The 55,406-nt window shown below is 71.3% G+C and carries 52 protein-coding genes (2 of these 52 cut by a window edge); 25 read left to right on the top strand and 27 right to left on the bottom strand.

The window, feature by feature from the left end; translation table 11 throughout:
• The 4 genes from ACF1B9_RS17290 to ACF1B9_RS17275 form a co-directional block, all read right to left on the bottom strand.
• Positions 1-236, bottom strand: partial view of a PaaI family thioesterase gene (locus ACF1B9_RS17290; RefSeq protein WP_391740655.1) — the 5' portion only. The gene continues 184 nt to the left of window position 1, outside the view; the window shows 236 of its 420 coding nt (coding positions 1-236); its start codon is at positions 234-236; its stop codon lies beyond the left edge, outside the window.
• A 16-nt stretch (positions 237-252) separates the two neighbouring features.
• Positions 253-1,443, bottom strand: a complete 1,191-nt coding sequence (locus ACF1B9_RS17285; protein WP_391740654.1) for a cytochrome P450 — start codon at positions 1,441-1,443, stop codon at positions 253-255.
• A gap of 55 nt (positions 1,444-1,498) precedes the next feature.
• The gene (locus tag ACF1B9_RS17280) at positions 1,499-2,233 is read right to left on the bottom strand and encodes a response regulator (RefSeq protein ID WP_391740653.1); all 735 of its coding nucleotides are present in this window, start codon (positions 2,231-2,233) and stop codon (positions 1,499-1,501) included.
• Positions 2,234-2,397: 164 nt separating this feature from the next.
• Entirely contained in the window at positions 2,398-3,615 is a 1,218-nt protein-coding gene (locus ACF1B9_RS17275; RefSeq protein WP_391740652.1) for a sensor histidine kinase, read from the bottom strand.
• A gap of 144 nt (positions 3,616-3,759) precedes the next feature.
• On the opposite strand from ACF1B9_RS17275, the gene ACF1B9_RS17270 reads away from it, so the two are divergent.
• Both ACF1B9_RS17270 and ACF1B9_RS17265 read left to right on the top strand, forming a co-directional pair.
• Positions 3,760-3,963, top strand: coding sequence for a hypothetical protein (locus ACF1B9_RS17270; RefSeq protein WP_351080885.1), 204 nt, complete (start codon positions 3,760-3,762; stop codon positions 3,961-3,963).
• A gap of 200 nt (positions 3,964-4,163) precedes the next feature.
• Complete coding sequence (locus ACF1B9_RS17265; protein WP_391740651.1) at positions 4,164-4,913, top strand: SDR family oxidoreductase; 750 nt, start codon at positions 4,164-4,166, stop codon at positions 4,911-4,913.
• 152 nt (positions 4,914-5,065) lie between these two features.
• Here ACF1B9_RS17265 and ACF1B9_RS17260 read toward each other — a convergent pair whose 3' ends face one another.
• The 3 genes from ACF1B9_RS17260 to allB all read right to left on the bottom strand — a co-directional run bounded on the left by ACF1B9_RS17260 (position 5,066) and on the right by allB (position 8,039).
• Positions 5,066-5,395 (bottom strand): putative quinol monooxygenase, encoded by a 330-nt coding sequence (locus ACF1B9_RS17260; RefSeq protein ID WP_351080879.1) that lies wholly within the window; start codon positions 5,393-5,395, stop codon positions 5,066-5,068.
• 182 nt (positions 5,396-5,577) lie between these two features.
• Complete coding sequence (alc, locus tag ACF1B9_RS17255) at positions 5,578-6,693, bottom strand: allantoicase (protein WP_391740650.1); 1,116 nt, start codon at positions 6,691-6,693, stop codon at positions 5,578-5,580.
• 2 nt (positions 6,694-6,695) lie between these two features.
• Positions 6,696-8,039, bottom strand: a complete 1,344-nt coding sequence (allB, locus tag ACF1B9_RS17250) for an allantoinase AllB (RefSeq protein ID WP_391740649.1) — start codon at positions 8,037-8,039, stop codon at positions 6,696-6,698.
• Positions 8,040-8,399: 360 nt separating this feature from the next.
• Here allB and ACF1B9_RS17245 point away from each other — a divergent pair, with 360 nt between their 5' ends.
• The gene (locus ACF1B9_RS17245; RefSeq protein WP_391740648.1) at positions 8,400-9,200 is read left to right on the top strand and encodes an IclR family transcriptional regulator; all 801 of its coding nucleotides are present in this window, start codon (positions 8,400-8,402) and stop codon (positions 9,198-9,200) included.
• Between the two features lie 54 nt (positions 9,201-9,254).
• Here ACF1B9_RS17245 and ACF1B9_RS17240 read toward each other — a convergent pair whose 3' ends face one another.
• Together ACF1B9_RS17240 and ACF1B9_RS17235 are read right to left on the bottom strand one after the other, a co-directional pair.
• A complete protein-coding gene (locus ACF1B9_RS17240) occupies positions 9,255-9,935 on the bottom strand; it encodes an ABC transporter ATP-binding protein (protein WP_391740647.1) in 681 nt (226 codons plus the stop codon).
• Positions 9,932-11,026 (bottom strand): ABC transporter permease, encoded by a 1,095-nt coding sequence (locus ACF1B9_RS17235; RefSeq protein WP_391740646.1) that lies wholly within the window; start codon positions 11,024-11,026, stop codon positions 9,932-9,934. Before ACF1B9_RS17235 ends, ACF1B9_RS17240 begins: the two co-directional genes overlap by 4 nt.
• A gap of 110 nt (positions 11,027-11,136) precedes the next feature.
• Here ACF1B9_RS17235 and ACF1B9_RS17230 point away from each other — a divergent pair, with 110 nt between their 5' ends.
• Entirely contained in the window at positions 11,137-12,354 is a 1,218-nt protein-coding gene (locus tag ACF1B9_RS17230) for a sensor histidine kinase (RefSeq protein WP_391740645.1), read from the top strand.
• A complete protein-coding gene (locus tag ACF1B9_RS17225) occupies positions 12,351-12,983 on the top strand; it encodes a response regulator (RefSeq protein WP_391740644.1) in 633 nt (210 codons plus the stop codon). Before ACF1B9_RS17230 ends, ACF1B9_RS17225 begins: the two co-directional genes overlap by 4 nt.
• Before the next feature lie 19 nt (positions 12,984-13,002).
• On the opposite strand, the gene ACF1B9_RS17220 is transcribed toward ACF1B9_RS17225, so the two are convergent.
• Positions 13,003-13,317 (bottom strand): DUF5955 family protein, encoded by a 315-nt coding sequence (locus ACF1B9_RS17220; protein WP_376216573.1) that lies wholly within the window; start codon positions 13,315-13,317, stop codon positions 13,003-13,005.
• A 244-nt stretch (positions 13,318-13,561) separates the two neighbouring features.
• On the opposite strand from ACF1B9_RS17220, the gene ACF1B9_RS17215 reads away from it, so the two are divergent.
• Both ACF1B9_RS17215 and aceB read left to right on the top strand, forming a co-directional pair.
• The gene (locus ACF1B9_RS17215) at positions 13,562-14,167 is read left to right on the top strand and encodes an NTP transferase domain-containing protein (protein WP_391740643.1); all 606 of its coding nucleotides are present in this window, start codon (positions 13,562-13,564) and stop codon (positions 14,165-14,167) included.
• A gap of 234 nt (positions 14,168-14,401) precedes the next feature.
• Complete coding sequence (aceB, locus tag ACF1B9_RS17210; protein ID WP_391740642.1) at positions 14,402-16,021, top strand: malate synthase A; 1,620 nt, start codon at positions 14,402-14,404, stop codon at positions 16,019-16,021.
• A 180-nt stretch (positions 16,022-16,201) separates the two neighbouring features.
• On the opposite strand, the gene ACF1B9_RS17205 is transcribed toward aceB, so the two are convergent.
• Positions 16,202-18,490, bottom strand: coding sequence for a glycosyl hydrolase family 18 protein (locus ACF1B9_RS17205; RefSeq protein ID WP_391740641.1), 2,289 nt, complete (start codon positions 18,488-18,490; stop codon positions 16,202-16,204).
• A 438-nt stretch (positions 18,491-18,928) separates the two neighbouring features.
• Between ACF1B9_RS17205 and ACF1B9_RS17200 the strand changes: the two genes are divergently transcribed.
• The 4 genes from ACF1B9_RS17200 to ACF1B9_RS17185 all read left to right on the top strand — a co-directional run bounded on the left by ACF1B9_RS17200 (position 18,929) and on the right by ACF1B9_RS17185 (position 24,306).
• Positions 18,929-20,065 (top strand): gala protein, encoded by a 1,137-nt coding sequence (locus tag ACF1B9_RS17200; RefSeq protein WP_391740640.1) that lies wholly within the window; start codon positions 18,929-18,931, stop codon positions 20,063-20,065.
• The gene (locus ACF1B9_RS17195) at positions 20,062-21,822 is read left to right on the top strand and encodes an ankyrin repeat domain-containing protein (RefSeq protein ID WP_391740639.1); all 1,761 of its coding nucleotides are present in this window, start codon (positions 20,062-20,064) and stop codon (positions 21,820-21,822) included. The genes ACF1B9_RS17200 and ACF1B9_RS17195 overlap by 4 nt, the downstream gene beginning before the upstream one ends.
• Positions 21,823-21,926: 104 nt before the next feature.
• On the top strand, positions 21,927-23,093 hold the full coding sequence (locus tag ACF1B9_RS17190) for a sigma 54-interacting transcriptional regulator (protein WP_391740766.1): 1,167 nt from the start codon (positions 21,927-21,929) through the stop codon (positions 23,091-23,093).
• Between the two features lie 55 nt (positions 23,094-23,148).
• A complete protein-coding gene (locus ACF1B9_RS17185; protein ID WP_391740765.1) occupies positions 23,149-24,306 on the top strand; it encodes a VWA-like domain-containing protein in 1,158 nt (385 codons plus the stop codon).
• Between the two features lie 64 nt (positions 24,307-24,370).
• On the opposite strand, the gene ACF1B9_RS17180 is transcribed toward ACF1B9_RS17185, so the two are convergent.
• Positions 24,371-25,363: a fibronectin type III domain-containing protein gene (locus tag ACF1B9_RS17180; protein ID WP_391740638.1), complete on the bottom strand. Its 993-nt coding sequence runs from the start codon at positions 25,361-25,363 to the stop codon at positions 24,371-24,373.
• Between the two features lie 89 nt (positions 25,364-25,452).
• On the opposite strand from ACF1B9_RS17180, the gene ACF1B9_RS17175 reads away from it, so the two are divergent.
• Positions 25,453-25,713 (top strand): hypothetical protein, encoded by a 261-nt coding sequence (locus tag ACF1B9_RS17175; protein WP_391740637.1) that lies wholly within the window; start codon positions 25,453-25,455, stop codon positions 25,711-25,713.
• A gap of 36 nt (positions 25,714-25,749) precedes the next feature.
• A complete protein-coding gene (locus ACF1B9_RS17170; RefSeq protein WP_391740636.1) occupies positions 25,750-26,364 on the top strand; it encodes a TIGR03086 family metal-binding protein in 615 nt (204 codons plus the stop codon).
• A gap of 169 nt (positions 26,365-26,533) precedes the next feature.
• Here ACF1B9_RS17170 and ACF1B9_RS17165 read toward each other — a convergent pair whose 3' ends face one another.
• Together ACF1B9_RS17165 and ACF1B9_RS17160 are read right to left on the bottom strand one after the other, a co-directional pair.
• Positions 26,534-28,663, bottom strand: coding sequence for a hypothetical protein (locus tag ACF1B9_RS17165; RefSeq protein ID WP_391740635.1), 2,130 nt, complete (start codon positions 28,661-28,663; stop codon positions 26,534-26,536).
• Between the two features lie 85 nt (positions 28,664-28,748).
• Positions 28,749-29,432 (bottom strand): alpha/beta fold hydrolase, encoded by a 684-nt coding sequence (locus tag ACF1B9_RS17160; RefSeq protein WP_391740634.1) that lies wholly within the window; start codon positions 29,430-29,432, stop codon positions 28,749-28,751.
• Between the two features lie 61 nt (positions 29,433-29,493).
• On the opposite strand from ACF1B9_RS17160, the gene ACF1B9_RS17155 reads away from it, so the two are divergent.
• From ACF1B9_RS17155 to ACF1B9_RS17145, 3 genes are all read left to right on the top strand, one after another.
• On the top strand, positions 29,494-30,333 hold the full coding sequence (locus ACF1B9_RS17155) for a chitosanase (protein ID WP_391740633.1): 840 nt from the start codon (positions 29,494-29,496) through the stop codon (positions 30,331-30,333).
• Between the two features lie 189 nt (positions 30,334-30,522).
• Positions 30,523-30,831: an SH3 domain-containing protein gene (locus tag ACF1B9_RS17150; RefSeq protein ID WP_391740632.1), complete on the top strand. Its 309-nt coding sequence runs from the start codon at positions 30,523-30,525 to the stop codon at positions 30,829-30,831.
• A 172-nt stretch (positions 30,832-31,003) separates the two neighbouring features.
• Entirely contained in the window at positions 31,004-31,882 is an 879-nt protein-coding gene (locus ACF1B9_RS17145; protein WP_391740631.1) for a chitosanase, read from the top strand.
• 90 nt (positions 31,883-31,972) lie between these two features.
• On the opposite strand, the gene ACF1B9_RS17140 is transcribed toward ACF1B9_RS17145, so the two are convergent.
• From ACF1B9_RS17140 to ACF1B9_RS17100, 9 genes are all read right to left on the bottom strand, one after another.
• The gene (locus ACF1B9_RS17140) at positions 31,973-33,427 is read right to left on the bottom strand and encodes a nucleobase:cation symporter-2 family protein (protein WP_391740630.1); all 1,455 of its coding nucleotides are present in this window, start codon (positions 33,425-33,427) and stop codon (positions 31,973-31,975) included.
• A gap of 246 nt (positions 33,428-33,673) precedes the next feature.
• Positions 33,674-35,071 (bottom strand): 8-oxoguanine deaminase, encoded by a 1,398-nt coding sequence (locus tag ACF1B9_RS17135; protein ID WP_391740629.1) that lies wholly within the window; start codon positions 35,069-35,071, stop codon positions 33,674-33,676.
• Positions 35,072-35,114: 43 nt separating this feature from the next.
• A complete protein-coding gene (locus ACF1B9_RS17130) occupies positions 35,115-36,512 on the bottom strand; it encodes a nucleobase:cation symporter-2 family protein (protein ID WP_391740628.1) in 1,398 nt (465 codons plus the stop codon).
• A 68-nt stretch (positions 36,513-36,580) separates the two neighbouring features.
• Positions 36,581-37,528: a factor-independent urate hydroxylase gene (pucL, locus tag ACF1B9_RS17125; protein WP_391740627.1), complete on the bottom strand. Its 948-nt coding sequence runs from the start codon at positions 37,526-37,528 to the stop codon at positions 36,581-36,583.
• A gap of 7 nt (positions 37,529-37,535) precedes the next feature.
• Complete coding sequence (gene uraH / locus ACF1B9_RS17120; protein WP_391740626.1) at positions 37,536-37,925, bottom strand: hydroxyisourate hydrolase; 390 nt, start codon at positions 37,923-37,925, stop codon at positions 37,536-37,538.
• Positions 37,925-38,437, bottom strand: a complete 513-nt coding sequence (gene uraD / locus ACF1B9_RS17115) for a 2-oxo-4-hydroxy-4-carboxy-5-ureidoimidazoline decarboxylase (RefSeq protein ID WP_391740625.1) — start codon at positions 38,435-38,437, stop codon at positions 37,925-37,927. Before uraD ends, uraH begins: the two co-directional genes overlap by 1 nt.
• A gap of 188 nt (positions 38,438-38,625) precedes the next feature.
• Positions 38,626-39,003 (bottom strand): helix-turn-helix domain-containing protein, encoded by a 378-nt coding sequence (locus tag ACF1B9_RS17110; protein WP_391740624.1) that lies wholly within the window; start codon positions 39,001-39,003, stop codon positions 38,626-38,628.
• Positions 39,000-39,239 carry a hypothetical protein gene (locus ACF1B9_RS17105; RefSeq protein ID WP_351073887.1) on the bottom strand — a complete coding sequence of 80 codons (240 nt, stop codon included), beginning with the start codon at positions 39,237-39,239 and terminating at the stop codon, positions 39,000-39,002. Before ACF1B9_RS17105 ends, ACF1B9_RS17110 begins: the two co-directional genes overlap by 4 nt.
• Positions 39,240-39,347: 108 nt before the next feature.
• Positions 39,348-40,553: a lactonase family protein gene (locus ACF1B9_RS17100; protein WP_391740623.1), complete on the bottom strand. Its 1,206-nt coding sequence runs from the start codon at positions 40,551-40,553 to the stop codon at positions 39,348-39,350.
• Between the two features lie 224 nt (positions 40,554-40,777).
• On the opposite strand from ACF1B9_RS17100, the gene ACF1B9_RS17095 reads away from it, so the two are divergent.
• The 3 genes from ACF1B9_RS17095 (at position 40,778) to ACF1B9_RS17085 (ending at position 44,234) form a co-directional block, all read left to right on the top strand.
• Entirely contained in the window at positions 40,778-41,617 is an 840-nt protein-coding gene (locus ACF1B9_RS17095) for a TIM barrel protein (RefSeq protein WP_376271664.1), read from the top strand.
• Positions 41,618-41,664: 47 nt separating this feature from the next.
• Positions 41,665-42,564 carry a 2-hydroxy-3-oxopropionate reductase gene (locus ACF1B9_RS17090; protein ID WP_391740622.1) on the top strand — a complete coding sequence of 300 codons (900 nt, stop codon included), beginning with the start codon at positions 41,665-41,667 and terminating at the stop codon, positions 42,562-42,564.
• Between the two features lie 212 nt (positions 42,565-42,776).
• Positions 42,777-44,234: a catalase gene (locus ACF1B9_RS17085; RefSeq protein ID WP_391740621.1), complete on the top strand. Its 1,458-nt coding sequence runs from the start codon at positions 42,777-42,779 to the stop codon at positions 44,232-44,234.
• A 471-nt stretch (positions 44,235-44,705) separates the two neighbouring features.
• On the opposite strand, the gene gcl is transcribed toward ACF1B9_RS17085, so the two are convergent.
• The gene (gcl, locus tag ACF1B9_RS17080; RefSeq protein WP_391740620.1) at positions 44,706-46,481 is read right to left on the bottom strand and encodes a glyoxylate carboligase; all 1,776 of its coding nucleotides are present in this window, start codon (positions 46,479-46,481) and stop codon (positions 44,706-44,708) included.
• A 333-nt stretch (positions 46,482-46,814) separates the two neighbouring features.
• Between gcl and ACF1B9_RS17075 the strand changes: the two genes are divergently transcribed.
• The 3 genes from ACF1B9_RS17075 (at position 46,815) to ACF1B9_RS17065 (ending at position 48,464) form a co-directional block, all read left to right on the top strand.
• Complete coding sequence (locus ACF1B9_RS17075; protein ID WP_391740764.1) at positions 46,815-47,540, top strand: hypothetical protein; 726 nt, start codon at positions 46,815-46,817, stop codon at positions 47,538-47,540.
• Between the two features lie 72 nt (positions 47,541-47,612).
• Positions 47,613-48,167 (top strand): GNAT family N-acetyltransferase, encoded by a 555-nt coding sequence (locus ACF1B9_RS17070; protein WP_391740619.1) that lies wholly within the window; start codon positions 47,613-47,615, stop codon positions 48,165-48,167.
• A gap of 75 nt (positions 48,168-48,242) precedes the next feature.
• Entirely contained in the window at positions 48,243-48,464 is a 222-nt protein-coding gene (locus tag ACF1B9_RS17065; protein ID WP_376216526.1) for a hypothetical protein, read from the top strand.
• 57 nt (positions 48,465-48,521) lie between these two features.
• Here the strand turns inward: ACF1B9_RS17065 and ACF1B9_RS17060 are convergent, their stop codons facing one another.
• Positions 48,522-50,183: an AMP-binding protein gene (locus ACF1B9_RS17060; RefSeq protein WP_391740618.1), complete on the bottom strand. Its 1,662-nt coding sequence runs from the start codon at positions 50,181-50,183 to the stop codon at positions 48,522-48,524.
• Positions 50,180-51,856, bottom strand: a complete 1,677-nt coding sequence (locus ACF1B9_RS17055; protein WP_391740617.1) for an AMP-binding protein — start codon at positions 51,854-51,856, stop codon at positions 50,180-50,182. The genes ACF1B9_RS17060 and ACF1B9_RS17055 overlap by 4 nt, the downstream gene beginning before the upstream one ends.
• A gap of 180 nt (positions 51,857-52,036) precedes the next feature.
• Here ACF1B9_RS17055 and ACF1B9_RS17050 point away from each other — a divergent pair, with 180 nt between their 5' ends.
• Positions 52,037-52,879: a response regulator transcription factor gene (locus ACF1B9_RS17050; protein WP_376271676.1), complete on the top strand. Its 843-nt coding sequence runs from the start codon at positions 52,037-52,039 to the stop codon at positions 52,877-52,879.
• A gap of 61 nt (positions 52,880-52,940) precedes the next feature.
• Here the strand turns inward: ACF1B9_RS17050 and ACF1B9_RS17045 are convergent, their stop codons facing one another.
• Positions 52,941-54,134 (bottom strand): winged helix DNA-binding domain-containing protein, encoded by a 1,194-nt coding sequence (locus ACF1B9_RS17045; protein ID WP_391740616.1) that lies wholly within the window; start codon positions 54,132-54,134, stop codon positions 52,941-52,943.
• A 130-nt stretch (positions 54,135-54,264) separates the two neighbouring features.
• Here ACF1B9_RS17045 and ACF1B9_RS17040 point away from each other — a divergent pair, with 130 nt between their 5' ends.
• Both ACF1B9_RS17040 and ACF1B9_RS17035 read left to right on the top strand, forming a co-directional pair.
• Entirely contained in the window at positions 54,265-55,140 is an 876-nt protein-coding gene (locus ACF1B9_RS17040; RefSeq protein WP_391740615.1) for a DMT family transporter, read from the top strand.
• 112 nt (positions 55,141-55,252) lie between these two features.
• Positions 55,253-55,406 carry the 5' portion of a cold-shock protein gene (locus ACF1B9_RS17035; protein ID WP_391740614.1) on the top strand. 272 nt of this gene lie beyond the right edge of the window, so 154 of the gene's 426 nt are visible here — the first part of the coding sequence; it begins with the start codon at positions 55,253-55,255; its stop codon lies beyond the right edge, outside the window.

The raw sequence follows: 55,406 nt of genomic DNA, 5'->3' as shown, positions 1-55,406 counted from the left end.
CCGGTCAGCACGGCCGGTCCGAGGGTCGTTCCGGCGGCGAAGGTGATCGAGTTGTCGGCGGCGTAGGCCAGGACCCCGCCGTGTACGAAGCCGTTCTGCTGCTGGAGCTCCTGACGGATGTCCACCTCCAGGGTGGCCGCACCGTCCCCGAAGGCGGTGATCCTCGCCCCGACCAGCCCGCTGAACGGCTGACTGTCGAGCACCTTCTGTGCCATCTGCAAATCAAGTCCCGTCATGGCAGAGCTTTTTACCTCACCAGCGGACGGGCAGCCCGCGCACCCCACGGATCAGCATGCCGGGGAGCCAGTCCGGCTCCCCGCCGTCCGTGTCCCGTACGAGACCGGGGCACCGCTCCAGCAGCGACCGGATCGCGATCCGGCCCTCCATCCGGGCCAGCGGCGCACCCAGGCAGAAATGGATGCCGTGTCCGAAGGCCAGATGCCCCTGGGCGTCGCGGCGGATATCGAAGCGGTCCGCTTCCGGATAGCGGCCGGCGTCGCGGTCGGCGCCCGCCAGGGAGACCAGGACCGGCTCGCCCGCCGGAATGACCCGCCGCCCGACCCGGACCGCTTCGCGAGGGAAGCGGAACGTGGCGGTCTCCACCGGTCCGTCGTACCGCAGCATTTCTTCGACGGCCCCGTCGATCAGATCGAAGTCCGCACGGAGCACGGCCAGTTGGTCCGGATGGTCGAGCAACGCCCGTACCCCGTTGGAGATCAGGTTGACCGTGGTCTCGTGCCCGGCGACGAGCAGCAGGAAAGCCATGCCCACGAGCTCGTCGGGCGACAGTCCGTCCCCTTCCTCGTCACGCGCCTTGACCAGCGCGCTCATCAGGTCGTCACCGGGCGAGCACCGCTTGTCCTCGATGAGTTCGCCGAGGTAGGCCCCCATGGCGGCCACGGCCTCGCGCTCCTGCTCCGGCGTGGCCGGGGTCACGATGCTGTTCGACAGCCGGCGGAAGGCGTTCCGGTCCAGGTCCGGCACACCGATCAGTTCGCAGATGACGGTCATCGGCAGCGGGAAGGCGAGCGCGTCCACGAGATCGGCCCGCCCGGCCGGCACCATCGCGTCGAGGAGTTCATCGGTGATCTGCTGGACGCGGGGGCGCAGGGCCTCGACCCGGCGTGCGGTGAACTCCCGGGTGACGAGCTTGCGCAGCCGGGTGTGGTGGGGTGCGTCGAGCTCCAGCATGTTGGCGAAGATCGGATCGTGCCCGTCGGGCCGGTCCACCAGCCCCTGCCACTCCTTGCCGAACCGCTGGTCGGCGAGGACGGCGCGGCCCTCGTCGTACCCCACCACGAGCCAGACCCGGTCGAAGTCGTCGGTACGGACGGTGTGCACGGGACCCGTGGCACGCAACTTCTCGTAGTACGGATAGGGATTCGCGGTGAAGTCCTTGACCCCGCGCAGATCGAAGTCGACATGGACACTGGCATCGGACATGAGATCGCCCCTCCCGGTCTGATCGGCTCGATCGCTGGCGATCGACGGCTTCAGCCTATGTGGCCCGGTCTGCGCCGTCGTCGTCGAGCAGGCCCGCGTCGTGCACCAACAGCGCGATCTGGACACGGTTGTTGAAATCGAATTTGGCCAGGATCCGGGACACCTGGGTCTTCACGGTCGCCACGCTGAGGTAGAGCGTGGCGGCGATCTCGGCGTTGGAACGGCCCTGCCCGACGGCGATCGCGACCTCGCGTTCCCGTTCGGCGAGGGCCGCGATCCGCTGCCTCGCCCGGTCGGTGCGGTCCACCCGGTCGCCTCGGCCGGACCCGGGGCCGGTACCGGCGGCGCGGGCCATCAGCCGGCGGGTCACCGCGGGCGACAGCACCGGATCACCGGCCGCCACCCTCCGCACCGAGTCGACGATCCGGGCCGGAGGGGTGTCCTTCAGGACAAATCCCGCGGCTCCGGCGCGGATGGCCCGCAGCACCTGTTCGTCGGCGTGGAACGTCGTCAGGACGATGACCTCCGGTGCGTCGGGGCGGGCCCGCAGCGCCTCGGTCGCCGTCAGCCCGTCCATGGCCGGCATCCGGATGTCCATCAGCACCACATCGGGGCGGAGCCGGTCGACGAGATCCACGGCCTCGGTGCCGTCGGCCCCCTCCCCCACGATGTCGATGTCGTCGGCGCCGCCGAGCATGAGGGCGAGCCCGGCCCGTACGAGCGGGTCGTCGTCGACGATGAGCAGCCGGACGGGCTGCGCCACGGGTTCCATGGGCGTCGGGGTGGTCATGACGACAACCGTAGCCAGACCGCGGCCCCTGACGTGTCCCGGTCCGCGGCGGCCTCGGCTCCTTTCGTTCGGATCGGGCCGGGATCGCGTGCCCCGGCGCACCGCGCCCCGCCCCGCCGATCCGGCCCGATCCGAACGAAAGACCCTGGCGGGCCGTGCGCCGCTCAGGCCGGCCACGGCAGCCAGGCCCGGATGCCGAAGCCGCCGCCCGGTTCCGGTCCGTGATCGAGACGGCCCCCGGCCAGGATGGCGCGTTCCGTGAGGCCGATGAGCCCCTGGCCCGAGCCGGGGACCTGCTCGAACGGTTCGGTGGGCGCCGGATTGCGCACCTCGACGGTGAGCCCGTCCCCCGGACCGCCGGCGACGGTGACACCGACCTCGGCGCCCGGTGCGTGTTTACGGGCGTTGGTCAGGCCCTCCTGGGCGATGCGGTAGACCGTGCGGCCGGTGGCGGCGGGGGCCGCGGCGGGGTCGGTGATGCGGCTGTCGAGGGTGACCCTCATACCGGCCAGCCGGGACTCGTCGATCAGGGAGTCCAGGGTGGCGAGGGTGGGCTGCGGCCGGTTGTCGTCGCTCTCCCCCGGGCTGCGCAGGACTCCGATGATCTCGCGGAGGTCCTGGAGCGCCTCGTGCGCGCTGTCCCGGATGACCCCGGCGGCCCGCGCCACCTGGGCCGCAGGCGCGTCGGGGCGGAATTCGAGGGCACCGGCGTGAACGCTGAGGAGGGTCAGCCGGTGGGCGAGCACATCGTGCATCTCCCGGGCGATGGCTTCGCGGGCCAGCCGCTGTGCCTGTTCGGCGCGGAGCTCCGCCTCGGTCTCGGCCCGGCGGGCGCGCTCGCGCAGCGTGACGACCAACTGGCGTCTGGACCGTACGACCATGCCCCAGCTGAGCACCAGCAGCGACAGCAGTACGCCGACGACCGTGGCCGCGGTGAACGAGGTGCCCGGGTCGGGCCGCAGATACGGCTGTACGGGGGCCGTGATCAGAGCGAGCGCCCCGATGACCGCCACGGGGCGGAACGGCCGGTGCACGGCCACGCTGAACAGGGCCACGAGCAGGGCGCCCGCGGCGACCGGTTCGACGGTGGAGACCAGGATCAGGCCCACCGCGAGGCCGACCGGCCACCGCCGTCGCACCCACAGGGCGCAGCAGGCGGCGGCCCCGATCAGGCAGTCGACGAAGACGACGCCGTCCGGGGTGGTGCGGTCGGCGTCGAGGGCCGACGCGGCGAGCAGGCCGAGGCCGGCGGCGCAGAGGAAGGCGGTGAGGTCGACGATCCAGTCCCGCACGGTGCGTCGGGAGCGGCCGGCCTGGTCACCGGGCAGCTCTGGGTCGGCCATCGCCGAGGGCAGCAGCCAGGGGTACTCCGTACGCGTCATACGACAAAACTACCCAGGTCAGGCACAGGTGCCTGCGATCCCGGCGCAGTGGGACACCAAAGTCGCCGAAGGCGAGACTTTCGGCGCGGCGAGGCAGACCGGTGGCCGACGCGGCGGGCGGGCGGGAGCCGGGAGGCTCCCGCCATGAAGAAAATCTGCGAGTCGGTCGGCTTCCTCGTCTTCGTCCAGGGGGTCGCCGGACTCATCAATGAATGGACGGGATGGTTCCGGTTCTGGACGCTGGTGCGGCGGCTGGACTTCGTCGGTCCCTACGCGACCTTCGTGAACATCGTGCTCGCCGTGGCGGGTGCGGCGGTGATGGTGGCGGCCGACAGGCTCAAGGAGTAGGAGGGTTCACCACCCGGCGCCCCCAGCCGGTGCCCACCTCCGGGAGCGGCCGAGGGCCACGCGCGGGTGACCGGATTCCGTAGGTCCGGCCGACGGCGCCGCGTGCCCCGCCTTGACGTCCGTTTCCCGCCGGTACGCGTACGGCCGAAGGGCTTTCCTGGTCCGTGTCGAAACAACGGCCCGAGCACAAGGAACGCACCATGACCAGCACCGACAGCAGCACGACCAGGACCGCACTCGTCACCGGAGGCAGCCGGGGCATCGGTGCCGCGACCGCCCTGCGACTGGCCCGGGACGGCGCCGATGTGGCGCTGACGTACGTGCGGGGCGAGGACGACGCACGGGCGGTCGTCAAGGAGATCCAGTCGTACGGCCGCCGCGGCATCGCCTTGCGGGCCGACTCGGCGGACCCGGATGCCGCCCCGGCTGCCGTGCATCGTGCCGCCGAGGCGTTCGGCCGGCTGGACGTCCTGGTCAACAACGCGGGCATCGGCGTCCTCGGCCCCATCGGCACCCTCACCCCCGCTGATGTGGACCGGGTACTGGCGGTCAACATCCGGGCGGTCTTCCTGGCCTGCCGCGCCGCGGCGGGGCTGATGGAGAGCGGCGGTCGCATCATCTCCCTCGGCACGGCCCTGAGCCGGCACGCGGGCGGTCCGGGCTCCAGCCTCTACACGATGAGCAAGGCGGCGCTGGCCGGCCTGACCAAACCGCTCGCCCGTGAACTCGGCCCGCGCGGCATCACGGTCAACCTGGTCCAGCCCGGCCCGGTCGACACGGACCTCAACCCGGCCGATGGTCCGATGGCCGCCGGGCAGCTCGCGGCGACCGCGCTGGACCGGTTCGGCACGCCGGACGAAGTGGCCTCACTGATCGCCTACTTGGCCAGTGCCGAAGCGGCGTACATCACGGGTACGGAGGTGACGGTGGACGGAGGCCACGCGGCCTGATCCGCTGCGCGACGGAGACGTTCCGGCCGACACCCCGGGCCCCGGCCGGATCCCGGCGGCCCGAGAGCCACGGGGAACCGGGGGTCGGCCCCGTCCGTGTCCGTCCCGTCGGTGCGTCCCTGTCGGGCGACGCGGACGTACCGGCGCGCGGATCACCGCGAGCGCGGGGTGAGCTCCGTCATCCGGGACCAGCCGTCACCCGGCACCTCGACGTTGATGATCTCCGGGGTCTCGGAGACGAGATCCGCCATCCGGTCCATCGCCGCGGCGAAGTGCTGCGACTTCACATGGGCCTGACCGGCCTCGGGGGAGGCGAACGCCTCCAGCAGGACGAACTCGTCCGGGTTCTCGACGCTGTAGGACCACTCGAAGAACAGGTTGCCTGGCTCCTTCCGGGTGGCGAGGGTGAAGTCCTCGACGGCCGGGAGCCAGTTGTCGCGGTCGGCGCTGTGGACGGTGAATTTGACGACGATGAAGATCATGCCATCAGAGTCCCACAAGCCCCGAACATGAATATGTCGGGCACACCAGGACGAGGCCGGCCGGTCCGCGTTCCGGTCCGGCCGGCTCGTCCGGTGATCCGGACGAGAGGCGCTGGGGTCTTTCGTTCCGATCGGGCCGGATCGGCGAGCACGCGAGCCCGGCATGACCCGGACGAGCGGCGCTAACCGCCGAGCTCGCGGTGGCGCGCGGCCAGTCGCGCGGCCCCCTCCTCGGTCGGTGCGCCGAAGAGCCGCAGCCGGGAGATGCCGCCGTCAGGGAAGATGTCGATCCGGATGTGCGTGGCCCGCACCGCCTCGGGCAGAACGAAGCGGTGGTTCGTGTCGGGCTGGAGCCGGGTCCGGGGCAGCACCTCGGTCCACTCGCCGCTCTCCCCGTCGCGGGCGGAAAGGCTCGCCCAGCCCGCCGAGTTGCCCTTCAGATACGCGGTGTCGATCTCGACGGCGCGGATCTCCGCCTGCTCGACGAGGCGGTAGCGGATCCAGTCGTTGCCCCGGTCGCGGCGTCGGCGGGTCTCCCAGCCGTCGTCCATCTTGCGGGACCTGCCGGGCTGGATGGTGTTGGTGGCCGGTGAGTAGAACCGATCGGAGGCGTCCTCGACCATGCCGCCGTTCTCCAGGGCGACCAGATCGAAGGTGCCGAGGGCGGCCAGCCAGCCGGGGTCGGGGGTGACCTCGCCGTAGACCCGCAGCCGGGCTATCCCGCCGTCGGGGTGCTGATTGACCCGCAGGTGGGTGACGCGCTGCCCGGCCGCGACGGCGAAGCCATTGGCGGCGTGTCCGCCGACGGCCGTCCGCGGTATGAGCGTTGTCCACTTCACCTGGGGGGCGAGGAGGTCCTCCGGTGACGGGGAGCCGGGGACGCAGGCCGCCTCGACGGAGACCGCCTGCGGGTAGTTGCCGCGGAAGTGGGCCGTGTCGACGACGATGCCGCGTACGACTCCGGGCGCACCGAGCCGTACCAGTGCCCAGTCGTGGTCCTCGTCCGCGGGGTGCGGCCGGTCGGCGCCCGCACCGCGTCGGCGGCGGGTCTCCCAGCCGTCCATGATCTTGCCCTTGTGACCGAAGCGCTCGGGGTCGAACTCTGCGGGCTCCGGCTTCAGAAGGTTCTCGCGCTCGGCGAAGAACTCGTCGTTGGCGGCGATCACCCCCGCGCCGAGCCGCCGGTCGGCGAGGTCGACGAGGGCGGTGAAGGGGAAGTCGGCCGTGCGGTAGTCGGCGTACGGGTCGCCGCCGCCGTACGGGTTCGCGTCGCCGGTGAAACGGGCTGTCGCCGTCATGATCAGTGCTCCCTTTCGAGAAGGCGCCCGGTGGGTTCGGCGACGCTGCCGTCGGCCGCGATCCGTACACCGCGCAGCCAGGTCGACTTCACGACGCCGTGCAGGGTCTTGCCCGCGTAGGCGGTGACCTGGTTGCGGTGGAAGAGCTCTGCGGGGTCGACGGTGAAGGTCTCGTCGGGGGCGAGGACCGCGAAGTCGGCGTCCCGGCCGGCCTCGATGGCACCCTTGCGGGTCAGTCCGGCCAGTTCCGCGGGGGCGGCCGACATCCAGCGGACGACGTCGTCGAGCGAGTGGCCGCGCCTGCGGGCCTCGGTCCAGATGGCGGGAAGGCCGAGCTGGAGGGAGGAGATGCCGCCCCAGGCGGAGGCGAAGTCCGGCGTCTTGAGGTCGGTGGTGCACGGCGAGTGGTCGGAGACGATGCAATCGATCGTCCCGTCGGCCAGCCCCTCCCACAACGCGTCCTGGTTGGCGGCCTCCCGGATCGGCGGGCAGCACTTGAACTCCGTCGCACCGTCCGGGACCTCCTCGGCGGTGAGCGTGAGGAAGTGCGGGCAGGACTCGACGGTGACCCGTACGCCCTCGCGCTTGGCGGCGGCGATCATCGGCAGGGCGTCGCTGGAGGACAGATGCAGCACATGGACCCGGGCGTTCAGCCGCCGGGCGTGTGCGACGAGTCCCTCGATCGCGGTGTTCTCGGCGTCACGGGGCCGGGAGGCGAGGAAGTCGGCGTACGCGGGCCCGCTGCGCTGCGGGGCGGACGCCAGATGGCGCGGGTCCTCGGCGTGCACGATCAGCAGCCCGCCGAAGCCGGCTGTCTCGGCCATGGACCGGGCGAGCTGCTCCTGGTTTAGCTCCGGGAACTCATCGACGCCGGACGGCGAGAGGAAACACTTGAAACCGAAGACCCCTGCCTCGTGCAGCGGCCTCAGGTCCTTGACGTTGGACGGGATGGCACCGCCCCAGAATCCGATGTCGACGTGCGCCTTGGGGGCCGCCACCCGCTGCTTGGTGCGCAGGTGGTCGACGGTGGTGGTCGGCGGAAGGGAGTTGAGGGGCATGTCGAGCAGGGTGGTGATGCCGCCTGCCGCCGCCGCGCGGGTGGCGGTGTGGAAGCCTTCCCACTCGGTGCGGCCGGGGTCGTTCACATGGACGTGGGTGTCGACGAGTCCGGGCAGCAGGACGTCGTCGCCGACATCCTCCAGCCGGGCACCGCCCGGCATCTCGCTGTCGTACGGCAGGACGGCGTCGATTCTCCCGTCGGCGACGGCGACCGCTGCGGGGCGCGTCCCGTCCGGGGTGACGACACGCGTCGAGCGCAGTACCAGATTCACGTCCGCACCGGACACCCGTGCTCCTCATTTCGGACTTTCGACCACTACGAATTCAACGAACTGTTGAAGGAGTCTTCACTCGGGATTCGACCCCGTCAAGACCCCACTCTCCTCGTGGGACGACCGGCGAACCTCCCGCACCCGCAACTGGAGATTTCCACAAAGTAAAAGACATATTCCGGAGAACGGAACGTAACATGGAACCAGTGCGGCATCGCGGAACCGCCCCCCGGACTGCCGACACCGGGACAAACGGGCTCTGACCGGCCAGGACGCCGCACGCTGAGCAGTGGGCCGATCGGGAACCGCCCGGTAGGCTGCGGGGTGCCTCGCCGGGCGGGGCACCCGCACTTCCGCCTCGAAAGGACCGTTGACGTGCCGCCGTCCCACGCCAGCACATCCGACTCCAAGCCCGCCGCTCCGAGCGGTGGTGTGCAGTCCCTTGAGCGTGCATTCGACCTGCTGGAACGGATGGCGGACGCCGGGGGCGAGGTCGGCCTCAGCGAACTCTCCGCGAGCAGCGGGCTTCCGCTGCCGACCATTCACCGTCTGATGCGCACGCTGGTGATCTGCGGCTACGTACGCCAGCAGCCGAACCGCCGCTATGCGCTCGGCCCGCGTCTGATCCGGCTCGGCGAGTCCGCGTCGCGGCTGCTCGGCACCTGGGCCCGCCCGTATCTCGCGCGCCTGGTCGAGGAGACCGGCGAGACCGCGAACATGGCGCTGCTCGACGGCGACGAGATCGTGTACGTGGCGCAGGTGCCGTCCAAGCACTCGATGCGCATGTTCACCGAGGTGGGCCGACGGGTGCTCCCCCACTCCACGGGGGTCGGCAAGGCGCTGCTCGCGCACACGCCGCCGGAGGAGGTGCGGGCGCTGCTCGCCCGTACCGGCATGCCGGCCGCCACCGAGAAGACGATCACCACTCCGGACGGTTTCCTCGAAGCGCTGGAACAGGTCCGCAGGGTCGGTTACGCGGTGGACGACAACGAGCAGGAGGTCGGTGTGCGCTGCCTGGCGGTCTCGGTGCCCGACTCCCCCACCTCCGCCGCGATTTCGATCTCGGGGCCGGCCGGCCGGGTGACGGAGGCGGCCACGGAGCGGATCGTGCCGATTCTGCAGCAGGCCGCGAAGGAGCTGTCCGACGCGCTGGCCAGCAGCGGGACCACCGGCTGAGAGACCGGGACCGATACGCGTGGAGGGGCGGCCGGGCCGCCCCTCCACGCGTTCTCAGGCCGGTGCGGGCACCGTCAGACGCCCGTCGTCCATCGTGACGACGCGGTCCGTCCGGTCCAGATGGGCGCGGTCGTGCGTGACCATCACCGTCGCCGTCGACCGCTGCCGGGTCAGTGTGACCAGCAGTTCGAGCACGGCGGCCCCCCGCTCGTGATCGAGCGCGCTGGTCGGTTCGTCGACGAGCAGCACCGCCGGCTCGTTCATCAGGGCCCGCGCGATGTTGATCCGCTGGCGCTGCCCGCCCGAGAGCTGATGGGGCCTGCGGTCGGCCTTGTCCGCGAGGCCGACCGCGTCCAGCAGCTCCAGCGCCCGGCCGCGGGCGCCGCGCACGGCCCCGCCCGACAGATGAGTCATCACCTGGAGCTGTTCGGCCGCGGTGAGGGACGGCAGCAGATTGGGCTGCTGGAAGACGATGCCGACGCGCTCGCGGCGCAGCGCCGCCTTTTCCGCACGGCCGAGGGCCGCGGTGTCCGTACCGGCGACGACGACCCGCCCCTCGTCCGGCGTGACCAGGGTCGCCGCCACCGCGAGAAGGCTCGACTTGCCGGAGCCGGACGGTCCGACGACCGCGGTGAGCGAACCGGCGGGCACGTCCAGCGAGACCCGGTCCAGGGCGGTGAGCCGGCCGTCGCCGTCGGGGTAGGTGAGGGTGACATCGGCGAGGGTGAGGGTCATCGGGCACTCCCGAGTGCGGTGAGCGGGTCGACGGCGGTGATCCGCCGGATGGACAGCGCCGCCCCGACGGCGCCGAGGACGATCATGACGGCCGCCGGCACGAGGACGGTCGCCGCGTCGAGGACGAACGGCACGGCACCACCGCTGACCACCGCGCCGATGCCGGAGGCGAGCGCGGTGCCCACTCCGGTACCGAGCGCGAGCATCACCACGGCCTGTCCGAGCGCGTCGCGCAGCAGATACGGGGTGGAGGCGCCCAGCGCCTTGAGGACGGCGACATCGCCGCTGCGCTGGATCGTCCAGACCGTGAAGAAGGCGCCGATGACCAGGGCCGAGATGGCGAAGAGGAAACCGCGCATCAGCTGGAGCGAGCCGTTCTCCGCCTGGTAGGAGCCGATCGCGGTGAGGGAGTCCCCGAGGGAGAGCGTGCTGGTGCCCGCCGCCTTGTCGCCCGCGGCGAGGTCGGCGCCGCCGGTGGTGGTCAGGGCGATCACCGTGGCGTGCGGGGTCCGGTCGGCACCGTCGGCCCCGAAGCGCTGCCAGTCGTGGAGCGAGGTCCACACCACCGGTGTATGGCTGTACGAGGCGTCCGTCGCGACCGCGGCGACGGTGACTTCGGTGCCGCCGAGGCGCAGCCGGTCTCCGACCCCGGCAGCCAGGTCGTCCGCGGCCCCTCGGGACAGCACCACCTTCCCCGTGCCGACGGCCGCGGCACCCTCGGGTGCCGGTCCCGCGCCGGGCTCGACGCCGAACGCCGAGACGGCGGCCGTGCGCCCGCCCTCGACGGCGGCGGCGTTGAGGGTGCGGATGCCGAGCGGCTCCGCGTGGCTCACACCGGGCCGCTCCGCCCAGCTGCGCCAGGCACTCTCCTCGACGATCGAATCGGTGAAGGACACCGACCGGCCGTCCGGCGGGGCGGCGAACGCGAGGTGGTCGGCGTTCAGCCCCGTGACGGCCGAGGTGTTCTCCCTGGCCAGGCCGGCCGTGAGACCGGACAGCAGGCCCACGAGCAGCGTGATCAGGACCACGACCGTGCCCATGAGCGCGAACCGCCCCTTTGCGAACCGGAGATCTCTCCATGCGACGAACATGCTTCCAGCCTGGGGCGCCGAGCGTCCGGAAACATCGCGCGGCGGTGGGGTCCGACATCAAACTTTCGATTGACCGGGCGCGGGCACCGCCCGTCTACGCTGGAGGAATCATGGACTCCCGTACCCACCCCCCGGTCACCGCCGCGCTGCGGCTCTGTCTGCACGCGCTGCTGGTGGGTCTGCTCGCTCTCGCGGCGCTACGGGCCGTCGGCGACGGGACCCCGCACGCCGCCGCCGTCGTCGTGGTCACCTGTGTGATGGCCGCCGGGTACGCGGCGGGCGCGCTCGCTCCCGTCGTACGGCCGCACAGCCGCGCGGTCGCCGTGTGGCTGGCGCTGTTGTGCGCCCTGTGGCTGGTGCTGCTCGTCCTGTCGCCCGACGCGCTGTGGGTGGCGTTCCCGCTCTACTTCCTGCAGCTGCATCTGCTGCCGACGCGCTGGGCCCTGCCGGCCGTCGTGGTCACCGCTGTCGCGGCCATCGCGAGCTTCGTGCTGCACGGCCAGGCCGTCAATCCCGGCACCTTCATCGGTCCACTGCTCGGCGCGGCGGTCGCGGTCGCGACGGTTCTGGGGTACGAAGCGCTGTTCCGGGAGAGCGAACGGCGCCGCGAACTCATCGAGGAGCTGATGTCGACCAGGGCGGAGCTGGCCGAGGCGGAACGCACGGCGGGCACGCTCGCCGAGCGTGAGCGGCTGGCCCGGGAGATCCACGACACCCTGGCGCAGGGTCTGTCCAGCATCCAGCTGCTGCTGCGCGCCGCCGAACGCACCCTGTCCGCCGACGCTCCCGCCACCGGGCACGTCCGCCGGGCCCGGGAGGCCGCGCAGGAGAATCTCGCCGAGGCCCGCCGCTTCGTCCGTGCCCTGTCGCCGCCCGATCTGGAGAACGGCTCCCTTGCAGCCGCCCTGGAACGGCTCTCGTCCCGCACGACGGGCCCCGGCCTCATGGTGCAGTTCGCGGTCAGCGGCAGCCCGGTGGAGCTGCCGACCCCGTACGAGGTGGCGCTGCTGCGCACCGCCCAGTCCGCGTTGGCCAACACGGTGCGGCACGCCGGGGCGCGGCGCGCGGAGATCACTCTCAGCTTCATGGACACCTCGGTGTCGCTGGACGTCGTCGACGACGGCCGTGGGTTCGCCCCCGGGAGAGGGCCGGTCGCCGCGGACACCGACACCGGCGGCTTCGGCCTGCCCGCTATGCGTTCACGGGCCCGTTCGCTGGGCGGCACGCTCAGTGTCGAGTCGGCGCCCGGTCAGGGCACGGCCGTCGCCCTGACCCTTCCGCTTCCGCTTCCGCTGCCCGAGGGCCGGCCAGGACAGGACGCCGCATGACCACCCCCATCAGGCTGCTGCTCGCCGACGACCACCCGGTGGTACGGGCGGGGCTGCGGGCCGTGCTCGACGCCGAACCCGACTTCCAGGTGGTCGCCGAGGCGGCCACCGCCGAGCGGGCCGTCGCGCTCGCCGCGACCGGTGGGTTCGATGTCGTCCTCATGGACCTGCAGTTCGGCGCGGGCATGCACGGCTCCCACGCGACCGCGGCCATCACGGCGGAGGCGGGCGCGCCCAGAGTGCTGATCCTCACCACGTACGACTCGGACGCGGACATCCTCGCCGCGGTCGAGGCGGGCGCCACCGGCTATCTGCTGAAGGACGCCCCGCCGGAGGAACTGGCGGCGGCGGTACGCACGGCCGCGGGCGGCCGGTCGGCGCTCGCGCCGGCCGTCGCCCACCGTCTGATGGACCGCATGCGGACCCCGGCACAGGCCCTGACCAAGCGGGAACTGGAAGTCCTCCAACTGGTCGGCGAGGGCCTGTCGAACCTGCAGATCAGCAAGAAGCTCTTTCTCAGCCAGGCGACGGTGAAGTCCCACCTGGTGCACATCTACGCCAAGCTCGGCGTCGACTCCCGGACCTCGGCGGTGGCGGCGGCGACGGCCCGCCGGCTGATCCGCCGCTGATCCGCCGCTCGTCCCGCCGTCAGCCGCGCGGCGGCTCGCCGAAGAGGTCCACGGCGACCCGTACGTCCCTGAGTGCGGAGGCCAGTGCGCTGACCGAGCCGATCGCCCCCGCGATCAGCAGCAGCGAACGGCGCAGGCGCGGAATCTCGGGTGCGCCGCCGGTCGCCATCTCGTCCAGCGCTGCCAATTCGTCCTCGGCGATCCCCCGGTCCGGGAACTCCGCGGGGTGCCCCGCGAGCTCACGGCGGAGTCGGGAGACTGCCGTACGCAGCTCCGTCACCCTCGGATCCTCACCACTGCTGGTCACTCGCGTCTGCCCCACGCTTCGCAACAAAGCACTCCCCCTCGCACATCCTTGTGCCAGATTTCCGACCGGTTCCCGGACCGTGGTCAAGTGTCCGGAGATGCCCGCAAGTTAACGCCATGAAAGGTGTCGAGCGCCACTCCGCGGACGGAAATCAGGGGTCCCGTACGGGTGATGCGCGGATCGTTCCGTGTACGTCGCCGTCCGACGGTCACGCCCTCCCTGGCCGGTTCCCGCTTGCGCGAACGGGGTGCGTACGAGGTATCCAGTCCGCATGACTCGAACAACACAGACACCGGCGGTCGCCGGGCTGCTGCTCGCCGCGGGCGGCGGGCGGCGGCTCGGCGGACAGCCCAAGGCACTGCTCGAACACCGCGGCCGGCCGCTGGTGGAGCACGCGGTACGCATGCTGCGGGAGGGCGGCTGCCACCCCGTCCATGTGGTCCTGGGGGCCGCGGCCGAGGAGGTGGTGGCACGTGCCGACCTCACCGGCTGCACGGTGACCGTCAACCCCGGGTGGACCGAGGGCATGGGCTCGTCGCTGCGGGCGGGACTGGGGGCGCTGTCCGGTACGGGGGCGGCCGCGGCGCTCGTCCTCCTGGTCGACCAGCCGGGCATCGGCGCGGACGCGGTGGCGCGGGTGCGATCGGCGTACCGCTCCCGGACGAGTCTGGCGGCCGCCTCGTACGACGGGGAACGCGGCCATCCGGTGCTCTTCGGTGCGGACCGGTGGCCGGACATCGCGGCGGGAGCGGTGGGTGACCAGGGCGCTCGGGCGTATCTGCGGGCGCACCGCGATGCGATCACGCTCGTCGAGTGTTCCGATGTGGCTCAGGCGTACGACATCGACACGGCGGAGGACCTGAAGCACCTTGAGTGAACGGACCGGCACGCTGCGCCGACTTCGCCCCACTTCTGTCGACTCAGAGAATCTCGACATCAACAAACCATTGAACTTCCACCATGAGGAAACTACTATCCACTAGTCAGAAGCCCTCTGCACCTCAGACGGCGCCCACGGCCGTATCCCGGAGCCCTGGCACGCCGTGCCATTTCAGGCGACCCGGCGGCCGTGAGACGCCGCCCGCACCGCCCGCTGAAGGAGTGACAGCTCATGTCCGCACCAGCGCCGTCCCCGCTGGCCATCGTCGATGCCGAGCCCCTGCCCCGGCAGGACGAGGTCCTGACCGAAGCGGCCCTCGCGTTCGTGGCCGAGCTGCACCGGCAGTTCACGCCCCGCCGTGACGAACTGCTCGCCCGCCGTGCCGAGCGCCGCGCCGAGATCGCCCGTACGTCCACGCTGGACTTCCTGCCCGAGACGGCAGCGATCCGCGCGGACGACTCCTGGAAGGTCGCGCCGGCCCCGGCCGCGCTCGACGACCGCCGGGTGGAGATCACCGGTCCGACCGACCGCAAGATGACCATCAACGCCCTGAACTCGGGCGCCAGGGTCTGGCTCGCCGACTTCGAGGACGCGTCCGCCCCCACCTGGGAGAACGTGATCCTCGGCCAGCTCAATCTGATCGACGCGTACGCCCGGAACATCGACTTCACCGACCCCGGGACCGGCAAGTCGTACGCCCTCAAGCCCGCCGAGGAGCTCGCGACGGTCGTCACCCGCCCCCGTGGCTGGCACCTGAACGAGCGTCACCTCCAGCTCGACGGCACCCCGGTGCCGGGCGCGCTGGTCGACTTCGGCCTCTACTTCTTCCACAACGCCCAGCGCCTCATCGACCTCGGCAAGGGCCCGTACTTCTACCTGCCGAAGACGGAGTCGCACCTGGAGGCCCGTCTCTGGAACGACATCTTCGTCTTCGCGCAGAACCGCCTCGGCATCCCGCGGGGCACGGTCCGCGCGACCGTCCTCATCGAGACGATCACCGCCGCGTACGAGATGGAGGAGATCCTGTACGAGCTCCGCGACCACGCCTCCGGGCTGAACGCGGGACGTTGGGACTACCTCTTCTCCATCGTCAAGAACTTCCGTGACGGCGGCGCCAAGTTCGTCCTCCCGGACCGCAACGCGGTGACGATGACCGCCCCGTTCATGCGCGCGTACACCGAACTCCTCGTCCGCACCTGCCACAAGCGCGGCGCACACGCCATCGGCGGCATGGCGGCCTTCATCCCGTCCCGCCGCGACGCCGAGGTCAACAAGGTCGCCTTCGAGAAGGTCAAGGCCGACAAGGACCGCGAGGCCCACGACGGCTTCGACGGCTCCTGGGTCGCCCACCCGGACCTGGTCCCGATCGCCATGGCCTCCTTCGACGCGGTCCTCGGCGAGAGGCCGAACCAGAAGGAACGCCTGCGCGAGGACGTCTCGGTGGCCGCGGGCGACCTGATCGCCATCGACACCCTGCATGCGAAGCCCACCTACGACGGCCTGCGCAACGCCGTCGCGGTCGGCATCCGCTACATCGAGGCCTGGCTGCGCGGCATGGGCGCGGTCGCCATCTTCAACCTGATGGAGGACGCGGCCACCGCGGAGATCTCCCGCTCGCAGATCTGGCAGTGGATCAACGCGGGCGTGGTCTTCGAGAACGGCGAGCACGCCACGGCGGACCTGGCCCGCAAGGTCGCGGCCGAGGAACTGGCCGCGATCCGTGCCGAGCTCGGCGACGAGGCCTTCGCGTCCGGCAAGTGGCAGCAGGCCCACGACCTCCTGCTCCAGGTCTCCCTGGACCAGGACTACGCGGACTTCCTGACACTGCCCGCGTACGAGCAGCTGGGCTGAGCCCCGTACCGCTCAGGCCCGACACGGCTCCGCCCCGGCACCGCACGGCGGATTCTCGGCGTCCTCGTGTGCACGCCTGCACGCGGGCCGACGACGTGGAACCACCGCTGCAGAGGCCGCTCGGCCGGTCTCGCGGAGCCCACCCGGCTCCGCGAGCCGGTCATCGTTCTGCGGGGCCCGCTACCTCAACCCGGTGTCCAGCGCGTTGAGCAGGGTGCCTTGTGCCGTGTCACCCGACATCTCCCAGACCATCACCCCCAGCAGTCCCTTGGACTTCACGTACGCGGTCTTCCTGCCGACGGACCAGGTGTCGTCGAAGGACCACCACTGGTTGCCGGTGTAGCCGTACGTGGAGATCGACTGTTCGTCGTGGTGGACCGTCATCGTCGGGTAGGCGCCGATCAGGTTGGCGTAGCCCCGGGTGCCGGCCTCCTCCGCGAACTGGCCGGGGGCCGCGCCCTGCGCGGACTGCCATTCGCCCGCGGCACCACCGTCGGTGACGTTCTGCCAGCCGCGGCCGTAGAAGGGGATGCCGAGGGTCAGCTTGCGGGGTTCGACGCCCGCGTCCGTGTACGCCTTGATGGCGGCGTCGGCGCTGAAGTGGAAGTCGTAGGGGTCCTGGTCGTCCGTGTAGAGGTTGGCCTGGTGGCCGGTGCGATTCGGCTCCCAGGAGTTGTCGCTGCCCGAGCCGTGGAAGTCGTAGCCCTGGACGTTGGCCACGTCGAGGGAGTCGAAGACCTTGCCCAGGTCCCAGCCGTCGCCGATCTTCTGCGGGTCGGCGGGGGTGAAGGCGGTGAGCAGGCGGTGCCCGCCGCCGAGGGCGTCCATCTGCTTGCGGAATTCGGCGAGCAGCAGGGTCAGATTGTCCTTGTCGTTCGGCGAGTAGTGGTTGCCGGGGTGTCCGGTGCCGGTGCCCGGCCATTCCCAGTCGATGTCGAAGCCGTCGAAGATTCCCGCCGCGGCGCCGGGACCGCCCGCGCCGCCGTACTCGGGCAGATTGCCCTTGATGTACATGTCGATGCAGGAGGAGACGAACTTCTTGCGGGAGGCGTCGGTGGCCGCCGCGTCGGAGAAGAACTTCGAGTACGTCCAGCCGCCGAGCGAGACCACGACCTTCAGGTTCGGATGGAGCTTCTTGAGCTTCTTCAACTGGTTGAAGTTGCCGCGCAGTTTGCCCCAGCCGTCGTCCGCGACGCCGTCGACGGACTGGGCGGCGCTGAACGGGCGGGCGTAGTCGGCGTCGGCGTCACCGGCGCCGGTGCCCTGATCGGGGTCCTCGGGGTCGGCGGTGGTGCCCTTGGTGACACCGTTCATGCAGGTCAGGTTGGTCGGGTCGATGTTGGCGAAGGCGTAGTTGACGATGTCGAGCTTGTCGGCGGCACCGGAGTCGTGGAGGTTCTTGACGAAGTACTGGCGGCCGTAGATGCCCCACTGGACGAAGTAGCCGACCTTGGCGTAGTTGCCCGCGCCGACGATGTCGTCGGTCTTCACGGTGAGCGCGTTGCTGGCCGAAGAGGCGTTGTCCGCCGCGTCACGGGCCTTGACGGTGAAGATGTACGAGGTCGAGGGCGAGAGCCCGCCGATGGTGGCGGTAGTGGTCGTGCCGGAGACCGTGGCCGCCAGTGCGCCGCCCCGGTAGATGTCGTACGCCGCGACGCGCTGGTTGTCCGTCGCGGCGGTCCAGGCCAGGGTGACGGACGAGGAGTCGGCCGCCGTGGAGTGGAGCGAGCCCGGTGCGGTGGGCGGGGAGGTGTCGGTGGCCGGGTCGACGGTGGTGACCGCCGACGGGGCGCTCTCGGCGGAGGTGTTGCCGCGGGTGTCCCTGGCCCGGACGGTGAAGGAGTAGGCGGTGGCCGGGGTCAGCCCGGTGACCGTGGCCGAGGTTGCCGCGGTGGCCGTGCCGACCACCTTGCCGCCGGCCAGGATGTCGTACGACGCCACGGGGAAGTCGCCCGCGGTGGCCGCCGTCCAGGACAGCGAGGCGGTGCGGGCGGTGATGTCGGTCTGCTTCAGCCCGCTCGGCGCGCCCGGCGGCACGTCCGCGGAGCCGTCGCACTTGTCACCGTTGATCCGGCAGCCGGTCGGTGCGGTGATCGGTCCGGTGGCCACGAACCAGAAGCTGTACGGCTCGGTGGTGCCGTGCGCGGCGACCGTGCCGTTGTAGTGGGCGTTGACCGCGGTGACGTGGCTGCCCTGAGTGGTGACGGTGCCGTTGTAGGAGGTGTCGATCGCGACCCCGGCGGGGAGGTCGAATTCGAGGCTCCAGCCGGTGACGGCGGTGTCGGTGTCGTTGCGCAGGACATAGGTCCCCTTCCACCACGAGCCGTTGTCGGCGGAGGTGAACGTGGCGGTGAGCTTGCCCGCCGCGTGTGCGGGTGCGGTCTGCAAGGACAGCAGCGCGAGGAGGAGTCCGAGGACGGCGACGAGGGCGGTCGCCGTTCTCCTTGCGGAGGTCAGGTGCTCGAACATGGTTCTCCCTTGGGGCAGGGACCGGTGAGTCGGTCCTGAGGGGGAGCGGGATTCCTTGGTGCCATGGAGCACAGGGGAAACTAAATGGTCTGGACCAACTCGTCAATAGGTACAGACCAGTTGTCGACCGCCCGCAGCCTGCGGGTGGCGTCCGGACCGCGCGCCGACCACCCGTCGACCTGGCCGCGAGGCCGCCACCGGACACCAACCGGGGTACTGGTGTGCGAATTTGATGCGGGTGCGGCTATGATCACGCGCGGCAAGGCTGTAGCGCAGAGGTCGTCGCGCCCTAGCATCAAGCTGGAGGACGTCGGTTCGAATCCGACCGGTCTTGCCGCCTTTTCGTGGAGGAGAGTCGATGGCGTCGGTTCGTCCTGAGCGGGCGGACGCGGTCGTCCCCTCCCGGCCGGGTGCCGGCGGGGGACCTGGGGAGTAGTGATGTTGCAGCCGATGCCCGTGCGCTGTCCCGCGATCGAGCACCCGGACATTCCGCTCGCCGACGCGGCCCTGCTGGATCCGCTGCTGGAGCGGCTGGGAGCGGCGCACCCCGTCGAGTCCGACGAGACCTTCGCGCTCGGCGCGCTGTGGACGGACGGACGGGTCGATCTCTGCAAGCAGGGACTCGGCGCGGCAGGCGCGGTCCGGGTGATGCCCGCGGTCGCCCGCTCCCCGCACGCCGCACATGTGCTGCTCGGGACCAACTCGCTCGGCGACGAAGGGGCACGAGCCGTCGCCGAATCCCTGAGCCGGGGCGGCCACGGGCTGCGGACGGTCTATCTCGGCTGCAACCGCATCGGCACCGACGGGGTCACGGCACTCGCAAAAGCACTCAGCGAGGACGACACCGTCAGGGCGCTGTGGCTGAAACGCAATCCCGTGACGGACGCCGGTGTCCGGGCCCTCGTCCCGATGCTGCGCCGCAACACCGTGCTGCGCACCCTCGATCTGGTGAATACCGGCCTCACCACCGACGCACTCGGCGCACTGGTCGCCGTGCTCGCCGAGCGGTCCCGGCCGGTCGAGCGGCTGTTCCTCGGGGGCAACGGCCTCGGTGCCGAGGCCGCGCCACTGCTTGCCGCGCTGATCCGGGACGCGGGGGTGCGGGAGCTGTACCTGCCCTCCAACCACCTCGGCGACGCGGGGGCAGCCGTGCTCGCGGCCGCCGCCGACCCCGCCCGCCCGGTGCGGCTCGGTCTCGGCGGCAACGGGATCGGGCCCGCCGGGGCACGCGCGCTGGCCGACGCGCTCGACGGGATCGAGGCACTCGACCTGGGCCGACCGCCCTCGGAGCGCAGCCTCGGGGCCCGGTCCAATGTCACCGGTGACATCGGGGCCGACGCGCTGGCCGGTGCGCTGCGTGGCAGTCCGCTGCGGCGGCTGGAGCTGCGCCACACCGGGCTCACCGGGCGGGGCGCGAAGACCCTCCTCGCCGCCGTCGACGCCGACTCCCGTCTGGAGTACGTGGGGTTGGGCCCCGGACTGCCCCGCAAGGTGAAGCGGTCCTTCGCGGCGCGGCTGCGTCCGGACCACGGAACCCATGCCGACCTGCGCGCGGTCAGGAGCCTCTACCGGTGAGCCGGGACGCGATGGCGGAGCTCTTCGATCCGGAGGAGATGGCGAGCCTGCGACAGGTCCGCCGGTACGCGGTGCCCCGGTGGATGATCGCGGCGTCCGCCGAGCGGCGCGCGGCCGGGGACTGGCGGGGCGCCTGCGAGGCGGCCCGGTTCGATGTGACATTCGATCGGCCGGAGGTCACCGCGCGGTACGGTCCGGACGTGGCCGGAGCTCTTGAGTCCGATCTCCTTCACCTGGTGCCGGACCTGGTGCGCTGGCACCTGCCGCGCGTGCTGGGCGGGCGCTCGACGCTCGCCACCGACCTGATCGTGATCCTGGCAGGGTACGGCGTCACGGCGGACGTGCCCGGGGCCACCGCCCCGTATCTGTATCTGCGTACTCCGCCGATGATCGACGGTCCGCAGCGGATCTCGCTCCGGTTCGGACCGCTGCGCCACGGCGGCTCGCCCCGTACCTTCCGTGCGGGGGTCACGGACTGGCGGGCCTGCCGGTACCTGTGGGACGCGCGCCGCAGCGACGAACTGCGCGCGAGGGCCGGCGGGGCGGACCGGTTGCCGTTCCTCCGCGCCGACGGCACCCCGCTCGGGCCGGACGAACTGCCCGACGCGGACCCTGGCGCCGGTGACCCGGTGGCCCGTGACGAGTGGGTGACGCTGCTGTACCAGCGGGGCCGGGTGGCCGACGCCCTGGCGGCGGTGGGCATCGAACTGGATCCGGCCGAGCCGGCTACGCCGCGGTGGTACCGGGGGGAACCGCAAGCGGTCCTGGCCCGGCTGGGTCTCGATGTTCCCCGGCTGGAGTCCGAGGCCCGGCGGTTCGCGGAGCTGTACTCGGCGGCGCGCGTCCAGATCGGTGAGGACTGGCGTGCCCGCGTCCTGCTGGAGTTCACGGGCCGCGACAGCGGGCTGCGCATCAGGCTCGTCGAACGGGACGCCGCCGGGGACGCCCCCTTCCTTCCCCCCGCGTTCCGGCAGCGGCTGCCGGACCTCGACCTGCTGCGGGCCGGCGTCGTGACTCCGGCGGAGCTGCACCCGCTGGTCGCCGGATCCCTGTTCCCCGGCCTGGAAACGGCGGTGGGACCGCCGGGGCCGACGCCTCCCGCGCCGGTACGGGTCAGGTGCCGGGGTGACTGGCATGAGGTCGTCTTCCGTGACGGGAAGCTCGACTCCCCGCACAGCCCGCAGGAACGACAGCGCGAGCACGCCCTGCGGGCCTTCGGCGGCGCGGTCACCGGCTGCTTCGCCGTGGAGCACTCCTGCACCTCCGGCACCGGCCGACTGCCCAAGGCTCTGCGGGCTCAGCGACGGGATCTGTTCCTGCGCGCCCAGCACGGGGACACACCGGCGGTCCTGGAACTCCTGGACGCGGGCGTCGACCCCCGGGTGCGGGACGGCGGGCAGCGCAGTCTGCTCCATGTGCTGCACCTCCTCGACCACGAGCCCCTGCTTCCCCGGCTGCTGGCAGCCGGTCTCGATCTGGAGGCTCTGGACCACCGGGAACGCACCCCGCTCTGTGTGGCCGTCGGCGACGGCGGCTCGGCGGAACTGGTGTCGGCGCTGATCGGGGCCGGGGCCCGGATCGACGTCGTCGACCAGATGGAACTCTCGCTGGACCAGCTGATCCGCAGATACCGCCGGACGGACCTGGACTTCCTCCGGGAACGGGTGGAGAAGGAGCATCCGGACATCGGGGCCGACTGGTGGGACGAGTGGCAGGAAGAGAAGGACGACGAGGACGAAGACGGTGAGGACGGGTGAGCACCATCGCGCCGGGCACACCGGGACAGCCCCTTGCACCACCGCCTCCCGCCGTACCGGGACAGCCGCCCGTCCCGCCGCACCCGAGCTCCGCGGCGGGACCGCTGGACGCCGCCGACGAGCTGAATCGCCGGCTGCGCACCACGCGGACCGAAGCCGCCGTCAACCCCCAACTGGAGGCACTGGCACTGGCGGTGACGGCCAATCAACCCGTGTTGCTCTGGGGCGAGCCGGGCATCGGCAAGTCGGCCGGCATGGAGCAGCTGGCCGCCGGGCTCGGCCTCGGTCTCGAAACGGTCATCGCCAGTGTGCACGAGCCCTCCGACTTCGCGGGGCTGCCCGTCGTCGGTGACGACCCGGCGGTGACCGGCGTCCCGATGGCCCCGCCGGACTGGGCGGTCCGGCTCGCGCGGACGGGCCGGGGGCTGCTGTTCTTCGACGAGTTGTCCTCCGCACCCCCGGCCGTGCAGGCGGCCTTGCTGCGCGTGGTGCTCGAACGGCGAGTGGGCAGCCTGACGTTGCCGGAGTCCGTACGCATCGTGGCGGCGGCGAATCCGCCGTCGAGCGCGGCGGACGGCTGGCACCTCAGCCCGCCGCTCGCCAACCGTTTCGTGCACCTCCAGTGGACGCACGACCCGCGCACCGTCGCGCGCGGCATGGCCGGTACATGGCCCGAGGTGGCCGTCCCCGTCGTCGATGCCACGAGGGTCGCGGGTTCTGCGGCGCGGGCCCGCGGCGCGGTGTCCGGCTTCCTGACCGCGCGGCCGGGGCTCGTCCATCACATTCCGGCCGACGCGGAGAGCCGGGGCCGGGCCTGGCCGTCCCCCCGGACCTGGGACATGGCGCTGCGGCTGCTCGCCACCGGGTACGCGACGGGCGCCGGGCGGGAGGCGCTGGCCGCCGCGCTGACCGGGGCCGTCGGGGACGGCGCGGGCATCGAGTTGCTGTCCTACCTGGAGAACCTCGACCTGCCCGATCCCGACCGCGTGCTGGCGAACCCCGCCGCGTTCGCCCTGCCCGAACGCGGCGACCGGCAGCTGGCCTTCCTCATCGCGGTCGTCGCGGCGGTTCAGGGCGATCTCACCAGGCCTCGCTGGGAGGCGGGCTGGACGGTGCTGGCGAAGGCCGTCGACGCGGGTGTGCCCGATGTGGCGGCCAGGGCGGCGGTGGACCTGGCGACGATGCGGGACACCGACTGGCCGGTGCCGGAGGGCATCGACGCGTTTGTGGAACTGCTGCAGCTGTCCGGCGCGCTGCCGCAGAGCGGCTGAGCCGGGAACACCGGTGCCTGAACCGGAAACCGCCCCGGAGCGGCCCCAGTTGGACATGACCAAGCTGCTCGCCGCCCGCTACCGGGCGGCGACCGATCGTCCCTACCTGGCGTCGGCCCTCTATGCCCTGACGGTGGTTTCGAGCACCGGTGTCCCGACCATGGGTGTGGACCGGCACTGGCGCTGCTACGTGTCACCCGCGTTCGTCGACGCGACACCGGTGGCGGAGCTCGCGGCGGTGTGGCTGCACGAGGTGGCGCATCTGCTGCGCGACCACCATGGACGCGCCGAACGGCTGCCCGCCGCCGACCAGCGCGACCACCACCGCCTCAACGTGGCCCAGGACTGCGAGATCAACGACGACCTGATCTCCGACGGGCTGCCCCTGCCGGCCGGCCGGATGGAGCCCCGGCTCTTCGGGCTGCCGACCGGACAGCTCTTCGAGGCGTATCTCCCCGGTCTGCCACCGAGCCCCGACTCGCTCGACTGCGGGTCGGGCGCCCACGGGCGGCCGGTGCCCTGGGAGCTGACCGGGGCCGACGGTCCGACCCGTCTCGGTCCGGTCGAGGCGGAGGCGCTGCGGCGCCACACCGCGGAGGCCATGCGGGCGCACCGGCGCAGCCGGGGCACCCTCCCGGCGGGCTGGGAACGCTGGGCGGACCAGATCCTGGAGCCCACCGTCGACTGGCGGCAGGCGCTCGCGGGCGCGGTCCGGGAGGCCGCGGCGTGGGCCGCCGGGGCGATCGACTACACCTACCGTCGCCCGTCCCGCCGCAGTGCGGCACTCCGGGGCGTCGTGCTGCCCAGCCTGCGCCGTCCGCTGCCCCGGGTCGCCGTCGTCATCGACACCTCGGGGTCGATGGGTGACGAAGAACTCGCCTCCGCGCTGGCGGAGGTCACCGGGGTACTGCGGGAGGTGGGCGTCCGGGGCAACCGTGTCACCGTGCTGGCCTGCGACGCCGATGTGCGAAGCGTGTCCCGGGTGACGTCCGCCGAGCAGATCACCCTGGGTGGGGGCGGCGGCACCGACATGCGTGTGGGCATCGCCGCCGCTCTCGCCGCGCGGGACCGCCCGAACATCGTCGTCGTCCTCACCGACGGCTGCACCCCCTGGCCGGACGAGGCCCCCTCGTGCCGGCTCGTCGCGGCGCTCATCGGCGCGGACGCCCCGCAGCCCCCGAGGTGGGTGGAGACCGTGCGCGTCTCCGGCTGATCCGGTGGGGGACGTCCCGTCACCGCCGCCCGCGCCCCGGGGGACCGATGGACCTTCCACGGGCTCAGTCGCCGAGCACGACCGTGCGCTGGGCGGAGAAGTCCCCCCACTTCCCGTCCGGGAGCTTGGCGCGGATCTTCATCGAGTAGCGGGTACCGCGCGGGTCGCCGACGGTGAGCCGGTAACTCGCCCGGCCCGCGGGCGGGGTGGCGCCCCACACGATCGTGGTGGTCAGCCTGCCGTCCATGAAGAGTTGGTACGCGGGGATCTCGCCGCCCGTCTCGGGCTGCTTCCAGTTCAGGTCGACGGCGTACTCCTTGCCCCGCACATGGTTGCTGATCCGCAGGTCGGTGGGGGCGGTGCCGGCAGGTGCGCCCGGAGCGGACGCGGTGGTGAGGTCGATGGCGTTGCTGTCCGGCGAGGAGGTGTCGGCGGCGTCGCGGGCCCGGACGGTGAAGGTGTAGACGGTGCCGGGGCGCAGTCCGGTCAGATGGGCCGTCGTCCTGGTGCCGGGCACGCTGTGGATCCGGGAGTCCTCCTGGTAGATGTCGTACGCGGTGACGCCGACGTCGTCCGTCGAGCCGCCCCAGGAGAGGTTCACCGCCCGGCTGCCGTCCGCGGTGCCGCGCAGCTTCACCGGCCGCGTCGGCGGCTCGTGGTCGGCGGGGGTCGGGGCGGGTGTGGTGACGGTCGCGGCGGCGCTCGGGGCGGAGAGGTTTCCGGCGGCGTCACGGGCCCGGACGGTGAAGGTGTAGGCGGTCGAGGCGGTCAGCCCGTCGACGTCGGTCATCACCTTGGCCGCCGGGACGGATGTGACCCTCTCGCCCTTGTTGTAGACCTCGTAGCCGGTGACCGCCTTGTCGTCGGAGGCCCGCTCCCACATGACGTGCACGGAGGTGGCGCTGCCGGCCTGCGCCGTCACATGGCCCGGCACCGTGGGTGCGCGGGTGTCCGCCTCGGGGGTGGAGCCGCAGGCGGTGAGCGCGGCGAGGAGCAGGGCGGCGGAGCAGACCGAAGCGGTGGTTGCGTGGGGGCGTTGCACGGTCGTGCCTTCCATCCGGCGGCAATGGTCCAGACCTGTATCGCATGGCGCGGGGTTCGCCGACAAGAGGGCGGACCGGAACGTTCCGCAATGTGCCGGTGTGCGTGGGCGATTCATCGGCCGACCCGGACCGGGTGCCGGTGCGTGCCGCGGCCCGCCGGCCGAGGGCCGGGGTACGGGCCGGTCTGCCGGCCCACGCGGCGCTGGGCGCAGCGTCCTGGACGGCGCGGGCCTGGCTGGGCCTGCCGGGCCTCGTCGACGGCGCGCCCGCCGATCTCGTCGCGTACGCCGGCGACCCGACCCTGGACCCTGCCGTGCTGAATCGTCCCAGCCGGATTGTGCTCCGGGGACGCGTCGTGCGATGAGCGATGAGTTGCGGGCGCCGGAGCGGTCTGCACTGTATGAACAAGCACACGGATACGAACCCGACGATTCCCACAGTCGACCTGGAGCCCGCGGCCCGGCAGATCGCCGACCTGCTTCCCGGCATCCATGAGCAGCAGCTGGCCGGCCCGACGCCCTGTCCCGACTACACGGTGCGGGAGCTGCTCGCCCACGTGGTCGGGCTGGCCACGGCCTTCCGCGCCGCGGCGCGCAAGGAATTCGGGCCGATGACCGACACCGCCCCGGACACCGCGCTTCCGGTTCTCGCCGAGGGCTGGCGCGAGGCGTTGCCGACGCTGCTGGACGAGCTGGTGACGGCCTGGCGCGCCCCCGCCGCCCGGCAGGGGATGACCAGGGCCGGCGGCGTGGACCTGCCGGGCGACGTGGCCGCGGTGGTCGTGCTGGACGAATTGGTGATCCACGGCTGGGACCTGGCCCGGTCCACCGGCCAGAAGTACGAGCCCGACGAGGGGAGCCTTCGTGTCTCGCTGGCCATGCTGACCCCCAGCGACGACGTCCCCCGGTCGAAAAGCATCTTCGGTCCGCCGGTTCCGGTGGCGGCCGACGCCCCGCTGGTCGACCGGGCCGTCGCCATGAGCGGGCGTCGCCCGGACTGGCAGCCGGGCGACTGACGGGCGGGGCGGCGGCGGCCTGCCGCCCGCCGAGGCCGACGGGCCGCCCACGCCGCCGGGGGCGCGTCCGAGGCCGGGGATCCGGAGGCGGTGGCCTCGGACGCGGTGGCCGGACGCGGCCCTGCCGGACGCCGGTGGGCGGGCCGCGCCCGAGCGGGCGCGGCCCGGTTCAGCCGAGCACGCGCGCCGCCTCCCGTGCCTGCTCGCGCAGTCGCTCGTCGGCCGGAGCCACCCCCGGTTCCAGGCCCGAGGACACCACCCGCAGATCCCGCTCGGCAAGGGCCCTCAGGCGGGGGCGGTGGTCCTCGATGAGGGCCGTGGGACCGAGAGCGACGAGCGCTTCCAGCGCGGTCACCGCGTCGGCGTCCTCCTCCGCGGAGTCCAGGAGGAGTCCGGCCAGGCGGGGGCCGTCGAGGGACTCGGGCGCGATCGCGTGCAGCGCGAGCACCGCGGCCGGGGTCTGTAGCGGGTCCGTCAGCAGGCCTTCCAGCGCGGGGACCAGTGGGCGGGCCTCGGCTCCGATGCGGGCCGCCACCCGCGAGGCACGGGTGAACGTCCAACGCATCCAAGGCTGTTCGGCTTCCGCGAACACTCCGGCCAGCACCGGCACCGCTTCCTGCGCCCCGCCGGTGATCCGCCACAGGGCCGCGGCGATCTCGACGTCGCCGTCCAGCTGCGGGATGGTGCGGTCCCCCTCCGGTGCGCTGAGCGCGGACCGCAGAGCGGGCACCAGGCCGGCCGCCTCCGGGCCCAGCTCGGCGGCCAGGCCCGCGGCCTCCCGGATGCCATGACCGCCGTGGGCGAGCCGGGCGGAGACCGCCGTCACCAGCGGGCCGGTCTCCCCGGTCAGTTCGCGCACGGCCCTCGCCGCGGCAAGCCGTTCGTCCCCCGCCCCGGAGCGAGCCGCGGCGGTCAGGAGCTCCGCCGTCGCCGCGCACTGCTCCGGTGGGCAGACCGCGGCCAGCGCCTTCGGAACGGCTTTCGGGAACCTCGGCAGCGCGGAGCGCAGTTCGGGCAGGGCGGCGGACGCCCGGCTCCCCCAGGCGGCGAGGAGGGACACGAGCAGGAACGGCTCGTTGGCGTCGAGGTCGTCCGCCCCCAGCCTGGTACGGATCGCGTCCAGCAGTGCGGAGTCGTACGGGAACGAGGCGTCGGCCGTACGCCCGATGGGAAAGCCGCACGCCTCGCCGAGCGCGCGTGGGCGCTGTCCCAGGTCGCGTGCCAGGAGCGGCGCGGCCCGCTCCGGCGCCACGGCGACGAGCGCTTCCAGGGCCCGGTCCGCCCGGTCGCCCTCCCCCGCGGCGAGCCGGACCAGCGCCGGAGCGGTCGCCGCGGCGTGGGGGCCCAGTTTCTTGAGGAGCGAGTACATCGCCGGTACGGAGGCCGGGTCGGCGGCCAGCGCCTCCACGGGTGCGACCAGCCGCTCCGGGGCACACCGCGAGAGCCGACAGGCGGTCTCGGCCGCCCACAGCGCCTCCTCGCGCACCTCGGGCAGCGGGCTGCGCAACGCGGCATCGAGCAGGGCGTACGCCGCTTCGCGGTCCGCGTCGGTGTCGCGGAGCAGCAGCGCTTCGACGACGTACTGCAATGGTTCGTTCCGCGTCAGGTCCAGACGGCCCTCGACCAGCCCGTCCGCGGGCAGGAGGGACAGCATCGCCTCATGGTGCGCGAGGTCCCAGGACAGTGCGGCGTCCACGCACGCGAGCAGTGCCGCGATCCGCACCTCGGCGGGCTCGGCCGCGCCCATGGCCCCGCTCAGCTCGGCAACTGTTCCCGCCGGATCCAGATGGGCCATGGCCCCCAGGATCTCGGCCCGCACGAGGGGATCCTTCTCCGCCTTCCGGCGCCGTCGGAGCACCGGCAGCACCCGACCGGCCGCCCCGGTCATCGCCGCGGCCCACACAGCGGCCTGCCGCGTCCCGGCCTCCTCGGCATCGACCGCCGGAAGAATCAGGGGCAGTTGGCCGATGACGGCCGCCCGGCACGCGGCTTCGTCGGTGTCGCCCCGGTCGTCCCCGCTCTCCGCTATTCCGCCGAGCAGGGCCAGGAGATCCTCCGTGCGGTGCCCGGCCCCGGCGAGCCGTGCCAGATACGGCACGGCTCGGGCCGTCGCCTCGTAGACCGACCCCTGGTGCAGGATGCTGCCGTACAGCTCGGAGACCGCCTCGGACGCGGCTTCCCCGTCGTCCCCGGCGAGCGCCCGCAGGCAGTCGGGCACGTCGGCGGCGCTGCCGTACGCATGCTGCAGCTCGGCCCACGGCTGGGCGTCGACATCGGCGAAGAACGGTGCGAGTTCCATGAAACGGATCATGGCACCCGGCACTGACAACGCCCTCGGCCGACGGCGAAGGACTCGCAGGACAGCGCTCCGCCGCCGCGGCCCGTCAGCTGGTGAAGAACTCCGTGATCTGCTGGGCCACCTGGTCGGGGTGGACCTCGTGCACCCGATGACCGCCCGCGATCGTGATCAGCCGGCAGTCGGGGATCAGCGAGGCCATGTCCTGCAGACGTCCCTGGGGCATGGTGGACTCCGGGCCGCCGGCGATCATCAGCGTCGGCGCGACGATCTCCCCCAGTCCCGCCGCCCACTCCGGATCGGGCTCGGCCACCTGGGCCCGGACGGGAGCGACGACGGCCCAGTCGTAGTCCACCGGCCCCTCCGGCTCGGCGGCCGGCTTCGGCTCGCTCGGGAACGGCGGCGGGGTCTCCACCAGCACCAGCCGCTCCACCCGGTCCGCGTGCTCCTGGGCGAGCAGATGGGCGACGACGCCGCCCATCGAGTGGCCGACCAGGCCCACCCGGTCGAGTTCGCACTCGTCGAGGAAGCCGAGCACGTCGTCCCGCATCAACTCGAAGGAGTACTCGTCCGGCCAGTCGCTCTCACCGTGGCCGCGCAGGTCGAGGGCGTACACCCGCCACTCCTCGCCGAGCAGGCTCCCGGCCGCCTCCCAGCTCGCGGCCGAGCCGCCGAGGCCGTGCAGCAGGACCACCGGCGAACCGAAGGGGTCGCCCCAGGTCCGATACGCCAGCCGTACATCGCCGATATCCACAACAGACTGATCTTCCATACTCATGACGCTACAGCCGAATCGGTGTGGACCATTCCGCGCGGCCTGGCAGGGTTGGGGCATGAAGATCGTTCCCCGCCCGCTGCCCGTCGCCTTCACCGCCGCGGTCGCCACCGCCGTCATGGCCGTCTCCGTGCTCTCCGGATGCTCGGCGGGCGGGCCCGCCGACGGGGGATCCGACGCCGGGCTCGACGATCCGGCGAAGAAGGAGATCGCCATGCAGTTGGTCTCCAGCGCCGAGAACTCCTCGCTCGACTGGAAGGCCCAGTACAAGTACATAGAGGACATCGACGACGGCCGCGGCTACACCGCGGGCATCATCGGCTTCTGCTCCGGCACCGGCGACATGCTGAGGGTCGTCGAACGGTACGTGAAGGCACGTCCGGGCAGCCCGCTGGCACGGTTCGTGCCCGCCCTGCGGGCCGTGCGGGGCAGCGACGCGCACGACGGTCTGGGCCGCCCGTTCACCGAGGCCTGGGCCGAGGCCGCCGCCGACCCCGCCTTCCGGTCGGCACAGGACGCCGAGCGCGACCGGTCGTACTTCGACCCCGCGGTCGCCCGCGCCGAGGCGGATGGACTCGGTGCCCTGGGGCAGTTCGTCTACTACGACGCGTATGTGATGCACGGGTACGGCGACTCGGACGACGCGGCCGGCTTCCGTACGATCCGGCGCGAGGCCCTCTCCGCGGCTGCTCCCCCGGCGCGCGGCGGGGACGAGACGGTCTATCTGAACGCCTTTCTCGACGCCCGTGTCGCAGCGATGCGGAAGGAGGCCGCGCACTCCGACACCAGCCGGGTCGAGACGGCCCAGCGGGTGTTCGTGAAGGAGGGCAGGCTCGGGCTGGAGACGCCGCTGCGATGGCGGGTGTACGGCGACAGCTACCGGATCGACGCCCGCTAAACCTGCGATCGACGGGCACGGGAAGCATCCGGAGCGTTGACCGCGTACGCCGGTACGCACGTGGCACGACCTGCGCTTTCACTCCTGCGCAGAGGGTGATCCGGACCCGTGACCCGGTGGTCGGCGACGCCGTTGAGGCCGACGAACGGCACACGCGGATGTGGGCCGGAAAACGGAGGAGAGAACCGCATGATGAAGAAGATGATGCCGGCCGCGTTGGTGCTGATTGCCGGTATCGGGCTGGCCGTGAGCCCCGCCGCCCAGGCCGTGCAGAGCCCCGCGGCCGCACCGGCCGCGAAGGCACCGGCCGCGGTCTGCACCGTCAACGACAACGGGGTGAACTTCCGCGGCGGACCGGGCAACGACTACCCGGTCCTCGGCCAGGTGAACCGGGGCCAGAACCTCAACTACCGCGGCAAGCAGGGCAACTGGGTCATGGGTGACCTGTGGGGCGGTCCCACGGGCGTCTGGATCCACACGGCGTACCTGAACTGCTGAGGCCCACACGTCCCGGCCCCGCACCGCGCCTGCCGCGCGGTGCGGGGCCTTGCCGCGTTCCGGCGGAATGTTCTCAACTCACCTGTGTCGTAGGGGTGTACGACGCCCGCCCCACCCTGATAGGAAAGCTTCCTAACAGATGATGGAACGACGAACTCCCTTTGGAGGACTGGTGCACACCCCCCATAAGCGCACCGCACGTCGCAACACCCGCTCCGTACGCATCGCTGTCATCACGGTCGGACTGGCCCTCACGGCGATACCCGTCAGCGCCTACGCCGGTGGCCCCTCGCACCAGGCGGTGCCCCAGCGGACGACGGTCGCCCGGCAGGCCGCCGCCGTGACCGGGCTCGACGATCCCGCGAAGAAGGAGATCGCCATGCAGTTGGTCTCCAGCGCCGAGAACTCCTCGCTCAACTGGAAGGCCCAGTACAAGTACATCGAGGACATCGACGACGGCCGCGGCTACACCGCGGGCATCATCGGCTTCTGCTCCGGCACCGGCGACATGCTCGACCTCGTCGAGCTGTACACCCAGCGCAAGCCGGGCAACGTCCTCGCGAAGTACCTCCCCGCGTTGCGGAAGGTCAACGGCACCGACTCGCACAGCGGTCTCGACCCGAACTTCAAGAAGGACTGGGTGACCGCGGCGTCCGACTCGGCGTTCAAGCAGGCCCAGAACGACGAGCGGGACCGGGTGTACTTCAACCCTGCCGTCAAGCAGGGCAAGGCGGACGGCATCGGCACGCTGGGCCAGTTCGCGTACTACGATGCCATCGTCATGCACGGTGACGGCGGCGACAGCACCGGCTTCAGCGCCATCCGCAAGCGGGCCCTCACCAAGGCGAAGCCGCCGGCCCAGGGCGGCAACGAGGTGACGTACCTCAACGCCTTCCTGGACGCCAGGGTCTGGGCGATGCAGCAGGAGGAGGCCCACTCGGACACCAGCCGGGTGGACACGGCCCAGCGGGTCTTCCTGAAGAAGGGCAACCTCGACCTGAACCCGCCGCTCGACTGGAAGGTGTACGGCGACAGCTTCCACATCGGCTGACGCACGCCGGCCTGGGCCGTGGCGCGTACGGCAGCACCCGCGAGGGTCGCCGTCCGCGCCACGGTGCCGTGCCGGACAGTGCTCTTCTCGTCAGTGTGCGGCGACCGGGGCCGGGGCCGCCGGGCTCGACTCCGGCTCCGACGGTTCCTGATCCGGCTTCCTTCCGAGGTGGTTGAAGGCCAGGTTGAGCACGATCGCCACGACGCAACCGGTGGATATCCCGGAGTCCAGCACGACGAGCAGATCCTTCGGGAACGCGTGGTAGAAGTCCGGCGCCGCGATCGGAATCAGCCCGACACCCACGGCCGCCGCCACGATCAGCGCGTTCTCGCCCTTCTCCAGCGCGGCGGTCGCCAGCGTCTGGATGCCGCTCGCGGCGACCGAGCCGAAGAGCACGATGCCCGCGCCACCGAGGACCGGCAGCGGGACGAGCGCGATGACGGACGCGGCGACGGGGACCAGCCCGAGCACGATCAGGATGCCGCCGCCCGCGGCCACCACGAAGCGGCTGCGGACCTTGGTCATCGCGACCAGCCCGATGTTCTGGGCGAACGCGCTGCACATGAAGCCGTTGAAGAGCGGGCTGACGGCACTGCCCAGGGTGTCGGCGCGCAGGCCGCCCTCGATGGTCCGCTCGTCCGCCGGACGGCCCACGATCCGGCCGAGGGCCAGCATGTCCGCGGTGGACTCGGTCATGCAGACCAGCATCACGATGCACATGGAGACGATCGCGGCGGCCTCGAACTGCGGTGCCCCGAAGTGGAACGGCGTCGGGAAGCCGACCAGGTCGGCATCCTTGATGGCGCCGAAATCGGTGATGCCGACCGGTATCGCGATCAGCGTTCCGGCGACCAGTCCGAGCAGGATGGCGATCTGCTGGAGGAAGCCGCGCAGCAGTTTGCGCAGGGCGAGCACGATCACCAATGTGACCGCCGCCATGGTGATGTTGGTCGTCGAACCGTAGTCACCGGCCCTGGCGTTGCCGCCCTGCGACCAGTTGAAGGCGACCGGCAGCAACGAGACGCCGATCAGGGTGATCACGGTGCCGGTGACGACGGGCGGGAAGAAGCGGACCAGCTTGCAGAAGTACGGGGCGAGCAGGAAGCCGAGCAGCCCGGCGACGATGATCGCGCCGAAGATGACGGCGATGCCGTCGTGCCCGCGGTCCTTTCCGATCGCCACCATCGGGGTGACTCCGGCGAAGGAGACCCCGTTGACGAACGGCAGCCGGGCGCCGATGCGCCAGATGCCGAGCGTCTGGAGCAGGGTGGCCAGACCGGCGGTGAAGAGGCTCGCCCCCATCAGGAAGGCGGTCTCCTTGGGAGTGAGTCCCACGGCGGGGCCCACGATCATCGGCGGGGCCACCACACCCGCGTACATCGCGGCCACGTGCTGGAGACCGCTGGTGAACATCTTCAGTGGGGGGAGCGTTTCGTCGACCGGGTGTTTCCGGTCGGCCGAGGCCGGTTCGGTGAGGGGGTCGAGCGGGGGGTCGGCGTCGGGTGCTGCGACTGCGTCGTTGCGAAACCTGGGCGTAGCTGCCACGGCGGTTCCTCCGGTCGGTTGCACGTCTGCGGTGACGTGGGTGTCAGGGAGGTGGTGCAAGCGGTGCGTTGGTGCAGGAGGGGCAGGTCGTGCAGCTGGTGCGGCAGCTTTCTTCACCGGTACGGGGGGCGCGTGCGTGCGAGCACGCGCCCCCTGCACCGGCTGCCGTGGACCCCGCTCGGGTCCACGGCGGCCGGCCGAGGGCCGTCCCCCTCGGCCGACCGGTATCGGGGGTGCTCCGGAGGGTCAGGCTCCGGCGGCGATCTGCGCGAGGCGGCGGGCCTCGTCGCGAGTGGCGCGGGCGATGGCGTCCTCGTCCGCGGTGATGAGGTGGTTGTCCTCGACGACGGGCTTGCCGTTGACGAGCGAGAGGGTGACGGGGGCCGCGGCGCCGAAGACGAGTGCGGTCACCGGGTCGGCGATCGAGGCGTGGGCGAGGGTGTCGAGCTTCCAGAGCACCAGGTCGGCGAGCTTGCCGCGCTCCAGGGAGCCGATCTGGTCGGCGCGGCCCAGTACCTGGGCGCCGCCGTACGTTCCCAGGCGCAGGGCCTGGCGGGCGTTCAGCGCCTTCTCGCGGTGGGCGCCGAGACGGTTGATGAGGAGGGCGTTGCGCAGTTCGGTGTGGAGTTCGCCGGACTCGTTGGAGGCGGTGCCGTCGACACCCAGGCCGACCGGGACCCCCGCGGCGAGCATGTCGGGCACCCGGGCGATGCCCGCGGCGAGCCGGGCGTTGGACGAGGGGCAGTGCGCGACGCCGGTTCCGGTACGGGCGAAGGCGGCGATGTCGGAGTCGTTCATATGGACGCAGTGCGCCATCCACACGTCCTCGCCGAGCCAGCCGGTCGACTCGAAGTAGTCGGTCGGGCCCATCCCGAACAGCTCGTGGCAGAACTTCTCCTCCTCCACGGTCTCCGAGCCGTGGGTGTGCATGCGCACTTCCTTACGGCGCGCCAACTCGGCTCCCTGACACAGGAGTTCGGTGGAAATGGAGAAGGGCGAGCAGGGCGCGGCGGCGACCTGGGTCATCGAGTCGAAGGAGGCGTCGTGGTGTGCGTCGATGGTCGCCTCGGTGCCGGCGAGCGCGCCGTCGAGCGTCTCGACGGCGAAGTCCGGCGGCAGCCCGCCGTCCTTCACGCTGCGGTCCATGGAGCCCCGGGCGAGGGTGAACCGTACCCCCATGTCGCGGGCGGCCCCGATGATGGCGCCGGACAGATCGCCGGAGCCCTGCGGGTAGACGTAGTGGTGGTCCATGGCGGTGGTGACACCTCCGCGGGCCATCATGGCGAGAGAGCCCTGCGCGGCGGCGCGGACCATCGGCTCGTCGATGCGCGCCCACGTCGGGTACAGCGCGACCAGCCAGTCGAACAGATTGTGGTCGGTGGCCAGACCGCGGGTGATCCACTGGTAGAAGTGGTGATGGGTGTTGATCAGGCCCGGCGTGACCAGATGTCCGGTGCCGTCGATGCGGCGTACGACGTTCTCCAGGCCCTCGGGTGCCCGGCCCGCACCGATGGACTCGATGCGGTTGCCCGCGACGACGACATGGCCCGAGGCGTACTCGGTGTCGTCGGCGTCGACGGTCGCGATCGAACAGTTCTCGATGACGATGCGTTCCACGTACTCATGAGCTGCCGATGCTGCCATGGTGCTTCCTTCTCTTTTCCGGCGATGCGGGCACGGCAGGACCCTAGGAGGATTTGAGTGCCACGGCCTGGCGACCGTGGGTGCCGAGATGGTGGAAGAACAGGTTGAGCAGGACCGCGACGAGCGCGCCGGCGCTGATTCCGGAGCCCAGCACGGTCTGCGCCCAGGACGGGAACCCCGCGTAGAAGCCGGGCGCGGCGAGCGGGATGATGCCCGCGCCGAGCGCCACGGCGACCAGGATGATGTTGGAGCTGTCGTCGAGGCCGGCCTCGGAGAGCGTACGGATGCCGCTCACCGCGATCGAGCCGAACAGGACGATCCCGGCGCCGCCGAGCACGGGCATCGGCACGAGCGAGACGACCGCGCCGAGCACCGGGAAGGCGCCCAGGACCAGCAGCGCCCCGCCCGCGGCCGCGACGACGTAGCGGCTGCGCACCTTCGTCAGGGACACCACGCCGACGTTCTGCGCGAAGGCGCTCGTCGGGAAGCCCCCGAAGACCGGGCCGAGCAGGGTGGCGATGCCGTCGGTGCGCAGTCCGCGGGTGATGGTCCGGCCGTCGGTGCGCCGGTCGCAGATCTCGCCGAGCGCCAGCATCCCGGCGGAGGACTCGGTCATCAGGACGAGCATGACGATGCAGAGCGAGAGGATCGCGGCGGGCCGGAACTCCGGGGCACCGAACGCGAAGGGCGTGGGGAGCGCGGCGACCGGTGCGGACTTCAGCGCGGAGAAGTCGGCGAGCCCGAACGGGATCGCGGCCAGAGTGCCGATCAACAGACCCACGAGCAGGGCGACCTGCTTGAGGAAGCCGCGTCCGAAGCGCTGGATCAGCAGAATGACGACGAGAGTGAAGGCGGCCAGCGCGAGGTACTTCATCGCACCGAAGTCGGTGGCGTTCCTGTCGCCCCCCTGGGCCCAGGAGACCGGGACGGGCATCAGGGTGACCCCGATGAGGGTGATGACGACGCCGGTGACCAGCGGCGGGAAGAAGCGCAGCAGCCGGCCGAAGAACGGTCCGACGGCCAGGCAGAAGCCTCCGGCGACGAGCACCGCCCCGTAGATCGCGGGGAGTTGGCGGCCCGGCGCGCTGGTCTCGGCGATGGCGAGCATCGGGGCGATTCCGGCGGAGGACGCGGCGTTGACGAACGGCAGCCGGTTCCCTGCGAAGCCGCCGATGCCGAGGGTCTGCAGGATGGTGGCACATCCGGCGATCAGGAGGCTCGCCGCGATCAAGCGGGTCATGCCCGCCGTGTCGAGGCCGACGGCCTGGCCGATGATGAGCGGAGGGGTGACGACGCCCGCGTACATGGCGGCGATGTGCTGGAGCGCGGCGGGGACGAGCCGCGAGGGGCGGAGCTTTTCGTCCACCGGATGGACCGAGGTCTCCGGCGGGGTGGGACACGGGCCTTCTGCTTCTGCCGGCCCGAGTGCAGGCTGTGCCATGGGAGTTCCCTCCGGTCCGGCCGGTCCCCGCCCGGCTGCGTGCGGGCGGGGACGGGCTCAGCGCCGCGTCAGAGGTTGGTCATGTCGACCGGGATCTGCGGCTCGACGCCGTCCCGGAGGACGGTGGCCTCGATCAGGCCGTACGGGCGGTCCGCCGCGAAGTAGACCTCGTTGTCGTTCTTGAGCCCGAACGGCTCCAGATCCACGAGGAAGTGATGGCTGTTCGGCAGTGAGAAGCGGATCTCGTCGATCTCGCTGCGGCTGTTGATGACGCGCGAACCCATCTGGTAGAGGGTCTGCTGCAGCGAGAGGGAGTACGTCTCGGCGAAGGCCTGCAGGATGTGCTTCTTGGCCTGCGCGTACGACTTCTCCCAGTTGGGCATCCGGTCGGCGTCGCTGGTCCAGTTGTAACGCCAGACGGTGGATACGTCGGTGCACAGGATGCGGTCGTACGCCTCTTTCAGCGTCGTGTACTTGTCCTTGACGTAGCCCCAGAACTCCGAGTTGGTGGAGTTCATGACCGTGAGGTCCTTGAGGCCGGAGATGACCTGCCACTTCTCGCCGTCGAAGGTGATCTGCGTGGTGCGCAGTTCCTGTCCCTTGCGGGCGAAGGAGTGGTTGACCTCGTCCGAGCCGATGAACCTGGAGTTGTTGTCCGAGGTCGCGATGCGCTCCCAGGAGTACTCCTGGATCCGGATGCGCGCGACCTTGATCGGCTCCTGCGACGTCACGAAGTGACGGGCGAGGTGGATGCCGAACTGCTCGGCGGACTCGATGCCGTACTCCTTGGCGAACGCGAACACCGTGTTCTTGGTGGTGTCCGTCGGCAGGACGTTGGCGTTGGAGCCGGAGTAGTGCACGTCCTCCATGTCGCCGGAGAGCGCGACCGAGACGTTCAGGTCCTTGATGTGATGGGTGTCGCCGTCCCGCGTGATCCTGACGACGCGGTTCTCTGCTTTGCCGTACTGGTTCTGGCCGAGGATCACAGGGCGGGGGCGGTGGGAATCGGCGGTCATGTCGGTGCTAGCTCCCTCGGTAAACGGAGTAGCCGAACGGGTTGAGCAGCAGCGGTACGTGATAGTGCTCGCCCGGCTCGACGGCGAAAGTGATCGCCACCTCCGGGAAGAACGCACCGCTGTCCCTTACGCGGGGGGCGTCCTGCTGCGCCTCGGCTTGCTTCTTGGAGAAGTACGTCGCGACCTCGAAGTCGAGCCGTACGTGGGTGGTGCCTTCCGGCAGGGCCGGCAGGTCCTTGCAACGCCCGTCCGCGTCGGTCGCGGAGCCACCGAGCGTCACCCACTCGGCTTCGCGGCCCGAGCGGGCCGCCAGCGTGATGGCGACGCCCTCGGCGGGGCGTCCGACGCTGGTGTCCAGGATGTGCGTGGACACCGATGCGATGGTTTCGGTACTCATCAGTCCTTGTCCTCTTCCACAAGACGGGTCAGCCGGATTCGGTTGATCTTCCCGAGTTCGGTGCGCACGTGTCCGCGCTCCTGCTCGGGCGAGTTCCCGATCCGGGACTTCACCGCGTCGCGCATCTGCTCACCGGTGGCTCCGGTGGCACAGATCAGGAAGACGTGTCCGAACCGTTCCTGGTAGGCCAGGTTCAGTTCGAGCATCTCGGCCTTGAGTTCCTCGGTGGCACCGGCCATCCCCCGCTGTTCACGGGAGGAGGTCGGGTCTCCGGGCTTCGGGCGGCCGATCGGCGGGTGGCCGGCCATCGCGTCGGCCAGATCCTTGGGGGTCAGTGCGGCCGTGGCGGCGTCACTGGCCGAGAGAAGGGCTTCCGCGGTGGCGTACGGGCGCCGGGAGAGGATCGCTCTTCCCCACGCCGCACTGGCACACACCTCGTGCAACGCGGTGGTGGCCTCGTCGTCCGCCAGGGTGTTGAACCGGGCGAGGCCCGGTGTGGAGCTCGAAGTCACGGGAACCTCCGTGGCTGTTTTCGCTGTGCGTACTTCGCGTCGCGTCGGTCGGGCTGCGGATAGCTAACGCCCTCCGCAACACCACGTCAACACTTTGTTGAAATTACTCGAATACAAAAAGCCGTCGCCCGGCGATCCGGGCGACGGCTCCGGCGAGCCTCCACGGCTTCGCTCACCTACGGCCTCAACTACTCGCCTTTGGCGGCATTTTCCCTGTTGAGGTAGTTGTAGACGGTGAAGCGGCTGACCCCCAGTGCACCCGCCACGGTCTCCACACCGTGCCGCACGGAAAAGGCACCACGTGCCTCCAGAGTCCGCACCACCGACTGTTTGGCCTTGCGGTCGAGCTCGGCGAGGGGCATGCCGAGGCGGCGTTCCATGGCGGCCAGGATGTGGTCGAGCGACTCCGAGAGCTGGGGCAGCCGGACGGCTATGACGTCCTCACCCTCCCAAGCCAGCACGATGTCGTCGGCCTGCGCCTGATCGGGCCCGAGCAGCTCGGCGCCCATGGCGTCGACGAGCGGCTTGACCGCGGTGACGAGGGGGTGGTCCGCCGGTTCGGTCACTTCGACTCCTCCCCGATGACGTTGACCTGGAGCGACACCCGGGTGGCACCCGATGCCAGCGCGCTGCGCAGCAGGGAGTCCACCGCGGTGAGCACCTGGTCCGCGCCGCCCTCCGCCGTGTTGCCGAAGGGACCGACGTCCACGGCGTCCAGGTCGGCCGACTGGATGACCTCGCGGGCCACGACCGCGTGGGCGGGCGCCTCGTCGAGATCGAAGGGCTCGGTGGTGAACTCCACTCTCAAGCGCACTGTGCCTCCCTCATGTTCTCGCCGCGCCTGCGTGAGGCCACGACTCGGGGCCGACCTTAACGGACGGGGGCCGGGGGCGTCCGGTGACGATGCGCCTCAGTCGCGGGACGGGCCCGTCCCCGGGTACGGCAGCACACAGACGGCCACCGGGGCGGGGAAGGCGCCGCCGGTGCGGGTCAGCTTCCCGTCCTTCCCGCCGACCCGGAAGACCGTCACCGTGCTCGACTTCTGGTTGGCCGCGAAGAGCAGCCCTCCGTCCGGCGAGAAGGTGATCTGCCGAGGGAAGTCGCCGCCCACCGGGACGGTGCCGAGCAGCCTCAGCGCGGCCCCGTCGTCCTCGACGGCGTAGCGCGTCAGACTGTTGTGCCCCCGATTGGCCAGGTAGGCGAACCGGCCGTCGCCGGTGACCAGGAACTGCGCCGGAAAGCTGGTCCCGGCACCGGTCCCGGTGGACTGCGGGGCGCCCGGGGACAGGGTGCCGGTGGCGGGGTCGTACCCGCAGACGACGGCGGTGTTGTCGACCTCGCAGGCCAGGTAGGCGTAGCGGCCACCCGGGTGGAACGTGAGGTGCCGCGGCCCGGCTCCGGGGCGCAGGGCCGCGTACGAGACCTGGGCGAGCGTGCCGCGCTCCTCGTCCAGCCGGTACGTGTACACGGCGTCGTTGCCGAGGTCCACGGCGAGGACGTGGCCCCCGTCGGGGGTGGTGATGATCTGGTGGGCGTGCGGCCCGGCCTGGCCGGGGCCGGGCGGTGGTGCCGTGTGGGTGACCAGGTCCGTGCGCTCCCCCAGTGAGCCGTCGTCCCCGATGGGGTGCACCGCGACGCTGCCGGAGGTGTAGTTCGCGGTGAGCAGCCACCTTCCCGTGGGGTGGACGGAGAGATGAGTGGGGCCCGCCCCGCCCGTGCCGCGGGTTCCGAGCACCCGATGGGCGCCGTCCGGCGACAGGGCGAGGGCCGTCACCCCGCCCCGGTCCTGCTCGTCGACCGCGTAGACGGTGGTTCCCGAGGGATGCATCGCCAGGTAGGAGGGGTTGTCGACGCCGGTGATCACGGGGCCGGCGGAGATCGCCCCGCTGATGGCGTCGTACGAGGCCGTGCCGATTCCCCTGCCCCCGCCCTCGGCCGAGGTGTACGTGCCGAGCAACAGCTGCCGGACGGTGCCCGGGCGCGAACCGACCGCGGGCGCGGGGTCCGGTGCGGCCCCCGGAGGCCTGGAGGAGCCGGGCGGGGCGGGGGCCACGGACAGCGCGGCACCGGCGATCAGGGCTCCGAGGACGGTGCGCCGGCTGGTGGCGTGGTTCATGCGAGGCACCTCGTGTGGGGGGTCGGCTGCATCGGACGCACCTGCCACCCTGGCCCGCCCCGGACCCCGTCGGCAACCGGCGCAATTCCGGCCCCACCTCGCAGAACCGGCACGAAGTCACCCCGGCCCGAATTCCGGGCACCCCCTTGACAGGCCTCTCAACGCCAGGCAATCTTCCGTTACGTAGAAACTAACTTCCGCAATACGGAAGGAGCGCAACCCTCATGGGCTACCCGGACCAGCGCTTCGATGTGAACCTTTCGATCCTCTTCACGGAACTCCCGCTCCTGGAGCGTCCCGCGGCCGCCGCCGCGGCGGGCTTCACGGCGGTCGAGCTGTGGTGGCCCTGGATCGAGACCCCCACTCCGCCGCAGGCCGAGCTCGACGCCCTCAAGAAGGCGCTCGACGACGCGGGCACGCAGTTGGTGGGACTGAACTTCTACGCCGGGCAGCTGCCCGGCCCCGACCGCGGCGCGCTCTCCGTGCCCGGCACGGAGTCGGACCGCTTCCGCGCCAACATCGAGGTGGCGGCCGACTTCGCCGCCTCGGTCGGCTGCAAGGCGCTCAACGCGCTCTACGGCAACCGCGTCGACGGCGTGGACCCGGCCACGCAGGACGAACTCGCGCTGGAGAACCTGGTCGTCGCCGCCCGCGCGGCCGACCGGATCGGGGCGATCCTGCTGATCGAGACCCTCAACAAGCCGGAATCGCCGCGCTACCCCCTGGTCAGCGCGCCCGCCGGCATCGAGGTCGTCGACAAGGTCAACGCGGCGACAGGGCTCGGGAATGCGAAGTTCCTGCTCGACCTGTACCACCTGTCGATGAACGGCGAGGACCTCGGCCGGGTCATCACGGAATACGCCGACCGGACCGGCCACGTCCAGATCGCCGACAACCCGGGGCGCGGCGCGCCAGGCACCGGCTCGCTCCCGCTGGAGCAGCTCCTCGACGAGCTGACGAAGGCCGGTTACGACGGCTGGGTCGGTCTGGAGTACAAGCCGGGCGACCGGCCGAGCGCCGAGGCCTTCGAGTGGCTCCCGGTCACCGCGCGGGCCGCCCGCTGAGGGCGGCGGACTCCCCCTCGTACACACGCTTATCGGAAGGCACCCTCATGAGCAACAACCTCCCCAAGGTCGCATGGATCGGACTCGGCATCATGGGCTCCCCCATGTCCGAGAACCTGATCAAGGCCGGGTACGACGTCACCGGTCACACCCTGGAGCAGGTCAAGATCGACCGGCTGGTCGCGGCCGGCGGCACGGGCGCGGGCTCGATCGCCGAGGCGGTCCGGGACGCCGATGTCGTCATCACGATGGTGCCCGCCTCCCCTCAGGTCGAGGCCATCGCGTACGGCCCCGGCGGCATCCTGGAGAACGCGAAGCGCGGGGCACTGCTGATCGACATGTCGTCGATCACGCCGCAGACCTCCGTGGATCTGGCGAAGAACGCGAAGGACAAGGGCATCCGGGTGCTGGACGCCCCGGTCTCCGGTGGTGAGGCCGGCGCGATCGAGGCCGTGCTGTCGATCATGGTCGGCGGCGAGCAGGCCGACTTCGACGCCGCGCAGCCGATCCTCCAGGCACTCGGCAAGACCATCGTGCTGTGCGGGCCGCACGGCTCCGGCCAGACGGTGAAGGCCGCCAACCAGCTGATCGTCGCGGTCAACATCCAGGCGTGCGCCGAGGCGGTCGTCTTCCTGGAGAAGTCCGGCGTGGACCTCGCCGCCGCGCTGGATGTACTGGGCGGCGGACTGGCCGGTTCGACGGTGCTGACCCGTAAGAAGGACAACTTCCTGAAGCGGGACTTCGCGCCGGGCTTCCGGATCGACCTGCACCACAAGGACATGGGCATCGTCACGGACGCCGCTCGCAACGTCGGCGCCGCGCTGCCCGTCGGCGCCGTGGTCGCCCAGCTGGTCGCCTCGCTGCGCGCCCAGGGCGACGGCGGCCTGGACCACTCGGCACTGCTGCGCTCGGTCGAGCGCCTGTCGGGTCGGCCGGTCCAGGCCTGACCGGCCGGGCCCCGCAGGGCCCGGCCACCAGAGACTTCCGGATGGCGTCGGCGCTGACACCTGTCCTGTCGCGCCCAGGCGTCGGCGCCATCCGGAACACCAGACCCTAATTTCAACAAACTGTTGGCGTCGGGTTCGGGGCGTACCTACGCTCCTGGAGCCCTGCACCGTCGCAGTTCAGCAGCTCCCGTACGGAAGGTCGCCCCGACACCATGACGCAGCGTGTGCTTACGACCGAGTCAGGCGCCCCGGTCGCCGACAATCAGAACTCCGCCACCGCCGGCGTCGGTGGCCCGATCCTCCTCCAGGACCAGCACCTCCTGGAGAAGCTGGCGCGCTTCAACCGGGAGCGCATTCCGGAGCGCGTGGTCCACGCCCGCGGTTCCGGCGCGTACGGCTACTTCGAAGTGACCGACGACATCACGGCCTTCACCCGCGCCGACTTCCTCTCCGCGGTGGGCAAGCGCACCGAGACGTTCATCCGCTTCTCGACCGTCGCCGACTCGCTGGGCGGCGCGGACGCGGTGCGCGACCCGCGCGGCTTCGCCCTCAAGTTCTACACGGACGAGGGCAATTACGACCTGGTCGGCAACAACACCCCGGTGTTCTTCATCAAGGACCCGATCAAGTTCCCCGACTTCATCCACTCGCAGAAGCGCGACCCGTTCACGGGCCGTCAGGAGCCGGACAACGTCTGGGACTTCTGGGCCCACGCCCCCGAGGCCACGCACCAGGTCACCTGGCTGATGGGTGACCGAGGCATCCCCGCCTCGTACCGCCACATGAACGGCTACGGCTCGCACACGTACCAGTGGACGAACGCCGAGGGCGAGGCCTTCTTCGTCAAGTACCACTTCAAGACGAACCAGGGGGTGCGCTCCCTCTCCAGCGAGCAGGCCGCCGAACTCGCGGGCAAGGACGGCAATTCGCACCAGACGGACCTGCTGCAGGCCATCGAGCGCGGGGTGAACCCGTCCTGGACCCTGTACGTGCAGGTCATGCCGACCGCCGAGGCCGCCGACTACCGCTTCAACCCGTTCGACCTGACCAAGGTGTGGCCGCACTCCGACTACCCGCTGCAGCGGGTGGGCCGACTGGTTCTCGACCGCAACCCGGACAACGTCTTCGCCGAGGTCGAGCAGGCCGCGTTCTCCCCGAACAACTTCGTGCCCGGCATCGGCCCGTCCCCGGACAAGATGCTCCAGGGCCGGCTGTTCGCCTACGCGGACGCACACCGCTACCGGCTGGGCGTCAACCACACCCAGCTCCCGGTGAACGCGCCGCGCACCGCGGTCGTCGACAACTACGGCCGGGACGGGCTGCACGCCACGCGCAACGGCAAGCGCCACGACAAGAACTACGAGCCCAACTCGTACGCGGGACCCGCCCAGACCGACGCGGCGCTCTCCGCCCCGCTCGCGATCCACGGCTGGACCGGCACCCACGCGGCACCCGCCCACACCAAGGACGACGACTTCTTCCAGGCCGGTGAGCTGTACCGGCTGATGTCCGAGGACGAGAAGGGCCGACTGGTAGCCAACATCGCCGGGGGACTGTCCCAGGTGACCCGCGACGACGTGATCGAGAAGAACCTCGCCCACTTCCACGCCGCCGACGCCGACTACGGCAAGCGCGTGGAGGAGGCCGTCCGCGCCCTGCGCGAGGACTGAGCCTCCCACTGAGCCCTGCTCGCGCCGCGTACCTGGATGAGGGGTCTCGTACGGCGCGGGCAGGACGAGGTCGCGGCGGCCGTGCGATGCCAGTGCGGTGGTGAGGGCAGGGGTGTCCCGCCTCCTGACCTGAAGGAGACGAGGCCCTCCGGCCCGATCGCCGCCGCCGCGACCCCTGTTTCGCTCCACCCGTGCCAGGGCGCGGAGTACGGATACGGTCCCGTACTCCGCGCCCTTCCTCATGTTCCGATCCGCCGGCCACGCGCCCTTCTCCACGTCCCGGCCTCGGACTCGGCACGCCCGTTCACTTTCCGGCACCCGCCCGGCCCGCCGGTCCCGGCCCGCCGGTCCCCGCCCGAGGGGGGTTCCGTTCTCGCACGCCGGCCGACGAGCCGGGTCTCATGCCTGTGGCCCCCGTCCCCGAGTCGGCGAATTCCAGGGGGCGGGGGCCACAGACGGACCGGCGTGCGGTCAGGAGGCCGCGAGCGGGCGGATCGCGGTCGGGGCGTGGGACGGCTCCGTCGCGATGTCCTCGAACTCGTTGACGGACGCGATGTCCGTACCGCTCATCGCGATGTTCGTCACGCGCTCCAGGATGGCCTCGACCACCACCGGCACCCGGAACTCCGCGGCCAGCTTCTTCGCCTCCTCGAAGGCCGGGAGCAGCTGGTCCGGCTCGGTGACGCGGATGGCCTTGCAGCCCAGGCCCTCGACGACCTTGACGTGGTCGACGCCGTAGACACCGAGCTCCGGCGAGTTGAGGTTCTCGAACTCCAGGTTGACCTGGAAGTCGATGTCGAAGTTGCGCTGTGCCTGGCGGATCAGCCCCAGGTAGGAGTTGTTCACCAGGACATGGACGTACGGGATCCGGTGCTGCGCGCCGACAGCCAGCTCCTCCAGCATGAACTGGAAGTCGTAGTCGCCGGAGAGCGCGACGACGCAGCCGTCCGGGTCCGCGGTGGCGACGCCGAGCGCGGCCGGGATGGTCCAGCCGAGCGGGCCCGCCTGGCCGCAGTTGATCCAGTGGCGCGGCCGGTAGACGTGCAGCATCTGCGCACCGGCGATCTGGGAGAGGCCGATCGTGGTGACGTACCGGGTCTCGGGACCGAAGGCCCGGTTCATCTCCTCGTACACCCGCTGCGGCTTCAGCGGCACGTTGTCGAAGTGCGTGCGGCGCTGCAGCGTGGCCCGGCGTTCCTGGGTGGAAGCGGCCCACTCCGAGCGGTCCTTGAGCCGTCCGGCCGCCTTCAGCTCGCGAGCCACCTCGACGAACAGCTCCAGCGCGGCCTTGGCGTCGGAGGCGATGCCGAGATCGGGCGCAAAAATCTTGCCGAGCTGGGTGGGCTCGATGTCCACGTGGACGAAGGTGCGGCCCCGGGTGTAGACGTCGAGCTTGCCGGTGTGGCGGTTGGCCCAGCGGTTGCCGATGCCGAGGACGAAGTCGGACTCCAGGAAGTTCGCGTTGCCGTAGCGGTGCGAGGTCTGCAGGCCGACCATGCCCGCGTTCAGTTCGTGGTCGTCGGCGATGATGCCCCAGCCCATCAGGGTCGGGACGACCGGAACTCCGGTCAATTCGGCGAATTCCACGAGGAGTTCGGACGCGTCGGCGTTGATGACGCCGCCGCCCGCGACGAGCAGCGGACGCTCGGACGCGTTCAGCATCTCCACCGCGCGCTCGATCTGCTTGCGGGTCGCGGCGGGCTTGTGCACCGGCAGCGGCTCGTACAGGTCGGGGTCGAACTCGATCTCGGTGAGCTGGACATCGATGGGCAGGTCGATGAGGACCGGGCCGGGACGGCCGGAGCGCATCAGATGGAAGGCCCGCTGGAAGACGCCCGGGACCTGGGCGGCTTCGAGGACGGTCGTCGCGGCCTTGGTGACGGGCGCCGCGATCGAGGCGATGTCGACCGCCTGGAAGTCCTCCTTGTGAAGCACGGCGGTCGGGGCCTGGCCGGTGATGCAGAGGATCGGGACGGAGTCGGCGATGGCGGAGTAGAGGCCGGTGATCATGTCGGTGCCGGCCGGTCCCGACGTGCCGATGCAGACGCCGATGTTGCCCGGACGCGCGCGGGTGTAGCCCTCCGCCATGTGGGAGGCGCCCTCGACGTGGCGGGCGAGCGTGTGATGAACCCCGCCGGAGGCCTTGAGGGCCGCGTAGAAGGGGTTGATCGCCGCGCCCGGCACACCGAAGGCGTTGCTGACGCCCTCGCGCTTGAGGATCTCAACTGCCGCTCGGGCAGCGGTCATTCGAGGCATTGAGTGCTCCTGCTCGGACCTGGTGGATTCGGGCTCTGTCGCGCCACCTGAGAGCGCCAATTCCGCGTTAATTTCGCATTACGGAAACTTGATTCTGTTATACGGAAGTAAATCTAAAGCGCGGTCGGGCGACCGTCAAGGGAGTCCGGGCGGCGGGACCCATGCGCGCAGGGCCGCGAAGTCGGCCAAGTCGCTCCCCGGGACCGCGCTCCTGGTGGACCATGGGGGGACGGAGCGGAGCCGGCCCGTATCGGTCGCCGCCGGCGCGTTCCGGTGTGCCGAGGTGCCCGGTCGCAGGGGCGCGCGGGCCGGAGGGAGATCATGGTGGAGTCGGTGCCGGTAAGCTGCCCGGCCTGCCGCCGCGACCACACGTACAGCCCGTCGGCCTACCCCTGCCCGTGCGGTGCGCCGACCTCACCGCCCGTGCTGCACGGCGCCCCGGTCGTACCGATCACGCACCGCACCTGGAACGACGACTGGGTGACGGTGCGGTGTCCTACCTGCGGGCGCCACGACCAGTGGCCGCAGCCGGAGCTGTGCTGCCCGTGCGGGGCCGTGCTGCGGATACCGGTGCGCCCGGCGGCCGAGGGCGACGGCCCCGCCCCCGCCGACCGGTCCCGGCCCGGCCGTCCCGCACACGTTCCGCTGCCGCGTACGGCACCGTCGCCCCGGCCGGCGTTCCGGCCCCTGCCCATCCGTACGGCGCACGAGGCGGTCTCGAGCGCCGCCCGGTATCTGAAGTGGCTGGGCTACCACGATGTCCTGCGGCCCGCAGGCCGTTCCCCGGCCCGGATAGACCTGCGGGCCACCGGGCTGATCGTCCAGGTCGACACCGCCCCCCTCCCGACCCCTCTGCGCGATGTCGAGTGCCTCTGGCTGAACGCGCTCACCGCGTCCGTCACCAGCGTGTTCTTCTCACTCGCGGGCTACGCGCAGGACGCCCGGGCATGCGCGGACCGCCTCGGCATGCCGCTCTTCGCGCTGGACCCCGCGGGAACGCCGCGGCCGGTCAACAGCCCCGCGGACGAGCTGATCAGCACCGGCGTCTGAGACCCACCGGCACCGGGCACACCACCCCCATGCGCCGGTCGGTCCGCGCCTTCGGAGCGTCATACTGGCCGCATGCGTATCCGTACCGCCCGCCGCTTCGATCTTCCACTGCTGCAGGACATCGAGCGCGCCGCCGGTGAACCGTTCCGCGCGCTCGGCATGTCCGCCATCGCGGACGACGACCCGCCGGCGCTCGACCTGCTGGACGACTACCGCCGGGCCGGCCGCGCCTGGGTGGCCGTGGACGCCGGTGACCGCCCGGTCGGCTATCTGATCGCCGACCCGATCGAGGGCGCGGCCCACATCGAGCAGGTGTCCGTCCATCCCTCCGCCGCACGACGCGGTCTGGGCAGCACGCTCATCGACCACCTCGCCGGGTGGGCCGCCGGCCGGCAACTGGACGCGCTCACACTGACGACCTTCTCCCACGTCCCGTGGAACGCCCCGTACTACACCCGGCTCGGATTCCGCGTGCTCATGGACGCCGAACTCACCGACGGCCTGCGGAAGATCAGGGCGGAGGAGGCCGAACACGGCCTGGACCGCTGGCCCAGGGTCTGCATGCGACGCGAGATCCCGCACGCCGCACACGGACCGCTCCCCAGCGGAACCGACCGGCAACAGTGAGTGCAATCGGTCACGTTCGAGCCAGGGGCCACAAATGTTCGGTCGGTTGTCAGTGGCGGGCCTTAAGGTAGGGGCATGGCTTTAACTCCACGGCACATGCCACCCACCGACCCGTTGCACACCACCCGACCTGTGTCCCCGTCCGCCGCCCAGGCGAACGAGGCGATACGGGCGTTGGTCGACGCGCGAGCCGGTCAGGACTGGTCCTCCGTGGAGTCCGCCGCCTACGAGGTACTGCTGATCGAATGGGCGGCGGCGACCAGGGGCGTCGCCGGCGACATCATCGAGGCCGCCTGACGACGCCGCGGGGGGATCTCCGCGCGCATGCCCCGGTCCCGGGACCCGTCGTCCGGATCAGGCCGGGCTCGCGCGCCTCTCGCTGATCCGCCCTGATCCGGACGGTGGGGCCTGGCGGCCGTAGACCTCCCGCAGTTCGATCTTCCGGACCTTCCCGCTGACCGTCATCGGGAAGGTCTCCAGGATCTGCAGGCGGCGCGGGATCTTGTAGTGCGCCAACTGTCCGCGGCAGTGGTCCCTCACCTCCTCCAGGGTCGGCGGGTTCGCCGGGTCCCTCGGGATGACGCAGGCCAGGACCTCCTCGCCGTACGTGTCGTCCGGTACGCCCACCACCTGCACATCCGCGACCTTGGGGTGCCGGTGGAGGAACTCCTCGACCTCCCTCGGGTACACGTTCTCGCCACCGCGGATGATCATGTCCTTGATCCGACCGACGATCTGTACATAGCCGTCCTCCCGCATCACCGCGAGATCCCCGGTGTGCATCCAGCGGCCCGCGTCGATCGCCTCCGCCGTGCGCTCGGGCTCCTCCCAGTAACCGAGCATCACGCTGTAGCCGCGGGTGCAGAGTTCGCCCGCCGAACCACGCTCCAGGGTCACTCCGGTCACCGGATCGACGACCTTGACCTCAAGGTGCGGCATGACCCGGCCGACGGTACCGGTGCGGCGCTCCAGGTCGTCGTCGCGACGGGTCTGGGTGGAGACCGGCGAGGTCTCCGTCATGCCGTAACAGATGGACACCTCGTCCATGTGCATCTCGGCGACGACCCGCTTCATCACCTCGACCGGGCACGGCGACCCGGCCATGATGCCGGTGCGCAGCGACGAGAGGTCGTAGGAGGCGAAGTCGGGCAGGTTCAGCTCCGCGATGAACATGGTGGGAACGCCGTACAGCGAGGTGCAGCGCTCCTGCTGAACGGCTGCGAGCACGGCGGCTGCCTCGAAGGCCGGGGCCGGGATCACGATGCAGGCACCGTGCGAGGTGATGCCGAGGTTGCCCATGACCATGCCGAAGCAGTGGTAGAAGGGGACGGGCAGACAGACCCGGTCCTGTTCGGTGTAGGCGACCAGCTCCCCCACGAAGTAGCCGTTGTTGAGGATGTTGTGGTGGGAGAGGGTGGCGCCCTTCGGGAAGCCGGTGGTACCGGAGGTGTACTGGATGTTGATCGGGTCGTCGCAGGACAGCTCTGCTTCCCTGGCGGCGAGTTGTCCGACCGTGACCGATCCCGCCGTGGCCAGCAGCTCGTCCCAGCTCGGGTCGCCGATGTAGTGCACGGCGCGCAGGGCCGGGCAGTTGGCACGGACCTGCCCGACCAGCGCGCGGTAGTCACTGCTGCGGTGCGAGAGCGAGGCGACCAGGATCGAGATCCCGGCCTGCTTCAGGACGTACTCCAGCTCGTGCGCCCGGTAGGCCGGGTTGACGTTGACCATGACGGCTCCGACGCGGGCGGTGGCGTACTGCATCAGCACCCACTCGGGGCAGTTGATCGCCCATATGCCGACCCGGTCGCCCTTGGCCACCCCCGACGCCATCAACGCACGGGCCACCTCGTCGACGGCCGCGCCGAATTCCGTGTACGTCCAACGCCGTCCGGACACGACGTCGACGAGCGCCTCACGCTCGCCGAACGCCTCGACGGCGCGGTCGAGATTGCGTCCGATGGTGTCGTCGAGCAGCGCCGTGGTCCCGGTGCCGTGCGCGTAGGACAGCTCGCTCATCGCAGATCCCCCTCGTCGTACTCGGTGCCGGTGCCGCGGGCCGTGCGCTCGCGCAGCTCGATGCGGCGGATCTTGCCGGAGACGGTCTTGGGCAGCTCGGCGAACTCCAGCCGACGGATCCGCTTGTACGGGGCGAGAACCGCGCGGGAGTGCTCGAACAGTACCTTCGCCGTGTCGGGTCCGGGCTCCCAGCCCTCCGCGAGCACGACGTACGCCTTCGGTACCGCGAGCCGTACCGGATCGGGGGCCGGGACCACCGCGGCCTCGGCCACCGCCTCGTGCTCCAGCAGGGCGCTCTCCAGCTCGAACGGCGAGATCTTGTAGTCCGACGCCTTGAAGACGTCGTCGGCCCGGCCGACGTAGGTGATGTAGCCGTCCTCGTCGCGGGAGCCGATGTCACCGGTGCGGTAGTAGCCGCCCGCCATGGCCTCGGCGGTCCGGTCCGGGTCGCCGTGGTACCCGGTCATCAGACCCACCGGACGCGCGGACAGATCGAGGGAGATCTCGCCCTCGACCGCGCCCGGCTCGCCGGTGACCGGATCGAGGAGCTCGACCCTGAAACCGGGGCTGGGCCGTCCCATCGAGCCGGCCTTCAGCAGCTGACCGGGGGTGTTGGCGACCTGGACGGCGGTCTCGGTCTGGCCGAAGCCGTCCCTGATGGTGACGCCCCACGTGCGTCGCACCGTCTCGATGACCTCCGGGTTCAGCGGCTCACCGGCCGCGACGACCTCGCGCGGCGGGGTCTTCAGCTGGGAGAGGTCGGCCTGGATCAGCATCCGCCAGACGGTGGGCGGGGCGCAGAAGCTGGTGACGCCCGAGCGGTCCATCTCGGCCATCAGCCGGCCCGCGTCGAAGCGGGTGTAGTTGAAGATGAAGACGGTCGCCTCGGCGCTCCAGGGCGCGAAGAGGTTGGACCAGGCGTGCTTGGCCCAGCCGGGCGAGGAGATGTTGAGGTGGACGTCCCCGGGCTTGAGACCGATCCAGTACATCGTCGACAAATGGCCCACGGGATAGGAGATGTGGGTGTGCTCGACGAGTTTGGGGCTGGCGGTCGTACCGGAGGTGAAGTACAGCATCAGCGGCTCGTCGGCGTCCGTCTCCCGGTCCGCCTCGAAGGTCTCCGGCTGCTCGTCGGCATCGGTGTACGACAGCCAGCCGGGCACGTCCGCGCCGACGGCGATCCGGGTGTAGTCGCCGGGCACTTCCGTGAACTTGGCGGTGTCGGTGTCCCGTACCAGAACGTGCCGGACCCGGCCGCGTTCCACCCGGTCGCGCAGATCGACCGGGCCGAGGAGGGGGGTGGCGGGGATGACGACGGCGCGCAGCTTCATCGCGGCGAGGGCGGTCTCCCACAGCTCGACCTGGTTGCCGAGCATGACGAGGATCCGGTCCCCGGCCCGTACCCCCTGGGCACGCAGCCAGTTCGCGGCCTGGTCGGAGCGGGCGGACATCCGCGCGAAGGACACCTCGGTACGGCCGCCGTCCTCCTCCACGATGTGCAGGGCGGTGCGGTCGTTGTTCTCGGCGATGGCGTCGAACCAGTCGAGCGCCCAGTTGAAGTGTTCCGTCCGCGGCCAGCGGAAGCCCTCGTAGGCGGCGTGGTAGTCCTCGCGGTGCCGCAGCAGAAAGTCCCGGGCGGCCCGGAACTTCTCCGTCGCGCTGGTTGCCGACATGTGCCCTCCTCATTGCGGACCGGACCGGTCGTTTAACATCATGTAAACAGTGACCGAGGTCTCACCACCCCCGAACGGGGGTGCAGCCGGAAGGTCGCTGAGGATCCTGGCCCGGCCGAGGTCGTCAGTGCCTGTCCGGGAGGCTGTCGGGCCCCGGGAGCCGGGCAGAAAGGCGTCAGCGTGCCGGAATCCGTCGATGCGGTGGAGATGCAAGCGGCGCTGCTGCGGCTGCGCCGGACCAGCGGGGTGCCCGTGGCCTTCGGCGGGCTGCTCTCGGATGCCCGCCATGCCCGGATCGCCGAGCTGAACGGGGCGCAGACCGGCGCTCTGCGCGGGCTCGTCATCTCGGCGGGCAGTGGGCTGGGCGGCAAGTCGATCGCCCTGTCCCGGCCGTGCGCGGTGACCGACTACCGCTCCTCGCGCCACATCAGCCACGAGTACGACATGGCGGTCGCCGCGGAGGGGCTTCGCTCGGTGGTCGCGGTGCCCGTCGTCGTGCGGCGCAGGGTGCGCGGCGTGCTGTACGGGGCGCTGCGCGAGCCGGTCACGCTCGGGGACCGTACGTTCGACGCGGCGGTCGCCGCCGCCCGTGATGTGGAGCAGGCCCTGGTCGTACGCGACGAGGTGCAGCAGCTTCTGGCCGTGACGCGGGAGCAGGTCACGGACCCGAGGGCCGCGCCGGGGGCCTGGGAGGACGTCCGCGAGGCCCATCGCGAACTGCGCGCGCTGGTCCCGAAGGTCATCGACCCGGCATTGCGCGACGAGTTGCTCGCGGTGTGCGGGCGGCTCGCCTCGGCGGCCGGGGCCCGTGCGCCGAAACCCTGCGAGGTGCACCTGGCACCGCGCGAGGTGGACGTGCTGGCGTGTGTGGCTGCGGGGACGACGAACGCGGTGGCGGCGGAGCGGCTGGGGCTGCGGCCGGAGACCGTGAAGGGGTATCTGCGTTCGGCGATGCGCAAATTGGGGGCGCACACCCGTCTGGAGGCGGTGGTGGCGGCGCGGCGCGCGGGGCTGCTGCCGTAGGGGGCGGGTGCGCGGGGCCGGACCGCGGCCGTCGCGCCACGGGTCGCGCACCGTTCGCCGCTCAGGGCCCGAAGTCGACGAACGTCGCGAACCGGATGGCGTATCCGTTCGCTTCGGTGACCGCGTTCGTCCCGGCCCTCGTCATGGTGGAGAGCATCCGTACGGCCTCATCGGTGACGGCGTCGCGCTCGGCCGGGCTCAGCCGGCCGAGCGGCTGCACGGTCAGGGCCGCCGCCGGGCGGGAATCGGAACGTGTCCGGGCACCGGACCGGGCCCCGGACCCGTCGCCGAACCGCCAGAGCGCGGCGAGGAATCCGTCGACCAGCACGGTGCCGTACGTCTGGTTGCCGTTCCCGTTGCGCCCCCGGTACCGCGGCGGGATCACGCGCGAACGGTCCGCGTGGCCCAGCAGCACATTGTCGAACTCGGGCAGGAAGCGCGGCGGGGCGGGGGTGTCCTCGTCGGGGCGCGGGGCGTCCGGCAGGTCGAAGAGCTCGACGCCGTTCTCGTCCCGGAAGGTGATGAGCCGTGGCCGCAGCCGTTCGAAGACCTCGCGCATTCGGGTCAGTCCGGCCCATGCCTGCATGTCCCGGACGGAGGCGGGCCCGAAGGCGCCGAGGTAGCGCAGCACGGTGGCATCGGGTGCGGGCACCGGCCCGGACGGCCTGCCGAGCCAGTGTTCGACGGTGGTCAGCGCGACCTCTCCGCTCCTTCCCCACACCCCGCGCGGGGTGACCTGGACCAGCGGCAGCAGACAGCGGGCGGCCACGCCCAGGGACTGCGGGTCGGCGTCGGGCCACTCGGCGAGCAGCGCCTCGCGGATCTCCCGAGGGGTACGGGGCCGCTCCTCGACGACTTTCCTGGCGATCGCGCCGAGCCGGTCCGGGTCCACTCCGACGAGCCCCTTGCGGAACGTCCTGAGCTCCCGGTCGCGCGCCGCCTGGACCAGCGGGCGCAGGGTGAGCGCGTCGGCTGCGGTGTGCAGGTGGATGGTGGAGCGCAGGGTGACGATGCGCACCACCTCGCGGGACTCCATCAGCCCGGCGAGCCCGGCCGGGTCGAATCCGTCGAGGCGGGCGAAGAGCTGGTAGTAGGGCGGCTTGGTGTTCTGCGCCTGGAGACCGACGAGATGCTCGACGGCGCGCTTCGCGGACATCGTGGCCCGGCGCAGCAGCAGCTGGCGTTCCAGCGTGGCACGGCCCAGCGCGCGCGGGGAGAGCACGGCGGGCGCGACGGGGGTCTTCTTCGCTGACATGCACGGCACGCTACGGGGAATCGCGGACGACTTCGGTCCGCATGGCGGCCGGGATCCGATCCCTGCGTCCCGCCATGCCGCCGGACCGCAGGACCCGGGATCGCGGGCCCGCCGCCCACATCATGGGTGGGTGATCAGTGTCCTGTTCGCCGTCCTGACCGCGTTCAGCAACGGCGCGGCCTCCGTCCTCCAGCGCCGCGCCGCCCGCACCGTGCCTGACAGCGAGGCGATGCGTCCGGCGCTGATCGGGCATCTGCTGCGACGGCCGGTGTGGCTCGCCGGGATCGGCCTGGTGATCGTCGCCGCCGTCTGCCAGGCCGTGGCGCTGGCCACCGGTCCGATCGCCGTGGTCCAGCCGATCTTTGTGATCGAACTGCCGGCCACGCTGCTGATGGCCGGGTTCGTCATGCGGGTCCGGCTGCCCCGGTCGCTCTGGTACGCGGTGGCGGCGGTGACCCTGGGGCTGGCCCTGGGCATGGCCACGGCGGCACCGGGTGGCGGCGTCACGTCCGTGCACGGCGCCGTCTGGGTGCCCGCACTCATCCTGACCGGCATCTTCGAGGCCGTGCTGATCGGTGCGGCCCTGAGCACGCGCGGCAACCCCCGGGGCGCGCTGCTCGGCCTCGCCGCGGCCTGCGGGTACGCGCTCACGGCCGCGCTCATGAAGGACGCCATGGCGCATCTCGAAGGGGGCGGCGGAGCGGGGGCGCTCTTCACGTCCTGGCAACTGTACGCCACCGTGGTGGCCGGAGTGGGCTCGCTGTTCCTCCTCCAGAACGCCCTCCAGGCCGGCATGCTGGTCGCCGTCCAGCCGCCGCTGACCCTCGGCGACGCGCTGATCAGCGTCCTCTACGGGGTGACACTCTTCGGCGAGGAGCTGCGCACCGGGTGGTGGGTGCTGCCCGAACTGGTCGCGATCGCCCTGATCACGGTGGGCTGCGTCGAGCTGGCCCGCTCCCCACTCGCGTCCGGGACCGCGCCGCCGCCCGACCGCAGGCTCAGGTGAGCCCCCCGCGATTACCGGGATCCGGTCGCGCGGTCCGACCGCCCGGGGCTATTCTCCGGTCGAGCCATGTGTGGCGAGGGGCGAGGGGCCCGGTTCTTCCTTGGGGGTTGGTGTGGTTTCCGGTCGCGTGGTGCGGTTCGACAGCGCACGGGGATATGGCTTCATCGCACCCGATCACGGCGGTGAGGATGTGTTCCTCCATGTCAACGACATGCTGATCCCCGAGTCCTATGTGCACACGGGCACGGCGGTCGAGTTCGAGATCG

It is taken from the genome of Streptomyces sp. NPDC014727 (genome assembly GCF_043083485.1).
GTDB lineage: Bacteria > Actinomycetota > Actinomycetes > Streptomycetales > Streptomycetaceae > Streptomyces.
Note: the sequence above shows the minus strand (reverse complement) of the source record. Positions and strands in the feature narration are given on the sequence as shown.

What these genes read in the sequence shown, in the direction of transcription:
- ACF1B9_RS17285 (WP_391740654.1), bottom strand. Translation starts at nt 1,443, where the DNA reads ATGTCCGATGCCAGTGTCCATGTCGACTTCGATCTGCGCGGGGTCAAG.
- ACF1B9_RS17280 (WP_391740653.1), bottom strand. Translation starts at nt 2,233, where the DNA reads ATGACCACCCCGACGCCCATGGAACCCGTGGCGCAGCCCGTCCGGCTG.
- ACF1B9_RS17275 (WP_391740652.1), bottom strand. Translation starts at nt 3,615, where the DNA reads ATGACGCGTACGGAGTACCCCTGGCTGCTGCCCTCGGCGATGGCCGAC.
- ACF1B9_RS17270 (WP_351080885.1), top strand. Translation starts at nt 3,760, where the DNA reads ATGAAGAAAATCTGCGAGTCGGTCGGCTTCCTCGTCTTCGTCCAGGGG.
- ACF1B9_RS17265 (WP_391740651.1), top strand. Translation starts at nt 4,164, where the DNA reads ATGACCAGCACCGACAGCAGCACGACCAGGACCGCACTCGTCACCGGA.
- ACF1B9_RS17260 (WP_351080879.1), bottom strand. Translation starts at nt 5,395, where the DNA reads ATGATCTTCATCGTCGTCAAATTCACCGTCCACAGCGCCGACCGCGAC.
- alc (WP_391740650.1), bottom strand. Translation starts at nt 6,693, where the DNA reads ATGACGGCGACAGCCCGTTTCACCGGCGACGCGAACCCGTACGGCGGC.
- ACF1B9_RS17240 (WP_391740647.1), bottom strand. Translation starts at nt 9,935, where the DNA reads ATGACCCTCACCCTCGCCGATGTCACCCTCACCTACCCCGACGGCGAC.
- ACF1B9_RS17235 (WP_391740646.1), bottom strand. Translation starts at nt 11,026, where the DNA reads ATGTTCGTCGCATGGAGAGATCTCCGGTTCGCAAAGGGGCGGTTCGCG.
- ACF1B9_RS17230 (WP_391740645.1), top strand. Translation starts at nt 11,137, where the DNA reads ATGGACTCCCGTACCCACCCCCCGGTCACCGCCGCGCTGCGGCTCTGT.
- ACF1B9_RS17225 (WP_391740644.1), top strand. Translation starts at nt 12,351, where the DNA reads ATGACCACCCCCATCAGGCTGCTGCTCGCCGACGACCACCCGGTGGTA.
- ACF1B9_RS17215 (WP_391740643.1), top strand. Translation starts at nt 13,562, where the DNA reads ATGACTCGAACAACACAGACACCGGCGGTCGCCGGGCTGCTGCTCGCC.
- aceB (WP_391740642.1), top strand. Translation starts at nt 14,402, where the DNA reads ATGTCCGCACCAGCGCCGTCCCCGCTGGCCATCGTCGATGCCGAGCCC.
- ACF1B9_RS17205 (WP_391740641.1), bottom strand. Translation starts at nt 18,490, where the DNA reads ATGTTCGAGCACCTGACCTCCGCAAGGAGAACGGCGACCGCCCTCGTC.
- ACF1B9_RS17200 (WP_391740640.1), top strand. Translation starts at nt 18,929, where the DNA reads ATGTTGCAGCCGATGCCCGTGCGCTGTCCCGCGATCGAGCACCCGGAC.
- ACF1B9_RS17185 (WP_391740765.1), top strand. Translation starts at nt 23,149, where the DNA reads ATGACCAAGCTGCTCGCCGCCCGCTACCGGGCGGCGACCGATCGTCCC.
- ACF1B9_RS17180 (WP_391740638.1), bottom strand. Translation starts at nt 25,363, where the DNA reads ATGGAAGGCACGACCGTGCAACGCCCCCACGCAACCACCGCTTCGGTC.
- ACF1B9_RS17170 (WP_391740636.1), top strand. Translation starts at nt 25,750, where the DNA reads ATGAACAAGCACACGGATACGAACCCGACGATTCCCACAGTCGACCTG.
- ACF1B9_RS17165 (WP_391740635.1), bottom strand. Translation starts at nt 28,663, where the DNA reads ATGGAACTCGCACCGTTCTTCGCCGATGTCGACGCCCAGCCGTGGGCC.
- ACF1B9_RS17160 (WP_391740634.1), bottom strand. Translation starts at nt 29,432, where the DNA reads ATGGAAGATCAGTCTGTTGTGGATATCGGCGATGTACGGCTGGCGTAT.
- ACF1B9_RS17155 (WP_391740633.1), top strand. Translation starts at nt 29,494, where the DNA reads ATGAAGATCGTTCCCCGCCCGCTGCCCGTCGCCTTCACCGCCGCGGTC.
- ACF1B9_RS17150 (WP_391740632.1), top strand. Translation starts at nt 30,523, where the DNA reads ATGATGAAGAAGATGATGCCGGCCGCGTTGGTGCTGATTGCCGGTATC.
- ACF1B9_RS17135 (WP_391740629.1), bottom strand. Translation starts at nt 35,071, where the DNA reads ATGGCAGCATCGGCAGCTCATGAGTACGTGGAACGCATCGTCATCGAG.
- ACF1B9_RS17130 (WP_391740628.1), bottom strand. Translation starts at nt 36,512, where the DNA reads ATGGCACAGCCTGCACTCGGGCCGGCAGAAGCAGAAGGCCCGTGTCCC.
- pucL (WP_391740627.1), bottom strand. Translation starts at nt 37,528, where the DNA reads ATGACCGCCGATTCCCACCGCCCCCGCCCTGTGATCCTCGGCCAGAAC.
- uraH (WP_391740626.1), bottom strand. Translation starts at nt 37,925, where the DNA reads ATGAGTACCGAAACCATCGCATCGGTGTCCACGCACATCCTGGACACC.
- ACF1B9_RS17100 (WP_391740623.1), bottom strand. Translation starts at nt 40,553, where the DNA reads ATGAACCACGCCACCAGCCGGCGCACCGTCCTCGGAGCCCTGATCGCC.
- ACF1B9_RS17095 (WP_376271664.1), top strand. Translation starts at nt 40,778, where the DNA reads ATGGGCTACCCGGACCAGCGCTTCGATGTGAACCTTTCGATCCTCTTC.
- ACF1B9_RS17090 (WP_391740622.1), top strand. Translation starts at nt 41,665, where the DNA reads ATGAGCAACAACCTCCCCAAGGTCGCATGGATCGGACTCGGCATCATG.
- ACF1B9_RS17085 (WP_391740621.1), top strand. Translation starts at nt 42,777, where the DNA reads ATGACGCAGCGTGTGCTTACGACCGAGTCAGGCGCCCCGGTCGCCGAC.
- gcl (WP_391740620.1), bottom strand. Translation starts at nt 46,481, where the DNA reads ATGACCGCTGCCCGAGCGGCAGTTGAGATCCTCAAGCGCGAGGGCGTC.
- ACF1B9_RS17070 (WP_391740619.1), top strand. Translation starts at nt 47,613, where the DNA reads ATGCGTATCCGTACCGCCCGCCGCTTCGATCTTCCACTGCTGCAGGAC.
- ACF1B9_RS17065 (WP_376216526.1), top strand. Translation starts at nt 48,243, where the DNA reads ATGGCTTTAACTCCACGGCACATGCCACCCACCGACCCGTTGCACACC.
- ACF1B9_RS17060 (WP_391740618.1), bottom strand. Translation starts at nt 50,183, where the DNA reads ATGAGCGAGCTGTCCTACGCGCACGGCACCGGGACCACGGCGCTGCTC.
- ACF1B9_RS17055 (WP_391740617.1), bottom strand. Translation starts at nt 51,856, where the DNA reads ATGTCGGCAACCAGCGCGACGGAGAAGTTCCGGGCCGCCCGGGACTTT.
- ACF1B9_RS17045 (WP_391740616.1), bottom strand. Translation starts at nt 54,134, where the DNA reads ATGTCAGCGAAGAAGACCCCCGTCGCGCCCGCCGTGCTCTCCCCGCGC.